Below are 57,671 nucleotides of genomic sequence, written 5' to 3'. Positions count from 1 at the left end.
GCGGTGCCGGACACGGCGGACCCGGCGAACGCCCGGGTCCGGGCCGAGCGGTCGGACGACTCGATCGTGCTGGAGAACGAGTGGCTGCGGGTGCGGATCGACCGGGACGGCCTGCTCACCTCCGTACGGGACCTCGCGCGCGGCCGGGAAGTCCTGTGCGGTCCCGGCAATCTGCTGCAGCTCCACCCCGACCACCCCAACGCCTGGGACGCCTGGGACATCGACCGGCACTACCGGCGCACCCGCACGGACCTGACCGACGCCGAGTCGGTGGAACTCGTGGAGAGCGGACCGCTGCGGGCCGTCGTGCGGGTCACCCGCGCCTTCGGCAGCTCCCGGATCGTCCAGGACATCCGGCTGACGGCGGCGGCCCGCAGGCTGGACGTGGTGACCGAGGTCGACTGGCGGGAGTCGGAGAAGGTCCTCAAGGCCGCCTTCCCCCTCGACGTGCACGCCGAACGCTCCGCCGCCGAGATCCAGTTCGGCCATGTCCACCGTCCCACCCACGCCAACACCGGCTGGGACGCGGCCCGGTTCGAGATCTGCGCCCACCGGTGGCTGCGGGTCGCCGAGGACGGGTACGGCGTGGCCGTCCTCAACGACTCGACGTACGGCCATGACGTGACCCGTTGCGCGCACGAGGACGGTCTCGGCACGACCGTGCGGCTGACGCTGCTGCGCGCCCCGCACAGCCCGGACCCCGAGACCGATCTCGGCACCCACCGGTTCACGTACGCGCTGCTGCCCGGTGCGGAGGTGGGTGACGCCGTCGCGGAGGGACTAGCGCTCAATCTGCCGCTCCGCGTGGCCGGGACGCCGGCACTCGCTCCCCTGGTGAGTGTCGACGATCCGGCCGTCACCGTCGAGTCGGTCAAGCTCGCCGAGGACCGCAGCGGCGATGTGGTGGTGCGGCTGTACGAGTCCCGGGGCGGCCGGGCGCGCTGCGAGCTGACGGCCGGCTTCCCCGTGGCTCGTACCGAGGTGACGGACCTGCTGGAACGGCCGCTCCACGAGACGACGGGACCCTTCACCCTGAGGCCGTTCCAGATCCTGACCCTGCGGCTGCGCCCGGCGTAGCCGCGCCGGCGCTCGCTCCGTGCCGTCGGTGCCCTGCTCGCCTGCGAGCCCCCTCAGCCGTCGAGGGGACCCGCAGGCACGGGCAGCCGGGGCGGAGCCTACGGCCGCGGCACGTGGCGCAGGTTCGAGCGGGCCATCTGCACCATCCGTCCGACGCCTCCGTCGAGCACCATCTTCGACGCCGACAACGCGAAGCCCGTCACCATCTCCGCGCTGATCTTCGGCGGGATGGAGAGGGCATTGGGGTCGGTGACGATGTCGACGAGAGCCGGGCCCTTGTGGCTGAAGGCGTCCTTCAGGGCACCGGCGAGCTGCTTCGGCTTCTCGACGCGGACGCCGTACGCCCCGCAGGCGCGGGCCACCGCCGCGAAGTCGGGGTTCTTGTTCGAGGTGCCGTACGAGGGCAGTCCGGCGACCAGCATCTCCAGCTCGACCATGCTCAGCGAGGAGTTGTTGAAGAGGACGACCTTCACCGGCAGGTCGTACTGGACGAGGGTGAGGAAGTCCCCCATCAGCATGGTGAATCCGCCGTCGCCGGACATCGACACGACCTGCCGCTTGCGGTCGGTGAACTGCGCGCCGATCGCCATCGGCAGCGCGTTGGCCATCGAGCCGTGCGAGAACGAACCGATGACACGGCGGCTGCCGTTGGGCGAGATGTAGCGGGCGGCCCAGACGTTGCACATGCCGGTGTCGACGGTGAACACCGCGTCCTCGTCGGCGAGTTCGTCGAGGACCGAGGCGACGTACTCGGGGTGGATCGGCACGTGCTTCTCGACCTTGCGGGTGTACGCCTTGACGACTCCTTCGAGGGCGTCCGCGTGCTTCTTCAGCATCTTGTCGAGGAAGCGCCGGTTCCCCTTGGGCTTCACGCGCGGGGTCAGACAGCGCAGGGTCTCCTTCACGTCGCCCCAGACCGCGAGGTCCAGCTTGGAGCGCCGGCCCAGGTGCTCGGGCCGCACGTCGACCTGGGCGATCCTGACGTCGTCGGGCAGGAAGGCGTTGTACGGGAAGTCGGTGCCGAGCAGGATCAGCAGATCGCACTCGTGGGTGGCCTCGTAGGCGGCGCCGTAGCCGAGCAGTCCGCTCATGCCGACGTCGTACGGGTTGTCGTACTGGATCCATTCCTTGCCGCGCAGCGCGTGCCCGACCGGGGACTTGATCTTCCCGGCGAACTCCATGACCTCGGCATGCGCGCCGGCCGTGCCGCTGCCGCAGAACAGGGTGACCTTCTCCGCCTCGTCGATCATCGCGACGAGCTTGTCGATCTCCGTGTCGCCGGGGCGGACGCTGGGCCGCGAGGTGACGAGCGCCGTCTCGACGGGCTTGTCCGGGGCCGGTTCGTCGGCGATGTCACCGGGCAGCGTGACGACGCTGACGCCGGACTGGCCGACGGCGTGCTGGATGGCGGTCTGCAGGACCCGGGGCATCTGCTTCGGGCTGGAGATCAGCTCGCTGTAGTGGCTGCACTCCTGGAAGAGCCGGTCGGGGTGGGTCTCCTGGAAGTAGCCGAGACCGATCTCGCTGGAGGGGATGTGCGAGGCGAGGGCCAGGACGGGGGCCATGGAGCGGTGCGCGTCGTACAGGCCGTTGATGAGGTGCAGGTTGCCGGGGCCGCAGGAGCCGGCGCAGGCCGTGAGCTTCCCGGTGATCTGGGCCTCGGCGCCCGCGGCGAACGCCGCCGTCTCCTCGTGCCGGACGTGGATCCAGTCGATCGCGGAGTTGCGCCTGATCGCGTCGACGACCGGGTTCAGGCTGTCGCCGACCACCCCGTACAGGCGCTCGACGCCCGCGCGGACGAGGATGTCGACGAACTGTTCGGCGACGTTCTGCTTGGCCATGCCTCACGCACCCCTTTGTGTTCCTCGGATCCCTTGGGTCCATGAATTCACACGGCGCGCTGTTACGCCTCCCAAACGGCCGCGGCCGTACGGTCATCGGCGTACCCCTTGACCCGTACCAGTGCGTCGGCGAGGAAGGCGGCGAGACCGGGCGGCTCTGCGTCCGACCACCGCGTCGTCAGGTGTTCGGCGAGTCCGGGTTCGCCGCGCAGCGGGTCCGCGAGGCCCGCGCTGCACAGCAGCAGGGTGTCACCCGGGCGGGCGACCGAGGCGCGGAAGCGGAACGGGTCGCGCGGCGGCTCGGGGGCCGGTTCGTAGGGGCTCGGGGGTGTGGTGATGCCCAGGTCCATGGTGAGCCGGTCGCCCTCGGGTGTCTCGTGGGGCAGTGATCCGAAGCCGACGACGGGCTCGCCGGTGGCCTCGGCGACCCGCGGCTCGATGTCCTGCCACTCGCCGTCCCGCAGCCGGAACAGTCCGCCTGCGCCGACTCCGAAGAACACCCGGGTGCGGCAGTGCGGGTCGGCGGGCAGCAGCAGGCAGCGCAGGCTGGCGGTGTACTCCTCCGGTTCGATGCCCTGCTCTGCCGCGCTCGCCCGGAGCCTGCCGAGGCTGCGGTCGGTGAGCCGCTGCAGTCCGGACTTCAGGTCGCCGCGCCGGGCGGCCCGGATGTCCTCGGCCAGCCGGGCGTGGCTGCGGCCCACGGCCTGTCCGATCCACCGGCACACCTCGGCGGCCGCCCGGTGGGCGCCGGGGGTGGCGCGCGCCCCGGTCGCCATCGCCACCAGGACCAGTGCCTGTTCCCCCGTCCCGAAGCGGGCGGTGAGGAGCGAGTCCCTGCGTGGCTCGCCGCGGTAGCGGGCGGAGTCGCCGCGCGCGGACACGGCCCGCAGGGTGCTGGTCCCGTAGCGGGCGCCGTCCAGGACCGTGTCGGCGACGAGGTCGCCGAGGTCGTCCGGGTCGGCGGGCGGGAGCGCGGTGGGTTCGGCGGCATAGGTGGGCGGGCCGGAGCCGACGTGCCCGACGGAGGGTGGCGCAGGGGGTGGGTCGAGGGCGGTCTCCCGGGCGGGAGTCTCCTCCGGTGCGGCGGACGGTACCGGGGCAGCGGGCGGGGCGTCCTCCGGGACCGCGGCGGGTGCGGGCGGCGGGGACGAAGGCGGGGGCGGTGGGGCGGCGGGCGTTCTCGACGCGGGTACCTGCGCGAGCGGCGCGGGGCCGGACCCGAGGTCGCCCGCCTCCGGCCGGGCGTCGCTCGCGGGTTCCTGCGGGCGGAACCCCGGTGGGGTGGGTCCGGGCGGGAAGGCGGCGGGTGCGGGGGGTCCGGGGGGCGGGGGCTCCCACGGGGCGGGCTCCCGGGTGAGGCCGCCGCGCAGGAGCGGGGGCTCGGCTTCGGGAGGTGCCGCGGGCGGGTCGTGGCGCTCCCACCGGCCGGGCTGGGAGCGGCCGTCACCGCGCTGCCCGGGCACCGCGGGGGGCCGCTCCGGCGGGGACGGGACGTCCGCCACGGGCGCGTCCGGTCCCGTGCCGGACCGCAGCTCGACCGTCCCGGCGGCCGAGGCGAACCGGTCGTCCAGGGAATCGGCCGCGGTGGCGGGTCCCGTGTCCTCGGTGGAGTCGTCGTACAACTGCCTCCACCAGTCGTCCTCATGACCGGTGGGCTTCTCCCCCTGCTGGCTCATGCCCCTAATTGTCCACCGCGGGGGCCGGATGAAAACGGGGCATCCGGAAAAACCGGCCAAGGGACTGGCTGTCGAACGGCATGTCGGACGATGCCTCGAACGGTGTTGCGACCGGGGCGCGGTCGTGCGCACAGCGGACCGCCGGACGGCCCCACCCCCCACGGGAGGACCGTCCGGCGGCGTTGTGGTGACCGGGGCCGAAACCCCCTAGCGCACGTCGTAGGCCCGGGTCACGGTCTGGACGACCGAGTTGCCGTTGCTGTCGGTCAGTTCGGTCCTGAGGGTGACCTGCTCGCCCTGGGCTCCGCCGTGATCGACGGTCGCGGTCCACCTGCCGCCGTCGCGGGTGGTCGCGGCCTGCTTCCAGGTCTCTCCGCCGTCGTACGAGTACGACAGCTTCGCCGAGGTGAGCGTGCCCGGCCGGTAGCCCGCGTGACCGGTCGCGGTGAGCGTGATGCGCTGACCGTCCTCGGCCGGCAGGGTCTTCAGGCCGTCCTCCGGCAGGCCGTAGCGCGGGAAGAGCAGCGGGATGCCCTGCGAGTAGGCGTTCTCGTCGAGGTGCGAGCGGAACGACCAGGTGGTGACGGTCTGCGGGGAGCGGTGCCAGACGCGCGAGCCGATCTTCATCGTGTGCAGGGTGAGGGCGTACGCGGAGTCGTCGGCCGGGACCTCGAACACCCCGTAGGGGACGGAGCTTTCGCCGATCGTCTCGCCGTCGCGCTGCAGCTGCATGGAGCCGATGTCACCGAACCCGCCCTGGATTCCCTGGTGCTGGGCGTCGCCCCAGAATCCGGGAGCCACGCCGATCAGGTTGCCCTGCCGTTCGGCGGCCAGTGCCTGCTCTCCGGAGGAGTCCAGGGGTGCCGTCGGCGAGAGGACTCCGCCGTACCACTCCTCGGTCCGCCGTTCGCCCTTCGTGTAGCTGCGCACCGGGTCGATCATGAACTCGCCCCAGGGGAAGCTGCTGGACACCTGGTGTCCCCAGCCGGTGGTGCCGGCCGAGTAGTACTCGGTGCGGCTGAAGGGCGCGGGCACGGTCTCCAGGTCGCCGAAGAAGCCGCCGAGTCCGTTCGGGCGGGTGACGGAGGGCAGGTCGACGTAGTCGGCGGCGGTGCCCACCGCGCGGTAGGTGGCACTCGTGGCGGCCAGTTGGCGGTCGTGGACCCGGTAGGTGCGGGCGTCGCGGATCTGACCCGTCTCCGGGAAGGCCAGGTTGTAGACGTACGGGCTCTTCGCGGTGGCCTTCCAGCGCAGGGTCACGTCACCGGCGGCGAGCAGCGCCTCGGCCTCCTCGGTGGGTACGGCGAGGACGGGCAGCGGACCGCCGGTGAAGCCGGTGGCGGGGTACCAGCGGCCGGGCGCCTCACGGTAGGCGAGGACCGCCAGCGCGCCCGCCGCCTTCGCCGCCGACGCGACGGCCGTGGCGCTCCCGCCGTCCGGCAGCTTGACGAGGGCGATCTTCCCCTTGGCGCCCGCGAGGTCCTGTGCCGTACCGGACTTGGCGTCCACGAGAGGGGCCTGTCCGGTGCCGTCGAGGTTGGCGGAGTTGGTGGAACCGGTCACGGGGTGCAGCGTCGGGCCGCCCACGACGGCGAGTTCGGAGATCTGCGGGGCCGCGGCGCGCCAGAAGCTGTCGAACTCGAAGGTGCCGTCGCTCGCCCGGCCCTCGACGGAGGCGTAGTAGCCGCGCACCGAGCGTCCGCCCGCGGCCGTCCCGGCGTGCAGCCAGGTGTCGTCCCAGGAGCGGGCGAACCCGAGGGTGGCGCCGCGGAGTTCGGACTCCTTGTCGGTGCTGATGCTCAGCCGGTGGGCGCTGCGGGCGTCGAGGACGACGGTGGTGTCCTTGCGTATCTCCAGCTGCGGGCGGGCCAGGTAGGACAGGGAGTCGATCAGGGTTCCCGCGGTCGCCGGGGTGGCGATGAAGCTGGAGAGGAAGTAGCTGCCGGGGCGTACGCGGTACGTCTGGTCGTTCGCGCCCTCGTTGAAGCGCCGCTCGCCGCTCGCGTCGTCGGTGCCGATGAGGTCGACGGACGAGCCGGACGTGGCGGGACGGCCGAGCCGGTCGACGAGCTTGACCCGCAGCGTGACGGTCTCCGGTTCGACGTAGAGGGAGAAGGGGGTGGAGACCGAGACGCCGTCGGCGGTGGCGAGGACACGGCCGGTGACATCGCCGTACTGGGCGCGGCTCAGGGACGCGTTCGGGTCGAGCGCGAGCGGTACCTCGACGGTGGCGCCGCCGGGGACGGTCACCGTGCGGCTGCCGAGCCGGGCGACCGACGAGCGCACGGGGGAACCGTCGTTGCCGGTGACGCGGCCGACCGAAAGCTTCAGCTCCACCGGCTTGTCAACCGTGTTGGTGTAGGGAACCGAGACGGTCGTGCGGTCGCCGGTGTCCTGCGGCCAGGCGAAGCTGCCGCCCTGCACGGCGGGCGCGCCCAGCACGGTCTGGTCGATCGCGGCCTTGACGTCGAGCCGTCCGCCGCCGGTCTCGCGGACGTCGCCGGGGATGCCGGTGTCCGCGGAGGAGACGAGGGCGGCCTTGATCTGCTGCGCGTCCCAGTCGGGGTGGCGCTGCTTGACGATCGCGGCGGCGCCCGCCACGTGCGGGGTGGCCATCGACGTGCCGCTCATGGACTGGTAGGCGTAGACGCCGCGGCCGCCCGCGTTGGCGGCCGAGATACCCACACCGGGCGCGGTGATCTCCGGCTTCAGCGTGTGCGAGCCGTAGGCCGGGCCGCGGCTGGAGAAGGACGCCGTGGAGTCGTCACGGTCGACGGCGCCGACGGTGAGGACGCCGGGCGCGCAGCCGGGCGAGGAGACCGAGTCGAGGGCCGGTCCGGTGTTGCCGGCCGCGATGACGAAGAGCGTGTCGCGACTGGACTCGGCGAGTTGCTGCGTGGCCGCGCTCATCGGGTCGGTGCAGTCGGTGCGGGCCGGGTTGCCGAGGCTCATCGAGACGACGTCGGCGCCCTGGTCGACGGCCCACTGCATGCCGGCGATGATCCACGACTCCGCGCCGGAGCCCGAGTCGTTGAGGACCTTGCCGTTCAGCAGGTCGGCGCCGGGGGCGACACCCCTCTTCCTGCCGTCGCTCGCCGCGCCCGTGCCGCCCACGGTGGACGTGGTGTGCGTGCCGTGCCCCTGGCGGTCGCTCGTGTCCGGCGAGTCCGTGAAGTTCTCCGAGGCGGTGATCCGGCCCTTGAGATCGGGGTGTTCGGCATCGACACCGGTGTCCAGGACGGCGACCTTGGTGCCCTTGCCGTCGTAGCCCGCGGCCCACGCCTCGGGGGCGTGCACCTGCCGGGTCGAGCGGTCCAGGGTGGCCCGGACCTTCTCGTCGAGCCACAGCTTCTTCAGCCCGCCCGCCGCGCGGGAGCGGGAGTTCGTGATGTCGGCCCAGAAGTCCGCGGCCTGCTTCTTGTCGGCCTTGAGCGCGACGCCGTCGATCGGTTCGAGGGCGACACCTCGTTCGGCGCCGCGCGGCGTGGCCGGGACCGCGCGGGCGGCCGACGCCCGGTACGTGGCGATCAGCGGCAGGGTCGCGCTGTGGGCGTCGTCGTAGCCCTGCCGGACCAGGCCGGTGACGTTGAAGAGTTCCTCGTCCACGCGTCCGGCGGCGACGGCGGCGACGGCTCCCGCGGGATAGACGTACAGGTCCTCGCCGGACCGGCGGGTCTGTGTGAAGGGAGTGGTGCCGTCGTCGCCGGGAAGGGCGGTCGCCCCGTCCTTCGTCACCAGGACGCGGTCGCCGGTGACGAGCGTGACGACGGCACCCGAGGCGGCGGCCCCGCTTCCGGTCAGCGGCTTCTTCGTGTCGTGTGCGGCCCCTGCGGGCACGGCTGCCGTGACGGCGAGGACGGCGGCGGTCGCCGCGCCCAGTGCCGTACGGACGGTCGTCTTCCCCAAAATCCCACTCCCCAAGATCGCTCCACCCGTGTCCGCCGGCGCCCGGACGAACCGGTGAGGCCGTGTCCGCGCAGGCCAAGAAGGCCCAAGGAGGGCATTACGGGCGGTGGTTGATGCTGCGGTGGCGTGAGCTTGGCAGAGAGGCGGGTGGTGCGGCGATGATGTGCCCAGGCGGGTTTGCGCCGTGGCTGTTTCCCGCCATGGACGCCACCGACCGGCCGGAACGCATCCTCGGGGAGGGACTTCGCCGCATGCTGGGAGCGATAGGTCTGGACGAGACGCACGAGTCGGCCTACCGGGCGCTCGTGTCCGTGGGCGCCGCCGACGTGCCCGATCTCGCGCGACGGCTCACACTCGGCGAGTACGACACGGAGCGCGCCCTGCGCCGGCTGGAGCGGCACGGTCTGGCGGCGCAGTCGTCGGCCCGGCCCGGGCGCTGGGTCGCCGCGCCGCCGGGTGTCGCGCTCGGCGCCCTGCTCACCCAGCAGCGGCACGAGCTGGACAAGGCGGAGCTGGCGGCCGCACTGCTCGCCGAGGAGTACCGTGCGCAGGCCGCGGAGCCCGCCGTGCACGACCTGGTCGAGGTGGTGATCGGCGCGGCAGCGGTCTCCCAGCGCTTCCTGCAGCTCCAGCTGGGGGCGAGCGAGGAGGTGTGCGCGCTGGTCACCGGGAACCCCGTGGCCGTCTCCGGCATGGACAACGACGCCGAGGAGCAGGCCGCCGGGCGGGGTGTCGGTTACCGGGTGGTCGTCGAGCGGGCGGTCCTCGACATGCCGACCGGGATCACCGAGCTGTCCGCCGCGCTCGGCCGGGACGAACAGGTACGGGTGGTGGACCAGGTCCCGACGAAGCTGGTCATCGCCGACCGGGCGCTCGCGATGGTCCCCCTCACCTCGAACACGGCGGAGCCCTCCGCGCTGGTCGTGCACGCGAGCGGGCTGCTGGAGCTGCTGTCCGGGCTCTTCGACTCGGTGTGGCGGGACGCGCTGCCCCTGCGGATCGGCAGCCGAGGCGTGCTGGAGCAGGAACCCGACGGACCGGACGGCACGGACCTGGAGATCCTGTCGCTGCTGCTCGCCGGGCTCACCGACGCGAGCGTCGCCAAGCAGCTGGATCTGGGGCTGCGGACCGTGCAGCGCCGGGTGAAGCGGCTGATGGAGCTGACGGGGGTGACGACACGGCTCCAGCTCGGCTGGCACGCCTACGAGCGGGGCTGGGTGGCGCGGGACTGACCTGCGGCTTCCCGTTCGCTCCTGCACCCTGGGCAGATGGGAGCGTGGGAACTCCTGCCGGTCGGCGTGGTGATGCTGCTCGGTCTGGCCGGAGTACTGGTGCCCGGTGTACCGGGCTCGTGGCTGGTCTGGGCCGCGGTCGCGTGGTGGGCGCTGGAGGACCCGCGTGCCCTGTCGTGGGGGGTGCTGGTCGGTGCGACCGGGGTCCTGCTCCTGTCCCGGGCGATCCGCTGGGCGCTCCCGCCGCGGCGGCTGCGTGCGAGCGGAGCCACCACCCGGACGGCGGTGTACGCCGGTCTCGGAGCGCTGCTCGGCTTCTTCCTCGTGCCGGTGATCGGCGCGATACCCGGTTTCCTCGGCGGCATCTACCTGTGCGAACGGCGCCGGCTGGGCGGCCACGGGCAGGCGGGCACGGCGGTACGGACCTTGATGCGCGCGGGCGGCTGGAGCGTCCTGACGGAGCTCTTCGCCTGCCTGCTGATCCTGGGGGCGTGGCTGGGGGCGGTCATCTGGGGCTGAGCCCGGTCCCTGGCGGCGGGCCGCCGGGAGAACCCGGTCCCGCGGCGGCGGAGCGCCGGGAGAGCCCGGTCCCACGGCGGCGGATCGCGGGGACGTGGGGCCCGGCGTCGGGCCCGGGACACCGAGACCCTGACGGGGCCGTGGGCGCCCCCGCACCGGCGACCGGAGCGGGGCGGCGGAGCCAGGAGCGGGGCGGCGGGGCGTAGGGCCCGGGACCCCGGAGACCCTGACGGGGCCGTGGACGCCCCCGCAGAGGCGACCGGAGCGGGGCGGCGGAGCCAGGAGCGGGCCGCCGGGGCGCGGAGCCGGCGTCGGGCCCAAGACGCCGAGACCCTGACGGGGCCGTGGACGCCCCCGCAGAGGCGACCGGAGCGGGGCGGCGGAGCCAGGAGCGGGCCGCCGGGGCACGGAGCCGGCCTCGACCCCGGGAGGCCGAGGCCCTGACGGAGGGGGTCGACGGCCCCATGGAGGCGGGAACCGGCACCCGGCACCCCGCACCCCGCACCCGGCACCCGGCACCCGGCACCCGGGCCGAGGGAATCGGGACCGGTACTGGAAGCGTGCCTGCGTGCAGCTATGCGGCCGCAGTTCACGTACGCGTCAACACATCGGATCTCTCCCCGACCATTGACGGACTACCGCACCATCCCTACGTTGCCTTCCGGGATAGCTCCGATGAATCACCGTGCGTGTGTTGCCGTACGAGTCGCCAGGAGGCGCCATGCCCAGCCCGTCCAGACGTACCGTGCTCGCCACCGGCCCCGCCCTGGGAGGTGCGCTGCTCGCGGGCGGTCCGCAGGCCCGGGCACAGACGCGGACCCGGGCCGCCGACCCGGACAGCGTCGCCGCCGACCCGTGGACGGCGGTCCTCGACGACGCCGACCTGGTGTGGCAGCGCATGCCGCGCACCTGGTACGAGGGCCCGTTCCTCGGCAACGGCTTCCTCGGCTCCGGCATCTACGCCGAACCGGGCGCCGAGACCAGGGCCGTGCGCTTCAACGTGCAGCACTCCGAGGTGCAGGACCACCGCCCCGAGTTCGGCTCGCTCTTCGGACTCGCCCGCCTGCCCATCGGCTGGTTCACGCTGGAGCCGGCCGGCACGATCACCGGCCTCGACTGGCGGCTTCGGCTGGAGGACGCCGAACTCACCGGCACGCTCACCACCGACAAGGGCACGCTGACGCTGCGCGCGCTGGTCCACGACTCCCGTTCGGTGCTCGCCGTGGAGGTGACGCCCAGCGACGGCGAGCGCGACTTCCGCTGGGTGTTCCATCCGGCGGACGCCATCAGCCCGCGCGCCGGGTTCAAACCGCTGCCGGACGGCTACCGGGGCAACCCGCCCGCCGAGGTCGTGGAGGACGACGGCGTCCTCACCGCCGTGCAGCCGCTGCTGTCGGGCGGCGGACACGCGACCGCCTGGAGGGAGCGGACCAGGGGCGGCACGCGCACCCTGTACGTCCATGTCGCGCACTCCTACCCGAAGTCCACGGCGCCGGAGCGCGCGGTCGCCGCCGTGCGCGGCGCCTCCGCCCTGCCGTACGACGGGCTGGCACGGACGCATCGCGCCCGGTGGCACGCCTACTACCGCAAGAGCTTCCTCTCCCTGCCCGACGCGCGCCTCCAGCGCTTCTACTGGATCCAGCTGTACAAGACGGCGTCCGCCGCCCGCCGGGACGCCCCCGTGATGGCCACCAGCGGACCCTGGCTGGAGCCCACGCCGTGGCCGAACACCTGGTGGAACCTCAACGTCCAGCTGGAGTACTGGCTGATCCACGGCTCCAACCATCTCGAACTCGACGCGGTGACAAGGGCGTTGGGCGAGTTCCGGGACAACCTCGCCAAGGAGGTGGCGGAGCGGTACCGGGGCGACTCGCTCGGCATCCCGCGCACCACCGACCCGCAGCTCGTCAATGGCGCGGCCGGCACCCTCACCGGCTACGGCGTCGGCATCCCGGGCCAGGACCCGCCGACCCCCGAGGTCGGCAACCTCACCTGGGCCCTGCACAACGTCTGGCTCAGCTACCGCCACACGATGGACGAGTCGATCCTGCGCGACGTCCTCTTCCCGCTCCTGCGCAAGGCGGTCAACTACTACCTGCACTTCCTGGAACCGGGCGCGGACGGCCGGCTCCACCTCCCGGCGACCTTCTCCCCCGAGTACGGCGGCAACACCCGCGACTGCAACTACGACCTGATGCTGCTGACATGGGGCTGCCGCACGCTCCTGGAGTCGGCCGAACTCCTCGGCGTGGACGACGAGTCGGCGCCCCGCTGGCGCGACGTGCTCGCGCGCCGGGCGGACTACCCGACCGACGCCAACGGCTTCATGATCGGCGCCGACATCCCGTTCGCGAAGTCGCACCGCCACTACTCGCATCTGCTCGCCGTGTACCCGCTGTACGAGCTGACCGGCCGCACACCCGACGAACGCGCCCTGATCGAGAGGTCGCTGGCGCACTGGGTGGGCTTCGAGGGTGCCCTCCAGGGCTACACCTTCACCGGCGCCGCGTCGATGTCCGCGCTGCTCGGCAAGGGCGAGGACGCGCTCGCGTACCTGGGCGAGCTGATGACCCGGTTCATCCAGCCCAACACCATGTACAAGGAGTCGGGCCCGGTCATCGAGACCCCGCTCTCCGCCGCCCAGTCCCTGCACGACATGGTCTGCCAGTCATGGGGCGGAGTCGTCCGCGTCTTTCCCGCCCTGCCCGCCGCCTGGCGCGACCTCGCCGTCCACGACTTCCGCACCCAGGGCGCCTTCCTGCTCTCGGCGGTCCGCGAGGGCGGCGCGACCCGCTGGGTACGGCTGTCGAGCGAGGCGGGGGCACCCTGCGTCGTACGGCACGGCATCCCGGGACCGGTCGAGGTCCGCGACGGTCACGGGCGGCCCCTGCACACCGCCGACGCGGGCGACGGCGCCATCCGCATCGCCCTGCGCAAGGGCGAGTCGGCACTGATCACCGCGCGCGGCGACCGCCCTGACCTCACCGTCGCACCGGTCCGGCCGGCCGAGGCCGCCCCTCGATGGGGGCAGCCCGCGTAGCCGGCGGTTCAGGGCGCGAGCGCCGTGAGGTCGACGGTGCCGGCCAGCGCCTTCATGCCCGCGTCGTTGAAGTGGAGGTGGTCACCGGGGTCGTAGGCGGGGCGGATGCGGCTCGGGTGGGCCGGGTCGCGGACGGTCGCGTCGAAGTCCGCGACCGCGTCGAAGAGGCCGCGTGTGCGGATGGCGGCGTTGACCGCCTGCCGCGCGGCCTCACGGGCCCGCGTGTACGCGCTGTGACCGCCGTACGGGGTGATCGTCGCGCCGACGACGCGGATGCCGTGGGCGTGGGCGCGGCGCACGATCAGACGGTAGGCGTCCTCGATGACGCGCGGATCCGTCTGCTCCGGTGGGCCCTTGATGTCGTTGATGCCCTGCAGCACGATCAGCGAGCGGACGCCGGTGCGGGAGAAGACGTCGGCGTCGAGCCGGGACAGGGTCCTCGGGCCGCGGCCGTCGAGGAGGATCCGGTTCCCGGCGATGCCCGCGTTGAGGACGCCGAGCCGGCGGTGCGCGGGCAGGGTGCTCAGCCGGTCGGCGAGCCGGTCGGGCCAGCGGTGGTTGGCACCGAACGTCGAACCGGTGCCGTCCGTGAGGGAGTCGCCGAGCGCGACCACACTGCCCGCGGCGGTGGAACCGAGCACGTCGACGCCGGTGACGTAGTACCAGTTGTTGAGGGTGGTGGTGTACGCGACGCCGCTCTCGTCGGCCGTGCGGTCACCCCGGACCGCCACGAAGTTGGGCTGGAGCGCGGAGCGGTGGTACGTCGCGGGGCCGGAGTCGACGGGTGTGTGCACCGAGATGAGCAGGTCCGCGTCGGCGGGGACCGTGAGGTCGACGCGGTCGCTGACCACGTCCCTGCCCGCGGGGATCGTCACCGATCCGGCACCGGAGAAGGTGACCTTGCGCATCGAACCCGCGACGGCCCGCGGGCCGGCCTTCGCGCCGGGACGCTGCAACGCGAGGGTCACGGAGCCGAGTTGCAGCGGTGCCGTACCGAGCCGGTTGGACAGGCGGACGCGGGCCGCGTGTCCGCCGACACTGGTGTGCACGACGTTGCGGATCGAGGCACCGGGCAGGGCGTCGGCGGTGCCGGAGGCGGCCGCCTCCCACGTGCCGGTCCACGCCGGGCCGCGCGCCCCGGCGGCCGCCCGGTCCGGGAACCGCCCCGTGTCCGCGTTCGCGTGCGGCGGCGCGAGAACCACGGTGGTCACCAGAGCGGCCAGGAGATGCCGGACCTTGATCGCGCGGGTCATGAGGGCATCGTTTCCCTGGCCGTCGGCCCGCTCAACACGCTGTCACACCATTGGGCGCACCCCGCGGGAACCGGCGGGCCGGTTCAGGAGGCCGGACGGGCGGACTCCGCCGAGCTCGGGCGGGCGGGCTCCGCCGAGCTCGGGCGGGCACGGTCTGCCGAGGTCGTCGAGAGGGCTCCGGACGGTCCGGTGGGCAGGTGCCGCGCGGGCGGCCCTCCGGCGCAGGACCTGGGCCGAAGGTCCGATGTGCCGCGGGCACGCGCGTGTTCGGCTGCTGTCATGACCGAATTCAGCGCGGCCGAGCGCGCGTACCTGACGTCACAGCGGCTGGGACGGCTGGCCACCGTCGACCCGCACGGGCAGCCGCAGGCGAATCCCGTCGGCTTCTTCCCCCAGGAGGACGGGACGATCCTGGTCGGCGGATACGCGATGGGCACGACGAAGAAGTGGCGCAATCTGCAGAAGAACCCGAAGGTCGCCCTCGTCGTCGACGACATCGTGAGCCTCCGGCCGTGGAAGGTGCGCGGCGTGGACATGCGCGGGGAGGCAGAACTGCTCACCGGGCCGCACGAGTTGGGCCCGCACTTCAGTGAGGACCTGATCCGCATCCACCCGAAGCGGATCCACAGCTGGGGACTTGAGGACTGACCGGTCCGGCCGGTCCACCCGTCGAAGATCACCCGGCGATACGCCCTTGGTAGGGTCGCGAGCCATGACCGCCTCGGAGCCCACCATTCTGGCCACCTCGGGTGGTCATCGTCCCGGAGACCGCACGCGGGTGACCTTCGACGCCCTCGTCCACCACGCCGTGGAACTGGCGGAGGTCCGGGGTCGCCGCCCCCGTGTCATGTACGTCGGGACGGCGATCGGCGACGCCGAGCACTTCACCGCCCGGATGACCGAGGCGGCCCGTGTGGCCGGCTTCGACCTGACTCCCCTCCATCTCTTCCCCATGCCGAACATCGAGGACATCGAGGCGTCGGTGCTCGAACAGGACGTCGTGTGGGTCATGGGCGGTTCGGCGGCGAACCTGCTCGCGGTGTGGCGCGTGCACGGCCTCGACGCGGTCTTCCGGCGCGCCTGGCAGGCCGGGGTCGTGCTCAGCGGGGTGAGCGCCGGTTCCCTCTGCTGGTTCCGGGGCGGCACCACGGACTCCTTCGGCCCCGAGCTGCGCCCGCTCACCGACGGGCTCGGCTACCTGCCGTACGGCAACGGCGTGCACTACGACAGCGACGCGGGCCGCCGCCCGCTGGTGCACCGGCTCGTCGCCGACGGCACGCTCCCCGACACCCACTGCACCGACGACGGGGTGGGCCTGGTCTACCGCGGCACCGCACTCGCCGAGGCCGTCACCGAGATACCGGGCAAGGGCGCGTACCTGGTCAGGCGCGAGGGCGACGCGGCGGTGGAGGAACGCATCGAACCGCGTCTGCTGCCGTCGCCGGTGGACTGAGCCGTCGCGGGGCCTCGCGACGAGTCCTCGGCTCCGTCGTGTCGCTCCGTCCGGCCGGCTCCGTCCGGCCGGCTCCGTCCGGCCGGCTCCGTCCGGCCGGCTCCGTCGTGCCGTCACGACGGTTCGTCCTGAGGGATTCCCCACGCGGTCCCGACGGTTTCGTCCTGCCGCCCCGAGGGTTCGTCCCGACGGTCTGCGCACGCCGTCCCGACGGATTCCCGCTCAGACCGTGCGGTCCCGGCCCGGCTCCTCCCCCGGCTGCCGCGCCACGCGCAGGTGCCGCACGGCGTAGGACCGCCAGGGCCTCCAGCCGTCCGGCACGTCCTGCCCGGGCGGGGCCACGTCCGGATCGCCGAGCGCGCGCGTGCGGATGACGGCCGCGGTGTCCTCGTCCATGCCCGCGATCGCGAGCAGCGCCTCGTGGGCGTCGTCACGGTCGGCGCCCGGGTCGAGCCTCAGTGCGCCGTCGGCGAGGGCGGCAGCCAGTGCGCCCAGGGTGCCGTCCGGCTCGGCCTGCGCCAGCACCGCCGGTTCCGGGAAGAGATGCGTGAGCGTGCCGCACGGGGCGTCCAGCGCCTTCCCGTACCGGCGCACCAGCTCCTCGGCCGCCGTCCGCCCCACCAGCGCGCGCACCGCGAGCTCGTCCGGATCGGCGGCGCCCGGTGACCGCAGGCCCGGCCGCGCGACGACCAGCGGGCCCAGCAGCGGATCGGCGCCCAGCCGCTCGTCGACGGCGTACGGGTCGGCGTCCAGGTCGAACAGCCTGCGCAGCCGCTGCACGGCGGTGGTCAGATCGCGCAGGTCGGTGAGGTGGAGCCGGGCGTCGAGCCAGCCGCCGGGGTGCGCCGCGTCCGCGGGACCGGGGCGTCGCCGGGCACCGCTCGGGCGCTCGTCGACCGCGGCGATGCCGCTGCCGTAGGGCAGCCGGAGCGTGCGCCGATAGGTGCGCCTGCCGTGCGGGCCGCCGACGTCCTCGATGCCCGGGACCGCCTCCGCGGCGAGCAGGTCGAAGACGTCGGCGGACCGGTAGGGCCCCCGGAAGGCGAGCCGGAGCGGCACCCCGGCGGTGGGGGTGGCCCCGCGCGGGACGTCGGAACCGGTGCGCGGCGCCGCGGCCCGCAGCTCGCTCGGCGTCGACGCGTACACCGCACGGATCGTGTCGTTGAACTGCCGCACGCTGGCGAACCCGGCCGCGAACGCGATGTGCGTGACCGGGAGTCCGGTGGTCTGGAGCAGCACGCGCGCGGTGTGGGCGCGCTGGGCACGGGCCAGCGCGACGGGGCCGGCGCCGACCTCGGCGGTCAGCTGCCGCTGCACCTGCCGGGAGCTGTAGCCGAGGCGTACGGCGAGACCTCCGACCCCCTCCCGGTCGACGACGCCGTCCCCGATCAGGCGCATGGCCCGGCCGACGACATCGGCGCGTACGTTCCACTCCGCGGAGCCGGGCACGGCGTCCGGGCGGCACCTGCGGCAGGCCCGGAAGCCGGAGCCCTGCGCCGCGGCGGCCGTCGGGTAGAACCGCACGTTCTGCCGTTTCGGCGTCACGGCGGGGCAGCTCGGCCGGCAGTAGATCCCGGTCGTCTCCACCGCGAAGAAGAACTCCCCGTCGAACCGGGCGTCCCTGCTCCGTACGGCCTCGTACCTGGTGTCTTCGTCGATCACCCTCCCAGTGTGCGCCGTCGCCCGGCACGGGTCCGGCGGATTTCGGACATGACGCTGGGTGCGGGCCGGCGGACCGTCCCGGTCCCGCACCGTCCCGGCCCTGGCCCTGGCCCCGCACCGTCCCGGCCCTGGCCCTGGCCCCGCACCGTCCTAGCCCTGGCCCTGGCCCTGGCCCTGGCCCCCTACCGGAGCCTGCGGCACGGGCCGGCCGGGACAGTGCGGGACGAGCCGGCCGGCTCAGAAGCGTCCTCGCTTCGCCTCCATGGCGGCCCGGCCCTCCGCCCCCTTGCGCTTCCAGTCACGGCGGATCTCGGCGCGGAGCCGGGCGTCCGTCTTGGCCACGATCCGCTGGTTCTCGCGCAGCAGCTTCCGGTAGCTGTCGAGGCGGCGTTCGTGGAGCACACCCGAGTCGAGGGCCGCGAGCACCGCGCAACCGGGTTCGGAGACATGGGCGCAGTCCGTGAAGCGGCAGTCCGCCGCGAGCTCCTCGATCTCGGCGAAGACCTGTCCGACGCCGGTCTCGGCGTCCCAGAGGCCGACGCCGCGCAGTCCCGGGGTGTCGATGAGGACGCCGCCGCCGGGCAGGGCGAGGAGGTTGCGGGTCGTGGTGGTGTGGCGGCCCTTGCCGTCGACGTCCCGCGTGGCCTGGACGTCCATGACGTCCTCGCCGAGCAGGGCGTTCGCGAGCGTGGACTTGCCCGCCCCGGACTGGCCGAGGAGGACCGACGTACCGCCGGCGAGGACGGCCGCGAGGACGTCGACGCCCTCGCCGGTCGCGGAGCTGACCGTCAGCACCGGGACGCCCGGTGCGGTCGTCTCCACGTCCTGCACGAGGTGTCCGAGCGTCGCGGGCTCCGGCACGAGGTCGGCCTTGGTGAGCACGACCACCGGCTGCGCCCCGGACTCCCAGGCCAGGGCCAGGAAGCGTTCGATGCGGCCGAGGTCGAGTTCGACGGCGAGGGACACCGCCACCACGGCATGGTCCACGTTGGCGGCGAGGATCTGCCCCTCGGAACGCTTGGAGGAGGTGGAGCGCACGAAGGCGGTACGCCGCGGCAGATACGTGCGTACGTAGCGCGGGTTGCCCGAGGGTTCGACGGCGACCCAGTCGCCGGTGCACACGACCCGCATCGGGTCGTGCGGCGTCACGAACGCGGTGTCCGCGCGCAGGAGCCCGTCGGCGGTGACCACGTCGCACTGGCCGCGGTCGACCCGGACCACCCGCCCGGCGACGAGGCCTTCGGCGGCGTACGGGGCGAACTCGTCCGCCCATGCGTCGTCCCAGCCGTAGGCGGCGAGGGCGGAGGGGGTGGAGGAGGCAGGAGAAGCGGAGAAGGCGGAGCTGGAAGTCAAGGGAGACCCTTCACAAGGGCGGCCCCGGCACGCGCACTCGGGCGCGGAGGAAGGAGGAAGGTCAGCCGGCGGCCACGGAGGTGGACTTGATGAACTTCGGGATGCGGGCAGCGCCCATCGCAACGACAGCCATCGGTCACACCTCCTCGAGAACACTCGCCGGGAGCGAAGGCGACCGGCCTTCGCTCGAACACGCACACCGTAGCTGGACCCCCCTGAGGTCCGTCAACCGATTAAATCCGGAGTCCGCGGCTCAGGCCGTGCCGGCGCAACGTCCGCCGTTGAGCGTGAAGTTGTCCGGGGCCGCGTTGTGGTCGTCCCAGGAGCCGATGAAGCCGACGGCGAAGGTGCCGCCGGCCGCGACGGACTTGTTGTAGGTGGCGGCGGAGGCGGTGACGCGGGAGCCGTGCTGGGTGAAGGTGCCGTCCCACATCTGGGTGACGCGCTGGCCGTCGGGGAAGGTCCAGTCGACCTGCCAGTCGTCGAGGGCCTGTGCGGAGGTGACGGCGACGGTGGCCTGGAAGCCGTCCGGCCACTCGTCGACGATCTCGTACTTCACCTTGCAGGACGCGCTCCGGGTGGGGTGCGCGGCCGGGGTGGCGGAACCGGCCGGGGAGGAGGACGTGCCCTGGGGTTCCGGGTCCGGTCTCGTGTGCGTGGCGGTGGCCGGCGCCGGTCTCTTCGGCTCCGGCGACACCGAGGGGTCGGCGGGGCGGGCGGTGGCGGACGGGGAGGGGATGCCCGGGTCCGCGACGGGCTGCCGGTCGGTGGAGTCGCCGCGCGCGACGGCGTCGCGCCCGTTCCCGTCGCCGAAGGGCATCAGCGAGACCGTGAGGGCGAGGCCCGACACCAGGACGGCCGCGGCGAGGAGCCCGGTCCGTCCGAGCCGCGGCCGGGCCACCGTGCCCACGGCGATGCCCGTGTCCGAGGCCGCGTCGGCGCGTCCGCCGGCCAGGCCCGCCTCCGCGGCCCGGCGCCGGCGCTCCAGATAGGCGAGGCCGCCCCAGCCGATCACGCCGCCGGCGAGCGCCGCGGGCAGCCCGCCGCCGTGCAGCCGCAGACAGGCGGCGGCCTCCGCGCACTCGACGCATTGCGCGAGGTGGCGGGAGAGGTCCTCCGGTGTCTCGGCGCCGGGTGAGCGGGTGACGGCGTCGAGGAGCCGGGCGTAGCTGCGGCAGCCGGCGTCCATGGGGGTGTCGAGGTGGTTGCGGTGGCAGCGGTCCCTGAACAGCGCCCGCACATGGCCGAGTTCCTCGGCCGCGGCTGTCGGGTCGAGGCCGAGCCGCCGGGCCACGGCGGGCAGCGGAAGTGCTTCGACCTCGGCGAGCCACAGGAGTGCCGCGTCGGCCTCCTGCATGTCCTTGAGGCCGCGCAGCGCGAGCGGACGGTGCAGCGGCGGTCCCGTGTACCGGGCGGCCTTCGCGGAGTTGAGCCACAGCCTGAGGTCGGGGTCGAGGCGGTGCCCCTGTCCGTGGGCCTCCCAGGCGGCGGCGGTGGTGCGGACGGAGGTGAGCAGCAGGGGGATCCGGGGCAGGCGGGGCGTCCTGCGGCCGTTGCTCTTCGTCGTGCCGGTGTTCGTGCGCGCTTCGCGGATGCCGTGGGTGAACGCCTCGGTGGCCAGCTGGGTGGCCGCCGCGGAGCCGGACGTGCACAGGTCGGCGTACGACAGGACGGCGTCCCAGCACTCCGAGAACAGCGCGGCCTCGGCGGCGTTCTGAGGGGTCGGCAGGTCGGGCATGGGGGCTCCTGCATCCGCTGCTTCCGTGTGCCAGGTCATGCAATGCCCAACTCGACTTTTCTCACGGGGGAGTTGGGGCCTGTCTCTCGCGACGGGGCCCGAGCTTTTCACGGTTCCCGCACAACTGACAAGCGGCGTATTCAAATGCCGTATTCAAACTCCGTACGCACATGGCGTGGCACGCGGTGGCACCCGTTCGGCCCGTCGGACCGTCCGGGCACGGCGTCCCCCGAGTGATACGGATGGAACGCCGGAACGTATCAATCCGCGCCCGACGCGGCAGGCTTCTCCCCGTTCGAAGGGTGTTCGGCCGCGTGTCGTCGGCACTCCTGCAGCGCGCGCTCGACCTCGCGCCTGTCCTCGCCGCCGGTCTGGAGCAGCAGGTCACCGGCGGCGGACAGGGCGGCCCAGTACTCCGCGGGTCCGGCCCGCTCGCGCCGCGGGAGCGTCCGTGCCAGCGACAGGAACATCGCGGTCAACTCGCCCCTGACGCGTCTGCGGGACAGGGTGAGCGCGTGACCGCTGGGCATGCCGCCCAGTGCCCCGGCAGCGGTCGCCAGCAGACGTGCGATCTCGGTGCCGCGCTCGTCGAGCGGCCGGGGGACGTCGAACAGCCCGACGGTGTCCAGGACCTCGCCGCACAGTTCTTCTTCGCCCTGGTGGAATTCGGTGGCGATGTCGCCCATGCCGCGGGCGAATCGCCCCGCCACCTCCGGGGCCGGGATTCCGAGGGCCAGGCAGACGGCCCACGCCGAGCGATGCCAGTCGCCGGTCCGTGCCGCGAGTTCCGCGAACACGGCGACGGGTGCGCGTCCGGCCTCCAGCCTCTCGTGCGCAAGCGTCAGCGAAGCGCCGTCGACACCGGCCGTACCGTCCCACCCGTCCATGGCCCCCACCCCACACCACGGCTCCGACAGGTCCGCTCCCCGCACGGACCGCGGCCGCCAGTCTGCCCGACTCCGCCGGACGGCCGCGCCCCGAAGTCCGCACTCCTTCACTCCTGGAGGCGGTCACCGGGCCCCGGCGGGCCGACCGCGGGTCACACCTGGGTCGGTTCCTGCGCTTCGTCCCGGGCCGGGAGGCTGTCCATGAAGGAGCTGACGGAGAAGACGGCGCGGCCCGGTCCGGGCGGGCCGTATCCGGGCGGCGAGGAGAGCCCGAAGTCCTCCATCGTCGAGCGGTAGGCGTCCAGGAGGCGGATGTGGTACTCCAGCGGCGCGCCCTGCGGGTTGGCCTTGCCGAGCGGGGTCGTCGGCTCCGGGCACCAGGTGGTGAAGCGCGGGGTGATGCCGTGCGACATGAAAAAGCGCAGACCCTCGGTCGTCGACGCGATGGCCTCGTCGACGGTGGTGAAGCCGAAGGGCTCGGCCATCTCCACGCCCGCCACGAAGTTGGGGATGACGTTGCGCGCGCCGAAGATCTCCGCCGAGTCCAGGATGCGCTTGTGCCATTCGTCGCGGCCGACGTACCGCTCCTTGCCGGGGCAGTACAGCTCGAACAGGCGGCGGTCCCACACCTCGTAGTTGGGGTGGTAGATCTGCACGCCGTAGTCCTTGAAGCGCTGCACGTCGTCGCGCGGCAGGGCCTGCGCCACGACCTTGCCGATCCACCGTCCGGGGAAGCGCTCCTCGATGGCCTTGGCGTAGTGGCCGTAGAAGTCGGCCTCGTCGCGTCCGGCGACCGTCTTGGTGATCGCGCCTCCGGTCAGCGTGTACGCGGTGGACGCCTTCGCCGTGTCGTACCGGTCGATGATCTCCAGCGCTTCGAGGACCTCCTCGACGTCCTTCACGCCGGTGTAGGGGCGGCCGGCCGCCTTGTGCTGGCGCCAGTTGTGGTTGATGTCGCAGTACTGGCACTCCTCCTTGGCGCCGAAGTACTGGCAGACGCGGAAGACCGTGAGGTAGATCAGGTACCCCCACTGGATGGTGGGTGCCACCTCCATCACGGACTTCCCGTTGGAGAGCTTGTGCCGGTAGTACTCGGGCATGGGCGGCACCCCGACGTCGGAGATCCGCTTCCCGTCCAGGTACAGCCCGAGCATGCCGTCCGCGTCGGCGGCGACACGGTAGGGCGAGGACGGGTTGACCCGTACGGACACGACGGTGCGCCGCAGGTCGTACGGCCCTCCGGTGAGGATGATCTCCTCCGGCGGGCGCCGCAGGGCGGCCTCGCCCAGTTCGGGCAGGGTGCCGTGGTCGAAGGAGAAGATGAAGTAGGACTTCGGCTTGACCTCGCCGCTCTCGTTGTCGCTGAGGGCCGACGCGTCGAAGGCGACGCCCCCGCGGAGCAGGTCCTCCTTGAAGACGGCTTCCCGTGGCACGTGCGGGAACCGCTCCATCAGATCCTCGACCAGCGCGGTGCGGCTGCCCATCCCGTTCTCCTCGCTCCCGACCAGTTCAGTCTGCGTTGCTCGACTCCTCACGGTATGCCCCTGCCCGCACGTCAGCCGTGCCGGGTCCCCCCGCGTCGCGCGATGTGCGCCGGAGGGGCCAGATCCGCGGGCAGCAGCGGGTCGGGCTCGGGCGCGCCCCAGGTGGGGACCAGGGGCAGGGTGCCGGCCCACAGGCCGAGCGCCGTGTCGGGGCCGTCGCCGTCGTCCGGGGCTCCGGTACGGATCTTCACGGAGGCCTCCTCCAGGGAGAGCGCGAGCAGGGTCGTCGCGGCCAGTTCCTTGCGGCTGGGCCGACGGGCGTAGTCCCACTGGCCGGGTGCCGCGTGCTCGGTGAGCAGCCGCAGCCCCTCGGTCTTCTCCTCCGGGTCCGTGACCTTGCGGGGTGTCCCGTGGATCATCGCGCTGCGGTAGTTGACCCCGTGCTCGAACACGGACCGGGCGAGGACGAGTCCGTCGACGTGCGTGACGGTCACGCACACCGGGTGCTCGGCGGCGAGGCTCCGGCTCGCCACGGAACCGTGCACGTACAGGTGCCGCTCGTCGCGCCCGTACACGGTCGGCACCACGACCGGCCGCCCTTCGACGATCACGCCGAGATGGCAGACGAACCCCGCGTCGAGGATCGCGTCCAGGTCGGCCCGATCGAGGCTGCCCTGCTCACGGAGCCGGCGGTGGCGGGTGAGGGCGGTTTCGGGGAGAGGGCCGTAGGTCATGACCGGCACGCTACCGATATCGCACCGACATCACCACGCATTGACGGAATCAGTCTTCCATGCGGCCATCTGCAACGAATCTCGCAGAAATCTCGGCCTGCGGTGTCCCGCCCTTAGGAGCTCACCCGCACACGGGCCCCGGCCTGTCCGCGCACCGGCAGCCGGTCGTGCCGGATCCGCGCGAGCAGCGGCGGCGTTGTGCGGCGAAGGCCCGGGACGCACCGCAGGGATCACCCGGCGACGGGGCTCGCGGGCCGCGTCACGCCGCGTGTTCCAGCCCGGCCGCGTCGACCCGGCACGCCAACTCCTGCCCCGACAGCAGGCGTTCGAGTTCCTCCAGCACCGTGCGGCCCAGCCGGGCGACCTCGTTGCCCTGCGACCCCGCGAGATGGGGGGTGATGAAGGCGTTCGGCAGGTCGTACAGCGGGGAGTCGGCCGGCAGCGGCTCGGGGTCGGTGACGTCGAGGATCGCGCTGATCCGGTCGGCCCGCAGCGCGGCGGCCAGGGCGTCGTGCTCGACGAGGGAGCCGCGGGCGGTGTTGATCAGGACGGAACCGGCGGGCATCAGGGCGAGTTCGCGGCGGCCGATCAGGTGCCGGGTCTCGGGCGTCTCCGGGGCGTGGACCGTCACGATGTCACTGCCGGCGAGCAGGTCGTCGAGCGGCAGCAGCCGGACACCGAGCGCCGCCGCCCCCGCCTCGTCGAGGTACGGGTCGGCGAGGCTCACCTCCAGGTCGAAGGGGCGCAGCAGTTCGACGAGGCGGCGGCCGACCCGCGAGGCTCCGACGATGCCGACGCGGCGCCCGAAGTTGCCGGTGCCGGGGAGGATCTGCCCGTAGGGGAAGGCACGTTCGGCACGCAGGCGGTCCCTTTGCGCGAACACGTTCTTGCCCGCGAGCAGGATCATCGCGAGCGTGTACTCGGCGACGGGCAGCGCGTTGGCGTCGGCCGCCGACGACACGAGGAGCCCGCGCTCCCAGACTGCGGGCGTGGTGAAGCCCTTGACGGAGCCGGCGGAGTGCAGCACGGCCCGCAGTTTCGGGGCCGCGTCCAGGGTGCCGGCGTCGAGCGCGGGGCAGCCCCAGCCGGTGACGAGGATCTCGGTCTCCGCGAGGACGGCGCGGACGCGGGGATCGGTGAAGTCCTGCGCCACCAGGGCGGGGTCCACGTCGACCAGCCCGCGCAGCTGGGCCATCAGCCCGGGCGGGAAGATCAGCGGCACGTTCTGGGCTGTCATGGCGAACATCGCCAGGGGACGCTCGGGCAACGAGGTGACCTTCCGGCTCGGCGGCTTCGTGATCGGTGTCGCGCTCGACGCCGCGATCGGTGTCGTGATCGGCTTCCACGACAGCAAGCGGTCTCTACGGTAGGTGTGGCCTCGTGAGAGGGTCAACGGAGGAGCCGATCACCGCGCCGGACCGGCCGGACAGGTTCCACACGTGGCCGTCCCACCCGGCCGCGTACGGCGACTTCCCGCGGAGGACGACAGGGATGACAGGCACCACAGGCACCCTGACCAACTGGGCCGGCAACATCACGTACACGGCCGGGGAGCTCCACCGGCCCCGCTCGCTCGACGCGCTGCGCGCGCTCGTCGCCGACAGCGCGCGGGTGCGGGTGCTGGGCAGCGGCCACTCCTTCAACGAGATCGCCGAGCCGGGCGACGGCGGCGTACTGCTGTCGCTGACCGGGCTGCCGCCCGCGGTGGACGTCGACACGACGGCCCGTACGGTACGGGTCTCCGGCGGCGTGCGGTACGCCGAACTCGCCCGCAGGGTGCACGAGCACGGGCTGGCGCTGCACAACATGGCGTCCCTCCCGCACATCTCGGTGGCGGGCTCGGTGGCGACCGGCACGCACGGCTCGGGTGTCACCAACGGTTCGCTCGCCTCCGCCGTGCGCGAGGTCGAACTGGTCACCGCCGACGGTGCGACCGTGACGATCGGCCGGGACGACACCCGCTTCGACGGCGCCGTGACGGCGCTCGGCGCGCTCGGCGTGGTCACCGCACTCACCCTCGACCTGGAGCCGGCCTTCGAGGTGAGCCAGCACGTCTTCACCGGACTTCCGCTGGCGGGCCTGGACTTCGAGGCGGTCGCCTCGGCGGCGTACAGCGTCAGCCTGTTCACCGACTGGCGGCAGCCGGGCTTCGGGCAGGTGTGGCTGAAGCGGCGCACCGACCGTCCGGCGGTGGACTTCCCGTGGGCGGCGCCCGCCACCGAGGCGATGCACCCGGTGCCCGGCATGCCCGCGCGGAACTGCACCGAGCAGCTCGGCGTGCCCGGCCCCTGGCACGACCGGCTCCCGCACTTCCGGGCCGAGTTCACCCCGAGCAGCGGTGCCGAGCTCCAGTCGGAGTACCTGCTGCCGCGCTCGGACGCCCCGGCCGCGCTGCACGCTCTCGACGCGATCCGCCAGGTCATCGCGCCGCTGCTGCAGATCTGCGAGGTGCGGACGGTGGCCGCCGACCGCCAGTGGCTGAGCCCGGCGTACGGCCGGGACTCGGTGGCCCTGCACTTCACCTGGGTCGCCGACACGCAGGCGGTGCTGCCGGTGGTGGCCCGGGTCGAGGAGGCGCTGGCGCCGTTCGACGCCCGGCCGCACTGGGGCAAGGTGTTCACGGTGCCGTCCGAGGTGGTGCGTGCGCGGAGTCCGCGGCTCACCGACTTCGGGGCGCTGGCCGGTGCCCTCGACCCGGCGGGGACCTTCACCAACGCGTTTGTGCGGGACTTCCTCCAGCCCCTTTCCTAACCCCTTGTCGAAAGCCCTTCCCGAGTCATAGCCTTGCGGCGCGCCGGGGTCGCTGGGCCCGGCCGTGACGGGGAGGGACCGGGGGATCGAGGTGGCAGGTCCGGTGAAGCGCACATCACGCGACATCCGTACGGCGAACCGCTATGAGGTGCTGCGTCAGATCATCGCCGCATCACCCACCTCCCGGCAGGAACTGGCGGCGGCGACCGGACTGAGTCTGGCCACGGTGGCCACGCTCGTCGGCGAGCTGCTCGACCTGCGCATGCTGACCGAGGTCGGTTTCGAGGACTCCGCGGGTGGCCGCCCGCGGGGCCTCGTGGCCGTCAACGCCTCGGGGGGAGCGTTGATCGGCGTCGACATCGCGGAGACGTATGTGCGGGTCGAGCTCTTCGACCTGGCACTGAACGTGCTGGCGCGCGCCGACGAGGACATGCGCCCCGGCGAGAGCCGCCCGGAGCAGGTCGTCGGGCACGTCGCGACGGCCGTCGGCTCGGTGGTCGCGCAGGCCGGGGTGGAAGCGGCCCGGGTCCTGGGCGTCGGGGTGAGCGTGCCCGGCCAGGTCGACCGGGAGGGCGGCGTCTGCGAGTACGCCCCCAACTGGGACTGGCACGACGTGCCGTTGCTCGACCTGCTCGCCGAGCACATCGCCTACCCGCTGCATCTCGACAATCCGCTGCGCGCCTGCGCGGTCGCGGAGCTCTGGTTCGGCGCGGCCCGGGGGCGCGGCGACGCCGTGGTCGTCAATCTGGGCACGGGCGTCGGCGCGGGGCTCGCCCTCGGCGGCGGGCTGCACCGGGGGGTCAGCAACAGCGCGGGCGAATGGGGCCACACGACGCTGGTCCTGGACGGCCGGCTGTGCCACTGCGGCAATCACGGCTGCGTGGAGACCTATGTCGGGGCCCCGGGGATCATGCTGAATCTGCGGGAACTGAGCCCCGGGAGCGCGCTGCTGCACCCGGAGGACCAGACCGCCACCATCGACGCGCTCGCGCGGGGGGTCGCCGCACAGGACCCCGTGGCGCTCAAGGTCGTACGGGACACCGCCCGTTATCTCGGCGCCGGGATCTCCGACCTGGTGAATCTGCTGAACCCCGAAGTGGTCGTGCTCAGCAGCTGGGTCGCGGCCACGCTCGGGGAACCGCTGCTGCACGAGGTGCGCGACGCGGTGGCCCGGCACGCGTTGAAGCGGCCGCTGGCCGCCACCGAGATCGTCCTCTCCCCCATTCCGACCGACCCCGTCTGCCTCGGCGCCGCGACGTTCGCCCTGGAAGGGGCGCTTCAGTCGGTCGGCCAGCGGAACGCGGCCACGCCACGGATGCGGGCACGCGGGGGCTCGAAGGGCTGACCGCGGCCGGGAGTCCGGCGCCGACGCCCCTCGGAGCGAAGGCGTTCGGCCACGACTCCCGGCGGCGACGGCCCACTCCACCGTCTCCGTGCCGGCGGATCGCGCCCCGGCCTGCCCATGTCGCGGTGATCGCACGGGAGTCGACGGCGTCCTCATGGCCGTCCCGACCCCCCGCCGCCTCGTCCTGTCCGGTACTCCGAACCGTCCACAACTCTTCGAACGGGCTTCGTCCAACCCCTTGCCGAAGTATTAGCCGAAGGTTAACGTCCCGCACCGCAGCGTTCTTTGAGCCAGTTGGCGCGTGAGCGACCGAGCCGCAGCCGTATTCGAGACAAGGACGTCAAGCATGTCGGCAATGAGCAGCAGCAACTGGGACCGTCGATCCGTACTGCGTGCCGCCGCGGGCCTCGCCGCCCTCGGCCCGCTGGCCGCGTGCGGAGGCAACAACGGCCGTGGAGGGGGCAGCGGTTCGGGCAAGAGCCTCGTCCAGTACTTCCACGCGTACGGCGAGGCCGGCACCGAACAGGCCGTCAAGCGGTACGCCAAGGACTACGACAAGGCCGACGTGACCACGCAGTGGATCACCGGCTCCGACTTCGAGAGCAAGCTCTTCGCCTCCCTGCTCACCAAGAACGCGCCCGACCTGTTCGAGTTCCATCCACAGATCCAGCTCGTCAAGAGCGGCCAGGTCGCCGACCTGAGCGACATCGTCGAGCCGGTCAAGGACGACTTCAATCCGGCCGACATCGCCTCGCACACGGTCGACGGGAAGATCTACGGCGTCCGGATGATCGACGACCCGCAGTTCTTCTTCTACCGCCCGTCGCTGCTGGAGAAGGCGGGTGTCGAGGTGCCGGCCACGCTCGACGAGCTGATCGAGGCCGCCGCCAAGCTCACCACCGGCAAGGTCAAGGGCCTGTTCCTCGGCAACGACCTGCACGCGGTCATCAACCCGATGATCTGGTCCGCCGGCGCCGACACCCTCGACGACCAGAACCGCATCGCGTACCACACGGAGGGGGTCAAGGAAGGTCTCAAGAAGATGCGCAAGCTCTTCACCGGCGGAGATCTCCTCCTCGACGCCCCGGCCGACTACTGGGACCCCTCCGCGATCGACCAGGGCCTGTGCGCGATCCAGTTCTGCGGCATGTGGGCCATGCCGCAGATGCAGAAGGCACTCGGCGACGACATCGGCGTCTTCCCCTTCCCCAAGGTCACCGACGACGGCAGGCCCTCCGTCTACAACGGCGGCTGGTCCATGTTCGTCAACGCCAAGGGCAAGAACGTCGACCTGGCCAAGGAGTACGTGAAGTGGCTGTGGATCGACCAGAAGAAGTACCAGGAGGACTGGTCGCTCTCCTACGGCTTCCACATACCGCCCCGCTCCTCGCTCGCCGCGGGCGCCACCAAGCTCAAGTCCGGCCTGCCCGCCGAGGGCGTCAACCTCTTCAACGAGTACGGGCACTTCGACAACATCGGCTGGACCCAGAGCATGATCACCGCGCTGGAGGACGTCTTCGCCGACTGCGTCCGCAAGGACGGTGACCCGGAGGCCGCTCTCGACAAGGCGGACACGACCGTGAACCGCGAGCTCAAGAAGCTCTTCGGATAGGCCGGCGGGCGGGCTACGACATGTCGACCACCACGACACGCGGTGCCGCGCGCCCCGCCCCGGCCCCGGCCTCCCCGGGCCGGCCGAGGCGGGGGCCGCGGGGCAGCAGCACCCTCGCCTTCTGGGTCTTCACCGGCCCGTTCCTCATCGGCCTGCTGGTCTTCGTCTACATCCCGATCGGCTGGAGCCTCTGGCTGAGCTTCTTCGAGGCACGCTTCACGGTCACCCCCGACAAGTTCGTCGGTCTCGACAACTACCGGCAGATGCTGGAGAACAGCAACTTCACCGGTGCCCTCGTCACCTTCACCGTCTTCGCCGCACTCATCGTGCCCCTGACCTGGGCCGTCTCACTGGGGCTCGCGCTGATGGTGAACCGGCTGCGCTTCATGCGGGCGTTCTTCCGCTCCGTGTTCTTCCTGCCCACCGCGTGCAGCTACGTCGCCGCCTCGCTGATCTGGAAGATGTCCCTCTTCAGCGGGGTCCGCTTCGGCCTGATGAACACGGTCCTCGGCTGGTTCGGCATCGACAACATCGCCTGGCTGGCGAACCCCGACCCGCCCTGGTACTGGCTCGTCATCGTCAGCGCGCGCCTGTGGCTCCAGTCCGGCTTCTACATGATCCTGTTCCTGGCGGCGCTCCAGAACATCCCGCCGGAGCTCTACGAGGCCGCCGCCATCGACGGTGCCAGGCCCGGCTGGCAGACCTTCCGGCACATCACCCTGCCGCAGCTGCGCGCGACGTCGACCGCCGTGATCCTGCTGCTGCTCGTGGCCGCCTACCAGGCCTTCGACGAGTTCTTCAACCTGCTGTCGAAGACCACCTGGGGCCGTCCGCCCCTCGTCGAGCTGTACTACACGGCCCTCGGCCAGGCCCAGGACTACGGCGCGGGCAGCGCGGGCGCCGTCATCCTCACCCTGCTGATCTGCCTGGTCACCCTGCTCCAGGGCAGGTTCATGGGATTCGGAAGGAGGGACGAGGCCAAGTGACCACCGTCGTCAAGGGCCACCGGGCCCCCGTCGCCCCGCCGAACGGGCGCGGACGCCGACGCGACCGCCGAGGTGTCCTCGGGAACACCGGCCTGTACGTCGCCACCGGCATCGCGACCCTGCTCTTCCTGGTGCCCTTCTACCTGCTCGTCCGCAACGCCCTGTCCACCGACGCCGAAATCACCGGTGAGAACTGGAAGTTCTTCCCCACCCACCTCCAATGGGGCAACATCGGCGAACTGTTCGACGACACCACGGTCCCCTTCGCCCGGTCCCTGTGGAACTCCGCGGTCGTCGGCGTGCTGCACACCCTGGGCACTCTGCTGGTCTGCTCCCTCGCCGGCTACGGCCTCGCCCGCATCCCCTACCGGCACGCCGACAAGATCTTCTACGCGGTCCTGGTGACCCTGATGGTGCCCGCCGCCGTCACCTTCGTGCCGAGCTTCGTGCTCGTCTCCTCGCTCGGCTGGGTGGACAGTCTGCGCGGGCTCGTCGTCCCGGGGCTGTTCAGCGGTTTCACCTGCTTCCTGTTCCGGCAGTACTTCCTGGGGTTCCCCAAGGAGCTGGAGGAGGCGGCGCGGGTGGACGGGCTCGGGTACTGGGGCGCGTACTGGCGCGTCGTCGTGCCCAACTCGCTGAACTTCTTCGCCGCGATCGCGACCATCACCTTCATCAGCGGCTGGAACGCCTTCCTGTGGCCGCTGGTCATCGGCCAGGACCCGCAGGCGTGGACGGTCCAGGTCGCGCTCTCCTCGTACATGACCAACCAGACCGTCAACTTCCATCTGATCTTCATGGCCACGGCCGTTTCCATCCTGCCCCTGGTGTTCGTCTTCCTCTTCCTCCAGCGCTGGCTGGTGCAGGGGATCGCACAGACCGGCATCAAGGGCTGACACGTCCCTTCCACGACCTGGAGACCGATGTCTTTCCGCACCACCGCCACCGACTACGTCGAGGACGTCTCGCCGGGCAGCGGCGCTCTCCCGCCACGCGCCCGCCACCCCTCCTCGGACGCCAGGACCCTCTCGCTGAACGGCAGTTGGCGCTTCCGCCTGTCACCCACGGCCGACACGCACGACGGCTCCTTCGCGGCGGCGGACCACGACGCCGGGGACTGGGCCGAGATCACCGTCCCCGGCCACTGGGTGCTCCAGGGGCACGGCTCGCCGATCTACACCAATCACCTCTACCCCTTCCCGGTCGATCCGCCGCGGGTGCCGACCGAGAACCCGACCGGTGACCATCTGCGTCACTTCGACCTGCCCGGCGACTGGCCCGCGCGGGGCGGCTCGGTGCTGCGCTTCGACGGTGTGGAGTCCTGCGCCCGGGTGTGGCTGAACGGCACGGACATCGGCGAGTTCAAGGGCTCCCGGCTGCCGCACGAGTTCGCCGTCGGGCACCTGCTGAAGCCGGCCGGCAACGTGCTGGCGGTACGCGTCCACCAGTGGTCGGCGGGCTCCTACCTGGAGGACCAGGACCAGTGGTGGCTGCCGGGCATCTTCCGGGACGTCACGCTCCTGCACCGGCCGCCGGGCAGCGTCCTCGACCACTTCGTGCACGCCTCCTACGACCACGTCGAGGGCCTCGGGACGCTGCGTGTCGACTCCGACGTCGACGGGCGGGTCGTGGTCCCCGGCCTGGACATCGACGTCGCGACCGGTGAGCCGGTGACCGTGCCGGTGCGGCCGTGGACCGCGGAGACGCCACGGCTCTACGACGGCACCCTGGTCACCGAGGGCGAACGCGTCCCGCTGCGCATCGGCTTCCGCACGGTCGCCCTCGACGACGGCCTGATCAAGGTCAACGGCCGGGCGATCCTCTTCAAGGGCGTCAACCGGCACGAGTGGCACCCGGAACACGGCCGCGCGCTCGACCTGGAGACCATGCGCGAGGACGTGCTGCTGATGAAGCGGCACAACATCAACGCCGTGCGCACCTCGCACTACCCGCCGCACCCCGCCTTCCTCGACCTGTGCGACGAGTACGGGCTGTGGGTGATCGACGAGTGCGACCTGGAGACCCACGGTTTCACCGAGCAGGCCTGGCGCGACAATCCCGTCGACGACGAACGCTGGACGCCGGCGCTGCTCGACCGCGCGGCCCGGATGGTCGAGCGCGACAAGAACCACCCGTCCGTCGTCGTCTGGTCGCTCGGCAACGAGGCCGGCACGGGGCGCGGCCTCACGGCGATGGCCGAGTGGATCCGCGGCCGGGACGGTTCACGGCTGATCCACTACGAGGGCGACCCCGACTGCCGCGACACGGACATGTACGCGCGGATGTACGCCGGGCACGCGGAGGTCGAACGGATCGGCCGGGGCCTGGACGGCGGCACCCACAAGCGGCGCGGACTCCCCTTCATCCTGTGCGAGTACGCGCACGCCATGGGCAACGGCCCCGGCGGGATCGCCGACTACCAGCGTCTGTTCGAGTCCTACGACCGCATCCAGGGCGGCTTCGTCTGGGAGTGGATCGACCACGGGATCAAGGACGAACGGTACGGGTTCGCGTACGGCGGCGACTTCGGCGAGGAGCTGCACGACGGGAACTTCGTGTGCGACGGGCTGCTCTTCCCCGACCGCACGCCGTCGCCCGGACTCGTCGAGTACAAGAAGGTGCTCGAACCGGTCCGCATCGAAGGCGACGGTCCGGCCGGGACGGTGCGCGTCACCAACGCCCACGACTTCGCGGACCTGTCCGGGCTGGCCTTCGAGTGGTCGTTCCAGGTCGACGGGGTGAGCGTCGAGTCGGGTGCGCTGTCGGTGCCCACGCTCGGTCCGGGCGATTCGGCGGAGGTCAAGCTGCCGCCGCCGTCCGCGGACGGGCGCGGGGCCGAGACGCGGTGGACAGTGCGGGCCGTGCTGGCCGAGGACACCGCCTGGGGCCCGCGCGGTCATGTCGTGGCCTGGGCCCAACTGCCGCTGTCCGAGCACCCGTTGCCCCGTGTCGCGCAGACCGACGGCCCGGTGCCCGGCCTGCGGGACATCACTCTCGGACCGGCGGCCTTCGACGCCCGCACGGGTGCGCTGCGGACGATCGGCGGAATCGATGTCACCGGTCTGCGTCTGGACGTGTGGCGTGCGCCGACCGACAACGACAACGGCGCGCACTGGCAGCCGGACGCGCGCCACGGCCCGCTCTGGCGCGGCCTGGGCCTGCACCGGATGCGTCACCGGCTGGACGCCGTGGAGCTGGGCGACGACGCGCTGACCGTACGCACCCGGGTGGCGCCCGCCGGCCGGGAGGCCGGCCTGCGCACGGTGTACCGGTGGACGTCCGACGGGACGCGGCTGCGGCTCACCGTGTCCGTGGCACCCGAGGGCGCGTGGACGCTTCCCCTGCCGCGCCTGGGGATCCGGCTGGGGCTCACGGGCCCGGCGGACCGCGCGGTCTGGTTCGGCGGTGGCCCCGGTGAGGCCTACCCGGACACCGGGTCGGCCTCGATGCTGGGACGCTGGGAGTCCTCGGTGGACGACCTCCAGACACCGTACGTACGTCCGCAGGAGAACGGCGCCCGGGCCGACGTGCGCCGGGCGGAGATCGGCGGTCTGCGCATCGAGGGCGAACCGTCCTTCTGGTTCACCGCGCGCCGCTGGACGACGGAACAGCTCGACGCCGCCGACCACCTGACGGACCTGGTGCCCGGCGACACGGTCTGGGTCAACCTCGATCACGGGCAGCAGGGCATCGGTTCGCAGTCGTGCGGCCCCGGCGCCCTGCCGCAGTACCAACTGCACGCCGGCCCGGCCGAGTTCTCGTTCGTCTTCTCGGAGATCCATGACTGACACCCTCACGCCCGTCGCGGCCGGCCGGCTCTTCAGCCGTCCGGCCGCGGTCGCGTCCTGCGTCGCGTTCGTCCTCATCGGCATGCTCCAGGCGCTCTACGGCCCCGCCGTGCCCGGGCTGCGCGCGGAGTACGGGCTGTCCCCGTCCGGCGCGGGTCTCGGTCTGAGCCTGCACTTCACCGGTGGCGTGGCCGGCGTCCTCGCCTTCAACGCGATCCACTCCCGGATCAGCAACCGGACTCTGCTGGCGGCGGGTTACGCGCTGATGGCCCTGGGCGGGGCGGGCTTCGCGCTCGCTCCGGACTGGCCCTCGGCGCTCGCCGCCGCCTTCCTCGGCGGCCTCGGCTTCGGCGGCATCGACTACGGCCTCAACCAGCTCTTCGCCGTGGGGTTCGGCGACCGCTCGACAGCCATGCTGAACGTCCTGAACGCGCACTTCGGCATCGGCGCGGTGCTCGGGCCGGCGCTCATCGCCTGGCTGGGGCCCGCGCACTACACATACGCCTTCGGGGCCTGCGCGCTGCTGGCGGCGGTGCTCGCCCTGTGCACGGGAGGCGTCCGCACCGCGACCGCGGACGCGACCGCGCCGCCGCGGGCCTCCGCGTCGCTCGGCCCGTCCCGGATCCTCGTCGGCTTCCTCGCCCTCTACATCCTCAACGTCGGGGTGGAGGCGGGTGTCGGCGGCTGGGAGCCGACGCACCTGGAGACCGTCGGCTACGGCACGTCGGTCGCCGCGTCCGCCACCGCCGTCTACTGGCTGATGATGACGGCGGGCCGCTTCCTCGTCGTGCCGGTCACACTGCGGTACACGCCCGAACGCATCCTCACGGTGTGCGCCGCCGGGATGACGGCGTGCCTGCTGCTGGCGCTCGTGGAGGGGGCGGCGCCGGTGGCGTACGCGGGGGTGGGCCTGTTCATCGCCCCCGTCTTCCCGACCGGGCTGACCTGGCTCGACCGGGCCCTCCCGCAGGCGAAGCGGGCCGGGGCGTGGGTGATCGCCGCCTCGATGATCGGCGGTGTCGCGGCGCCCCCGCTGCTCGGCGTGGGCATCGAGGCGTCCGGGATCCACGCTGTGCCCTGGCTGCTGACGGCGCTGTCCGCCGCGTCCCTCGCGGCGACCGTGTGGCTCATCACGCTGACCCGGAGGACGGCGCGGTGAGGGGCGGCACCGTCCCCTGCCGGTCACCGTGACGCCGTGGGGCCGCGACGCGTCACCGCTGCCCCTGCCGCCCCCGTACGGTCACGCTCCCTGTGCGGCCGAGGAGTCCGGTCAGGGCCGCTCGTACCGGAGTTCGCGCGCCGACCGCCCGTACTGCGCCCTCAGTGCGCGCGCCAGGTGGCGCGGGTCGTGGATGCCCCAGCGCGCCGCGACCGCCGCCGTCGTACGGCTGTCGTGGGCCGGGTCGAGCAGGTCGCGGCGAATGCGCGCGAGACGCTCGCGCCGGAGCCAGGCCGCGTACGGTTCGCCGGTCCGCTGGAACAGCCGGTGCAGCTGGCGCGCCGAGATGCCGTGGGCCGCGGCGGCCGAGTCGACGCACAGGAACGGGTCGGAGATGTTGGCCAGCGTGTAGACGCGGATGCGGTCCACCAGGGCGGTCTCGGTGTCCATCCGGCCGGGTACCGCGCCGTCCGTGAAAGCCGCGACGAGCAGGGACACCAGGGCGTCACCGATATGGGCCCGCTGCGCTCCGGACAGTTCGTCGAGGTGCCGGCCGAGGCCGTCCAGGAAGGCGGAGAGCACGGCCTGCGCCCCGGACCCGGCCGGCAGCCGCCTGGCCGCCCGGCCGGCGACGGCGTCCGCGTGGCGGCCGAGCTCGGTGCGCGAGATGCCGACGGCCGTCACGTCACAGCCGTCGGCGACCGCGAGCCGGTAGGGCCGCGTCATGTCGAGCACCACGAAGTCCCCGCCGTGCGCACGGGACTGCACGCCGCCCTGGTCCACCGCCGCGGGTCGCGGTGACCGGTGCAGCGTGATCTTCAGCAGTTCGGGATCGGTGGAGGTGATCACCCGGGGGGTCCGTGCGACGAGGTGCCCGGAGCCCCGGATACGCGCCACGGACAGGCGCCCGACGGCCACCGCGTCGATGTCGGCGCGGAACCCGTCCACGCCCTTCGCGGTCACCGCGAGCGGGGCGAGGATCGTGGACGCCGCGGTCTGCAACTGGCCCACGGTGGCCCGGCGTACGTGCAGGGCTCCTAAGTGAGGATCGTTCACGGGGCTGCCCCCTTGTCACCGCGCCGTGCACGGCGCGTGCCGCGAATCCTTCAGTGCGTGGACGCGAACGGCGGGTGTCCGGTTCCGTGGCGCGGATCGGCGGCACCGCGGGCGGGAACCGGAGACTCGGCCGGCGGCGGCGTGCGTAGCGTGGTGCGAGGGGAGCGATGTCGGCTGGGACGTTCGCGATGGTTCCAGCCGACTGCTCCCGCGCCACGGCCCGCGACGGGCGCCGCGGCCTCCGCGGGACTCCCCCGCCCACCTCGGGCTCCTCCGGCTCCGCGGGACTCTCGGCCCCCGACGCTCTCCTCCGCCTCCGCCGTTCGCGTCCTCCGGAGCAGTCGTCCTCCGGAGCCGGCGTCTGCCGGAGCAGTCGTCTTCCGGAGCGCACGTCGTCCCGGCCCGCGTCGTGCGAGCGCCGAGTCCTGCGCGGCTCACGCCTCCCCGGTTCACCCCTCCCGCTGCTTCGTGCACTAGGATATTTCCTAGAAGGTCTAGGAAACCTCGCCCGGACAGGGCGCGGGCGGCACGGAGGGGCGGTCAGTCATGGTGCGCGCAGGGCTCACCACCGAGCGGGTCGTGGAAGCCGCGGCCGACCTCGCGGACGAGGTCGGGTTCGAGAACGTCACCGTGTCCGCGCTCGCGCGCAGCTTCGGGGTGAAGGACGCGAGCATGTACTCGCACGTCAAGAGCGTGCAGGACCTGCGGTCCCGGATCGCGCTGCTCGCGGCCGGGGAGATGGTCGACCGGATCGCCACCGCCGTGGCCGGACGGGCCGGCAAGGACGCGCTGGTGGCGTTCGCCGACGCCTATCGCGCCTACGCGCTGGAACGCCCGGGGCGCTACCGGGCCACGCACATGCAACTGGACCCCGACCTGGTCCCGGAGTCCACCGCCCGGCGCACCGCCGAGGTGACCTACGGGATGCTCCGGTGGTACGGACTGTCCGAGCCCGATCTGACCGACGCCGTGCGCCTGCTGCGCAGCACCTTCCACGGCTACTGCCACCTCGAGGCGATCGGCGGCTTCGGTGCGCCCCGTGACGTCCAGGCGTCCTGGGAGCGCGCGCTGGACGCCCTGCACATCACCCTGGAGCACTGGCCGCGCGCCGAGGAGGACGACCGTGCCTGAGTTCCACCACTCCGTGTGCGGCAGCGGTCCGGTGCTGCTCCTCGTCCCCGGCGGGGCCGGGCATCCGATGGGTCTGGAGGGCGTCACGGCGCGCCTCGCGGAACGGTTCACGGTGGTGACGCACGACCCGCTCGGGCTGTCGCGCGGGCCCGTGGACGGGCCGGTCGGGGACCAGCGGGTCGGGACGTGGAGCGAGAACGCCCGCCGGCTGCTCGACGCGGTCCTGCCGGCCGGCGACTCCGCTCATGTCTTCGGCACCAGTTCCGGTGGCATCGTCGCCCTGGACCTGCTGGCCCGTTTCCCCGAACGCGTCCGGCGGGTGGTCGCGCACGAACCGCCGACGGTCGAGGTGCTCCCCGACCGGGAGACGCAGCGCGCGATGGTCCGCGAGGTGGACGCGATCTGCCGTACCGAGGGCGTGGCGCGGGCCGTCGAGCGCCTGGGCGCCGGGCTGGAGGGGCGTCCCTGGCGGCCCGGCCCCCGGCAGGCGGTGGCGGCGGACGGCGCCGACGCCCCGCCGTCGGGGCGGGCCGACGAGGGAGGAGACACCCCCGGCCCGGACTCCCCGCTGGGCCTGTTCCTCGCCCATGTCCTGCGCCCGTTCACCACGCACGCGCCGGACGTGGACGCCCTGAAGCGGCTCTCCCCGCGTCTCGCACTCGGCGTGGGGCGGGACTCGCGAGGTCAACTGCCGCGTCGCACGGCCGAGTCGCTCGCCGGGCTCACCGGCGCGGAACTCGTGGAGTTCCCCGGCGGCCATCTGGGCTGCCTGGAACACCCCGTGGAGTTCGCGGACCTGCTGGCCCATGCGCTCATCGGCCCGCGGGACCGGTCCGGGGGCTGAGCGCCTGCACCTCGTCGTAGGTCGGCGCGTCGCCGCGTGGCCGGCGTCCGGCCCGGATGTCCCCGACCGTGTCCAGGACGGCTCCCAGCGCCCGCCGGTACAGGAGCGATCCGAGACTGACCCGGCTGACCCCGAGCTCGCCGAGGTGCGCGACGGTCGGCCCCGCGGGCGAGAAGAGGATGTTGAGCGGGACGTCCAGCGTCTTCAGCAGGCTCGCGATGCGCGCCGGGTCGGTCAGTCCGGGCACGAACACGCCGTCGGCGCCCGCTTGTTCGTAGGCGTCGAGGCGGCGTTCCGTCTCCCGCGGGTCGCCGTCGGCGAGCCAGTGCGTGTCGGTGCGGGCGTTCACGAAGAGGTCCGGCACGGCGGCCTTCACCGCGGCGATCTTCTCGGCGTGCAGTCCGGCGGGGCCGAGACCGTCCTCCAGGTTGATCCCGACGGCCCCGGCGGCGGCGAGCTCCCGCGCCAGCTCCGCCACCTCGCCGGGGTCCCGGCTGAACCCGTCCTCGGCGTCGACGGACACGAGGCAGGGGACCGTGCCGAGACTCCGCGCCAGCGCCGTCGTCAGGTCCCTGGTGGCCGCCGCGCCGTCGGGCAGTCCCGCGGCGGCCGCCACGCCGAGGCTCGTGGTGCCGATCGCCGCGAATCCCCGGCCCGCGAGCAGCGCCGCGGAGGCGTGGTCCCAGGCGTTGGGCAGGAGCAGGGGCGCGTCGGCGTGGTGCAGCGCCGCGAACGGGGTGCCGAGGGAGGTCATACGGGCCACGCTAACGGCAGAACACTTCGGCCGCCGCCGAACCGTACCCGGTGCCACGGACCGGCGGCGGCGCCGTCTCACACGGGTGTCACCGTCCACGCCGACGGCTCGGACCGCTCGTCCGGCGCCCCGAACCGGAACCGCGCCGACGGGCCCCCGGCCCAGTCGACGGACACCTCGCGGTCCCGCGACACCTCCACGGACACCAGGTCCGCGAGGGGCCGGGGGTGCGCGTCGCCGGTGAGCCGGGCCACGGCGACGAACAGAGTGGGCCCGTCACCCGTGACGCCCGTGACGCCGGCCGGGGCGGACTCCCCCGACAGGCCGTGGGCGGGCAGGAGTTCGGCCCGCAGCCCCTGTGCCGCCGTCCAGCCCGTGACCCGTACGCCGGTGCCGGGAGCCGCCCCGGTCACCAGATGGGCGCGCACCTCCACCGCCTCGTGCGCGACCACGAGACCGACGACCCGGGTGTCCCCGGAGACCGTGTGCCGGGAGGCGGCCCAGCCCTCCCCGACGCCCAGCGGCTCGATGTCCGTGCGCCCCGGGTCGCCGTCGACGACGACGCTGTTGTCGTACGCGGGCGCGGACGCGGGCCGCGTCGCCGTCGAGTAGGCGAGCCGTGTGTAGAACGGGTCGTAGCGGGCGTCCTCGCTGCCGTGGTTGTGGAGGCGGACGACCCCGTCCGAACCGGTGCTCTGGAGCAGCCAGTTGGGCGGCCCGACCGGGGTGACGGCGTCGGCCCGTTCCGCCGGGCCCGGCTCCTCGCGCGCCGTCCACGCCTCGTGGTGGGGCGGCAGGAGCAGCCCGACGAAGGCCTTGCTCGCCCAGTACGGGGACGCCGGGCCCGAATAGCCCTGAAGGAACGCCTCGTCGGGGCCGTGCCAGCCCAGCGTGAGCAGACCGCGGTCGTCGACGGCGCCGTGGTCGAGGAAGTGACGCAGCGCGCCGGAGGCCAGCCGCCGGGTCTCGCCCGGGGACAGGGGGGTTCGGCCGGTGAGCGCGCCGAGCCAGAGGGGGGCCGCGGCCGCGAAGCGGTAGGTCAGGGAGCGGCCCTGCAGCATGGGGGCGCCGTCGCCGCCGAACAGGCGGGCGTAGTCGGCGAGATGGGCCTCCAGTCTTGCGCCGTACAGGTCGAGGAGGCGGCGGTCGTCGGACAGCCAGGCGTGCAGCACCGGATACAGATGCATGGCCCAGCCGTTGTAGTAGTCGAAGGCGCGGCCGGGGCCGTCGCTGTACCAGCCGTCGCCGAGGTACCACTGCTCGATACGGGCGAGTCCGCGGTCGACGGCGGCGCGCGCCGCCTCGGGTTCGTGGCCGACCTCCTGGAGGAAGCCGCCGACGGTCACCGGGAACAACTCCCAGTTGTTGGCCCAGGGTTCGGCGGTCAGCGCGTCACCGAGCCAGTGGGCCGCCCGCTGCCGGACTCCGTCGTCCAGCCGGTCCCACAGCAGCGGCCGGGTCAGGCGCAGGGCGAGGGCGATCGACGCGGCCTCCACCAGGGGCTGGCTGCGGTGCTCGACGCGCGGCCAGACGCCCGCGGTTCCGGCCGCGAGACCGTCCGCGTACCTTTCGAGGGTCTTCTCGTCCTGCCGGAAGGCGGCGATCAGCAGGGTGCGGGCGTAGCCCTCCAGTCCGTCGGAGAGCCGGCCCGACCAGCTCTCGTGATCACCGGGCAGGTGGTAGAGGGCGCGGTCCTCGGTGGCGTACGGCTCCACCGCGGCCAGCAGCGAGTCCGCGGCGGCCTCCCAGTGGGCGCGGGTGTATCCGGTGCGGGGGCTGAGTGCGGTGTCGGGCGGCGGCAGGTGCATCAGTGGTTCCAGTCCTTCCGGCGGGCCTGGGGCGCTCCGGTTCCGGTCGGGGCGCCCCAGGAGTCCATCCCTCCTGCGCCAGGCCCTCGGACACCGGCCGGCGGGTGACGGGTTCGGCACGGACGAACCCCGCCGGCACGGTGGCGCCGTGCAGGGAGCCGCAGGTGCCGAGCACGGGCCGCCCGCCCTGATCGCAAAAGACCTGGCCGCTGGACCGTATCGCCTGGGGCAAGCGCTTTCTAGTGGTCGGTCGCTTTTCGCGGGGCCGTCGCCACCGACCGGTCGTCCGGGGGCGGCGACGGGTCATTCGGTGGGGCGGTCACGCATCATCGGTGCGGCGGTCACGGATCGCTTGGAACGGAGGCCATGGGTCGCCCGGAACGGCGGCCACGGATCGCCTGACGCAACGCTCGCGGATCGCCCGGAACGGCGGCCACGGATCGCCAGGTGCGGCCGGTCACGGATCGCCAGGTACGGCCGGTAGGGCGGCCCTGGGGCGCCCGGTACGCCGGGGCCATGGGCCGCCCGGCACGCCGAAGCCACGGATCATCCGGCGCGCCGGCCCGACGCCAGGCGACTCGCCTCGGCGTACGCCCGCACCAGCGGCCGCCGGTCCCCGGCCCGCCAGGCCAGGGCGAGACGGCTCGGTGCGACACCGCGCACGGGCCGGGTGACGACGCCGCCGCGGGTGAGCAGCGGCGCGTTGCCCGCGGCGAGCAGGCAGACGCCCCGGCCGTCCACCAGTGCCTCGTACGTCTCGTCGGCGCTCGCGGCCTCCGCGCCGATCAGGGCCGGGCGCCCCGCGCGGGCGTCGAGGGCGAGCCAGTAGTCGCGCAGCACCCCGGCCGACTTCGGGATTGCGATGAACGGTTCGTCGAGCAGGTCCGCGAAGTCGACCTCCGGGCGGTCCGCGAGCCGATGCGTGTCCGGCAGTGCGACATGGCGCGGCTCCTCGGCCACCACCACCCACGCGTAGCGCTCCTCGTCCGGCACCGGCAGCCACACGAAGGCGGCGTCGACCGAACCGTCCGCGAGCCCCGCGCTGGAGTCCGTCCAACTCACCTGCCGCAGTTCGACCTTGGCCGCCGGACACGTCTCGCTGAACCGGGATCTGATCGCGGGCAGCAGTCCCCCGCGGCCCGGGCTCGTGCTCATCCCGACGGCGATCGTCGCCTGCTGCTCGGCCTTGGCCCGCTCCACGGCAGCGGACGCCGCTTCCCATTCGGCGAGCATCCGCCGCGCGTACGGCAGCAGGGCGGCGCCCGCCGCCGTCAACCGCACATCTCGCCTGTCCCTCTCGAACAGCTCGGCGCCCAACTGCCGTTCCAGGGCCCGGATCTGCTTGCTCAGGGCGGGCTGGGAGACGAAGAGGCGCTCCGCGGCGCGTGTGAAGTGCAGTTCCTCGGCGACCGCGACGAAGTAGCGCAGGTCCCTGCCGTGCACGTCCATGGCCATAACCATTGGTTATCACGAAGGGTCTTGGACGGGCGACCCGGTTCGCGGAGAAGCTCGGTGCATCGACAGCACGACCTGTACGAGGGAGTCGGACATGAGCAAGGTATGGCTGGTCACCGGCGCGAACAGCGGCTTCGGCCGGGCGTTCACCGAGGCCGTCGTCGCCGTGGGGGACGTGGTGGTGGCGACGGCCCGCAGGCCCGAGACGCTGGCCGATCTCGTCGCGGCCCACCCCGACCAGGTCGAGGCGGTCGCCCTCGACGTGACGGACCAGGGGCGCATCGACTCCGTCGTGGCCGATGTGGTGCGACGGCACGGACGGATCGACGTCCTGGTCAACAACGCCGGCCGCACCCATGTCGGCGCCGCCGAGGAGACCACGGACGGCGAACTGCGGTCGCTGTTCGACCTGCACTTCTTCGGGCCCGCCGCGCTCGTCCGCGCCGTCCTGCCGCACATGCGGGAGCGCCGCTCAGGCGCTGTCGTGCAGATGAGCAGCATGGGCGGGCAGATGACCTTCCCCGGGTTCTCCGCGTACTGCGGCACCAAGTTCGCGCTGGAGGGCTTCTCGGACGCGCTGGCCGCGGAGGTCGCTCCGCTGGGCATCAAGGTGCTGATCGTGGAGCCGGGGTCGTTCCGCACGAATCTGCTGGGCGGTGCCACCACGAGCGACGAGATCGCCGACTACGCGGACACGGTCGGTCCGACCCGCCGGGCGATCGCCGGCGGCGACGGCGATCAGCCCGGCGACCCCGCGAAGGGCGTCGCGGCGGTGCTGGCGGCGCTCGCCGATGTGAACACCCCCCTGCGGCTGCCGCTCGGTGGCGACGGTGTCGACGCCGTGGTCGGCCATCTCGACGCACAGCGCACGGAGATCGCCACCTGGGAGAAGGTGGCGCGGGACACCGCGTTCGACGCGTGACAGCACCCGCGGGACACCGCAGCGGTCGCCCCGGCCCGGATCGGCGCCGGAGCGGCCGCGCTCCCCCGGAGGGGAAGCCCCCGCTCGCGGCAGGACGCCCGCACTCCGGTGCCCAGGGCCGCGGGGACCGATGGCTCCGGGCCGCGGCTCCGGAATGCTCCACGCCACAGGTCGGGACGCACCCGGCCACGGGCGGCGAGCGCTCCACGCCACAAGCCCGACGCGCCCGGCCACAAACACCGAGCGCTCCGTGCCACGGCCCCGGGCCCACCCGCCCGCAGGCACCGAGCCCTCACACCACGGACCCGGCGTCGTGGGCCGGCCGCCACGTCCCGCATCGTGGGCCGGGCGTTCACCAGATGGACGGGACCGGATGCCGCCCACCGCATCGACTAGCGTCGTGACATGACCAGCGACACCCCTCGCACCCTCGCCGAGGCGCTCTCCCGTGGCAGCGTCGTCCTCGACGGCGGCATGTCCAACCAGCTCGAATCGGCCGGGCACGACCTGAGCGACGAGCTGTGGTCGGCACGGCTGCTCGCGGAGCGGCCGGAGGCCGTCGTGGAGGCGCACCTCGCCTACTTCGAGGCGGGCGCCGATGTGGCGATCACGGCCAGCTACCAGGCGACCTTCGAAGGGTTCGCCCAGCGCGGCATCCCGCGGGACGAGGCCGGCGAGCTCATCGGCCTGAGCGTCGCGCTCGCCCGCGAGGCGGCCGGACGCGCGCGGGCGAAGGGGGTCGCACGGCCGCTGTGGGTGGCCGCTTCGGTCGGGCCGTACGGGGCGATGCTCGCGGACGGTTCGGAGTACCGGGGGCGGTACGGGCTGAGTGTCGAGGAGCTGGAACGGTTCCACCGGCCGCGTCTGGAGGTGCTGGCCGCCGCCGGACCCGACGTACTGGCCCTGGAGACCGTGCCCGACACGGACGAGGCGCGGGCGCTGCTCAGGGGGGTGCGCGGGCTCGGCGTGCCCGTGTGGCTGTCGTACAGCGTCGCCGGGGACCGGACGCGCGCCGGGCAGCCCCTGGAGGAGGCGTTCGCGGCGGCCGCCGACGCGGACGAGGTGATCGCGGTCGGCGTGAACTGCTGCGCGCCCGAGGACGTGGACGGCGCCGTGGCCACCGCCGCGCGCGTGACCGGGAAGCCCGTCGTGGTCTACCCGAACAGCGGTGAGGCGTGGGACGCCGGGGCGCGGTCGTGGACCGGCCGCTCCACCTTCACCGCCGAGCAGGTGACGGGGTGGCAGCGGGCCGGGGCCCGCCTCATCGGCGGCTGCTGCCGGGTGGGCCCCGAGGCGATCGCCGGCATCGCACGGACGCTGAAGCCCGCCTGACCCACCGGCCCGCGCCCGGCTCCGGGGGCCGGTCCGGGCTCCGGCCGGTCCAGGTGCACCGAAGCCGGGCCGGTGGCGCCGGCGCCCCGGCAGCCTCCTCGCCCGGCGCACACGCGCCGGGCGGGGCAGGCGGCGGACGCGGCCTCAGGACCGCCGGGCGCGTCCGGAGTTCCGCAGTCGCCGTACCGCCGACAGTGGTGCCGCTCCCCACATGGGCAGTCCGCCGGACGCGCGCGGCACCCGGGCGGACTCGGCGCCGGTCAGGTCGGCGGTCGGCGTGGGCCGGTCCGACTCGGCGTCCCACAGGGCGAGTTCGCGGTCGCGCGGCCCGTGCACGGTGTGCGGTTCGCCGCCGCCGAAGACGCGCACCGGATGCGTGTCGTCCCAGGTCTGCCACCCGGGTTCGCCGTCGACGGCGAACCGCACCCACGCGGAGTGCATCGCGTCGGCGAGTTCCCGCGGGGCGCCCTCGCCCGCGAGTCTCTCCGACTCGGGCACGTCGGAGGTGTCGAAGACGAAGCCGAGTTCCAGGGCGTGGCAGGCACCGAGGTCCGGCACGTTCGAGGGCCACGCGAACTCGTAGACGTACGTACGGGACGGGCCGCCGCGGGCGTCCGCGAGCCGGTGCAGCGGGACGCGCAGCAGGTGGTCGGTGACCATCTGGCCCACCAGGTCCGCGGTGCTCAAGGCCGGGTGGAGGGCGCGGTAGCCGCGGGGCACCTCGTGGCCGCAGCGGCAGCGGGCCATGGCCCCGGCCAGCGCGACGGGCCCGAGCCGGTCGACGGTCTCCATGAGCCCGCCGGGCACCAGCCACAGCCGGTACTCCTCACTGGTCCAGCCCATCAGCAGGTCGACGTCGGGCGAGGCACCGCCGATGAGGGCCTCCAGCGGGTCGCGCGGGACCAGGTCGCCGTCGACGACGATACCGAACGCGGGCCCGCCGAGGACGGGGCTGCTGAGTCTGCCCACGTCGGCCTGGGTGCGCAGCAGCAGTTCGCGGTCGACGGCGGCGAACGCCTCCGCGGTGGCCGGGACCTTCAGCCGGGCGGCCATCCGGCGGACCATCCGGCGCACCTTGTCGCGGTCGCCCGCCTCGGGCGGCCCGCTCTGCAGGACGGCCCGGTGGAACAGGCCACGGGCCCGTGGGGCGGCGAGCAGCGCGCCGATGCTGATGGCTCCGGCCGACTCGCCGAAGACGGTGACGCGGTCCGGGTCGCCGCCGAACTCGGCGACGGATGCCCGCACCCACTCCAGCGCGGCCAGCTGGTCGCGCAGGCCCGGGTTGGCGGGCGCGTCCGGGAAGAGGCCGTAACCCTCCACTCCGAGACGGTAGTTGAGGGAGACGAGGACCACGCCGTCGCGGGCGAAGGAGTGACCGTCGTAGACGGGCATGGCCGAGGAGCCGCGGGTCAGGGCCCCGCCGTGGATCCACACCATGACGGGCAGCCGGGCGCCGGGCCCCGGTTCCGGGGTCCACACGTTGAGGTTGAGGCAGTCGTCGCCGGGCACGACGGGGTCGGCGAGCAGGCGTGCGAAGGCCTCGGAGTACGGCGGCTTGGGCGGGGTCGGCCCGAAGGCACTCGCGTCGCGGACGCCGTCCCAGGGCTCGGGCGGTACCGGCGGCAGGAAACGGCGGGGGCCGAACGGCGGCGCCGCGTAGGGGATGCCGCGGAAGACGGCGACGCCCTTCTCGTACCGGCCGCGCACCGCTCCGTACGGGGTGGCGACGACCGGGTCGTGCGCCGGGAGATCCGCGTCCGCCGCGTCCACCGCCATCCGAGCACCAGCTCCTCCCGCTCCGAACCGTTCACTTCAGAGCACCACATCGCACCCCGGTATTCCTGCCGACATCCCCATTCGGCGGACACGCCGCGAAGTTGAGCGAGGGGTGTCCGCAGCCGCCCGGGCCGGTGCCGCAGCCGTTCGGTGCCGGGTCGCGTCCGGGGTGCCGAAAGTTTCGGCGGGACCTCATTCCATGAACGCCCGCCGCTTCCCGCCGTGTCCGGCCGGGCTTAATGTAGGAAGCGCTTGCTATCCGGGCGGGGCGTCCGGCCCACGGGCAGCGCTGTCCGAAACTTTCGATGGCCCGCGGGGGCCGGAAGGGCGGGTTCCATGGTGCGCACGGGACGCGCGACCGGTCCGACGCTGGCGGTCGTCGCCCGCGCGGCGGGGGTGTCCGTGCCCACGGCGTCGAAGGTGGTCAACGGCCGGGAGGACGTGGCACCGGAGACCCGGCGCAGGGTCACCGAGGCGCTCGACCGGCTGGGCTATGTGCGCAGACCTCGGTTCGAGACGCCGACACCACCGGGCCTGGTCGACGTCGTCGTGCACTCGCTGGAGAGTTCCTGGTCGGGGGCCGTGCTGCACGGCGCGGAGCGGGCCGCGGCCGACGCGGGGCTGGAGGTCGTGGTCTCGACGGGGCCGACCCGGAGCAGCGGCGGGCGCCCCGGGCACGGCTGGCTGGACAAGCTCACCGCCCGTGGCTCGTCGGGGGTGTTGTTCCATCTGGCGGAGCTGACCGCGGGGCAACAGGCCCGGCTCGACGGGCACGGCATCCCGTTCGTGATGATCGACCCCGTCGTCGAACCGCCTGAGGGTGTGGTGTCGGTGGGCGCGGCGAACTGGCAGGGCGGTCTGCTGGCGACGGACCATCTGCTCGCGCTCGGCCACGAGCGCGTCGCGGTCATCGGCGGTCACCGGCGCAGGACGTGCGGCAGCGACCGGATCGCCGGCTATCGCTCGGCCCTCGCCTCGGCCGGGCTCCGGTACCGGCCCGAGTACGTCCGCCACGGCGGTTTCCACGAGCGGGGAGGCCACCGCCGCATGCTCGAACTCCTCGACCTGCCCGAACCCCCCACGGCCGTGTTCGCCTGCTCGGACAGGATGGCGCTCGGCGTCTACCAGGCCCTGGCGGAACGGCGGTTGCGGGTGCCGGACGACATCAGTGTGGTCGGCTTCGACGACCTTCCCGAGTCCCGCTGGGCCGGCCCGGCGCTCACCACCGTGCGCCAGCCGCTGTCCGAGATGGCGGCGACGGCGCTGCGGCTGCTGGTGCGGATGATGGCAGGCGACCGCCCGGAGGGCACGCGTACGGAGCTGTCGACCCGTCTGGTGGAACGGTCGAGCACGGCCCCGGTGCCGGCTACCTCCCCGTCGCCCAGGTGATGCCGCCGAGCAGATGGGCCCGGAAGTCCGGGTCCTCGTACGCCTGCGGAGCGTGCCCGAAGGCGGTGTAGAACACCCGTCCCGCGCCTCGCTCGTGGCACCACACCAGCGGGTGGTCGGCGCCCATGCCGCCGCCCTCGTACGACGACTCGTCGGCGGAGGCGAGCACCCGCACCGCGCCACGCGGACTGGTCCGGAAGTCGTACCACTCGTCGGTGAACTCCCAGACGGGCGGCAGGTGCCGGGTCGCCGGGTGCGTCCGGTCCTCCACCACCGCCTTGCCGGGCTGGTGGTCCGGGTGCCGGGCGAAGCGGGCCCCGAGCAGATCGCCGTAGTAGGGCCAGTCGTACTCGGTGCAGGCGGCGGCGTGCACGCCGACGAATCCGGCGCCCGCGTCGAGGCGGGCGGCGAGGCGGGCGCGGCCCGTGGGCGTCAGCACCTCCCCGCTGGTGGAGAGGAAGACGACCGCGTCGTAGGTGTCCAGGGGTGCCTCGAACACGGCGGGATCCTCGGTCGCCTCGACGTCGAAGCCGTGGGCGTCGCCGAGGGACCGCACGGCGGCGACGGCGGCCGGAATCGACTCGTGCCGGTAGTCGGTGGTGCGGGAGTACACGAGGACGCGCGGGGTCATGGCCCCGACCCTATGCCCGGCCGGTGCGGGTCCCGACGGGGCGGCGGAACCGAAAATTTCGGAGCGCGGGACACGGCCGGGGCCGGGGCCCGGCCACCGGCTGCGACCGCTGAGCGCGAGGCCAGGACGGGTTGCCGGGCAGGGGACTTGGAGGCGGTCCCGGGCGAGGCGACCCGACAGGACGCCGGGCGAAAGCTCCGGGCAAGGCCTCCGGACGGGCGCGGGGCCCGGAGCAGGGTCTCGGGTGCGGGGCCCGGAGCAGGGGCTCGGGTGCGAGACCCGGGCCAGGTGCTCCCGGGTCGCCCCCGGGTCCTGGCACTCCGGCGCCTGACGCCCCAGGGTCCTGGCACTCCGGCGCCTGACGCCCCAGGGTCCTGGCACTCCGGTGCCTGGCGGCCCCGGCAAGGTCTCCGGCCCCGGGGCGGAGGTGCCACTGCGGTGTCGCGCGGCGTGTCCGATTCGTTCAAGACCCGGTGGGCGGGCCCCGCCTACGGTGGGCTCATGACTCCACGATTCGATGTGATCGGCCTCGTCGTCTCCGACATGGCCGCCTCCCTCGCCTTCTACCGGCGCCTCGGGCTCGTCTTCCCGGAGGGGTCCGAGACCGAGCCGCACGTCGAGGCGGAACTGCCCGGCGGGCTGCGGCTGGCGCTGGACACGGAGGAGACGATCCGCTCGTTCCACGCCGGCTGGCGCCCGCCGAGCGGCGGCGGCCGGACGTCCCTGGCCTTCCTCTGCGACAGCCCGGCGGAGGTGGACTCCGTGTACGAGGAGTTGGTCGGCGCGGGTCACCACGGCGAACTGAAGCCGTGGGACGCCTTCTGGGGCATGCGGTACGCCGTCGTGCACGACCCGGACGGCAACGGCGTCGACCTGTTCGCCCGGCTGCCCGGGCAGTAGCTCCGCCCGCTACGGCCGGCCGACCAGTTCCCCGAGGGTCGTGTCCGCCAACTGCCGTACGTCGCGGGCCAGATGGGCCTGGTCCGCGAAGCCGGCCCGGGCCGCGGTCTGCGCGAAGGGAACCCCGTCGCGGGCCAGGGCGAGCGCTCGCTGGAGCCGCAGCACGCGGGCCAGCGTCTTGGGCCCGTAGCCGAACGCGGCGAGCGAGCGGCGGTGCAACTGCCGTGCGCCCAGGCCCAGTCCGTCGGCGGTCTCGGCGACCGGGCGCCCCGCTTCGAGGGCCGTCACAAGCCGGGCGAGCAGCGGGTCGGGCGGTGCAACCTCCTCCGCCCGGCGCAGCGCGAGCTCCTCGAGCGCGCCGAGCGGGTCGGCCGCGGCATCGACGCGCCGGGTGAGGCGGCGCACCTCCGCGGCGGGCCACAGATCCGCCAAGTCGACGCGCAGGTCGCGTAGTTCGTGAGCGGGCACGCCGAGGAGCGCGGGAGCCGTGCCGGGGAAGAACCGGATGCCGGCCCAGCGGCCCGGTGCGCCCTGCGGGTGGTACGCGCGCGTGTCGGGCCCGGCGACCATGAGCCGTCCCTCGTGCCACAGCAGGTCCATGCACCCGTCGGGCAGGACGGCCCGCACCGGCCCGCCCGCGGGCGCGCGGGTCCACACCACGGCGCCCGCCAGCCGGGACGGGCGCTCCGCGTACCCGGACGCGGCGGCGAGGGGTTCGACGGCCACGTACGTCACGCTACGCCGCCCGGGTCCGGTGCTCCTGCGGGCTGACGCCGTACACCCGCTTGAAGGCGCTGGACAGTGCGAACGCGCTGCCGTAGCCGACCTGGCGGGCGATGGACTCGAGGGTGTCGTCCGAGTCGCGCAGGCGGTCGGCGGCCAGCGCCAGCCGCCAGCCGGTCAGATAGGTCATCGGGGGTTCGCCCACGAGTTCGCTGAAGCGCCGGGCCAGCGCGGCCCGGGACACCCCGGCCTTGGCGGCGAGGACGGCCACCGTCCAGGGGTGGGCCGGGTCGTCCTGCACGAGCCGCAGCACCCGTCCCACGACGGGGTCGGCGAGAGCCCGGTACCAGGCAGGCGCCTCGGCCTCGGGGCGCGAGAACCAGGCCCGCAGCGCGGCGATCATCAGCAGGTCGAGCAGCCGGTCCAGGACGACCTCCTGGCCCGGCTCGTCGCGCACCATCTCCTCGGCGAGGATCGGCGTCAGCGGGCACTCCCACACGTCGGAGGTGAGCGAGAGCAGCGGCGGCAGGGCGTCGAGCAGTCTGCCGCCGATCTCGCCCTGCATCATGTACGTCCCGATCAGCAGCACCGTGGAGCCGTCGAGCCGGTCGCCCCAGCTGCGCACCCCGAGGTCCCAGCGGCCCTTCAGCGAGCGTCCGTCGGGGTAGGTGCACTCGCCGCCCGGGAGGATCACCGCCTGCGGGGCGGTCCCGGGATCGTCGGCGCACAGGTACGGGTCGGGCCCGCGGGCGATGGCGAGGTCGCCGGCCCGCAGCCGCACCGCCTCTCCCCCGTCCGGCACGACGCAGGCGTCGCCGCGGACCACCAGCATGATCGTCAGGGGGGCCCGGTCCTCGATGCGCAGGGACCAGGGCGGGTCGAAACACGCCCGGATCATGAAGGCCCCACGCGCGCGTGGGCCCTCCAGCAGGCCTGCGAGTGCGTCCATGGCGTCAGCGTAGACGCAGGCCGCACGGCGCACTGGACGTCCGCTTATGGGAATGAGGCATTCAGTGATGGCCGCCCGCGACGGGCGCCCGTTGACTGGAGGGCATGGCAGAGAACACGCGGAACACGACGGTATGGGTGAGCGGGGCCACGGGGCGCACGGGCAGCCGGGTGGCGCAGGCCGCGCGGGCGGCGGGGCTGACGGTGCGGGCCGGTTCGCGCGCCGAGGGGTTCGACTGGGAGGACGCGTCGACGTGGGCCGGAGCGCTGCGCGGCGCCGACGCCGCGTATCTGGTGTACCCGACGGACGTCGGCTCAACGGCCGCCACCGAGGCGATCGGGGCGCTGGCCCGGGAGGCGGTCGGGCTCGGCGTGCGGCGACTGGTGCTGCTGTCGTCGCGGGGCGAGGAGCGGGCCCGGCCGACGGAGGAGGCGCTCAAGGCGTCCGGCGCGGACTGGACGATCGTCCGGGCCGCGTGGTTCGCGCAGAACTTCAGCGAGGGCCCGCTGGTGGAGGGGCTGCGCCACGGGGAGCTGGTCTTCCCGGCGGGTGAGGTGCGGGAGCCGTTCATCGACGTGCGGGACATCGCGGACGTCGTGGTGGCCGTGCTGACGGCGGGCGACCGGTACGCCGGCCAGGAGCTCGCCGTGTCCGGGCCCAGGCTGCTGACCTTCCGCGAGGCGGTCGCCGAGATCGCGGAGGCGACGGGAGGCGAGCTGACGTACACGCCGGTGACCGCTCGCCGGTACGGCGACGACCTGGCCGGGTTCGGGGTGCCTCCCGAGGAGGTGGAGTTCCTCGTCGACCTCTTCGAGAGCCTCCTCGACGGCCGCAACTCCTACCTCTCGGACGGGGTCCGGCAGATCCTCGGCCGGGCGCCGCGCGACTTCACGGACTTCGCGCGGGAGGCCGCGGCGGCCGGCACCTGGAAGGTGTGATCACTCCGCGGGAGGGTGCTGCTCGCCGTTCTTGTGGCCGGGGTGGGTGCTCCTCGCGTGGGTCCGCAGCCGGGAGGTCACGTCCTCCGGGGGCAGGAAGCGGGACCAGCGCTCAGGGAACTCGGAGGGCATGTCCGGGTCGTCGGGATCGGCGTCGTACGACCGGTGGGCGGCGACGCGGGCGACGTACTCGGCGGCCTGCGCCTCGCGCAGCCGTTCGTTGGCGGCGCGGGCCGCGGCGGTGGCGGCGGCCGGCCAGATCCGGTCGATGGCGGCGTTGACGGCGGCGCCGACGAGGACCGCGAAGGCGGACACACCGATCCACAGCAGGACGGCCACGGGGGCGGCGAGCGAGCCGTAGATGGTGGGGCCCTCGACGGTGTTGGTCAGGTAGATGCGGAGCAGGAAGCTGCCCAGCACCCACATGGCGAGGGCCACCAAGGCGCCCGGCACGTCCTCGACCCAGGGTGAGCGCACGGGCACGGAGACGTGGTAGAGCGTCGTGAGGAAGACGACCGACAGGACGATGACGACGGGCCAGTACAGGACCTGCACCACGGTCGTCGACCAGGGCACGATGTTCACCACCGCGTCCGGGCCCGCCACCATCAGCGGCAGCGCGATCGAACCGATCAGCAGCGCGACGATGAACAGCAGGAAGGACATCACCCGGGTCTTCACGATCCCGCGGGTGCCGTCGAGGCCGTACATCACGGTGATGGTGTCGATGAAGACGTTCACCGCGCGCGAGCCGGACCACAGGGCGAACAGGAATCCGAGGGAGATGATGTCCGGGCGCCCGCCCTTCATCACGTCGTGCAGGATCGGCTCGGCGATCTGGTGGACGCCCTTCTCGGTCAGGACCGTGCGGGACGCCTCCAGGATGTTGGACTCCAGGCTGGCGATCGTGTCGGCGCCGGTCCAGTCGTCCACGTAGCCGAGCATGCCGATCATGCTCAGCAGCAGCGGCGGCACGGACAGGAGCGTGAAGAAGGCGGCCTCGGCCGCCAGACCCAGGATCCGGTACTCCATGCACGAGTTGACGGTGTCCTTGAGCAGCAGCCAGGCGGTCCGTCGCTTCGACACGTTCCGGTACAGCGCGCGAGCGCGGTGGAAGCGGCCCGCGGGAGGCCCTTCGGGTGTTTCTTTTGCCTGGTGCACGTCCTTACCGTATCCGTATGGCAGCCAGCACCCACACCGTGACCAACCAGGCTCCGCCCCTGGTCGGATATGACGTGTTCGCGGCCGACCGGGCCCTCGTGGAGGCGGTCGGCCGGCACCTCGCTCCGGAACTCCTCGACGAGGTACGTGAGGAGCTGTCGGTCCTCGGCCGCACGGCGGGCTCGGCGCAGGCACAGAAATGGGGGGTGCTCGCCGACGAGAACCCGCCCGCACTGCGCACCCACGACCGGTACGGCAACCGGATCGACGAGGTCGAGTTCCATCCGTCCTGGCACCGGCTGCTCGGCAAGGGCGTGTCCGCGGGGCTGACCGCGGCCTGGAACCGGCCCGGCGGACATCTGCGGCGCGCGGCCGGTTTCATGGTGTGGTCGCAGGTCGAGGCGGGCCACGGCTGCCCGCTGTCGATGACCCACGCGGCGGTGCCCGCGCTGCGCACGGACCCGGCGCTCGCCGCCGAGTGGGAGCCGCGGCTGACGTCCACGATGTACGACCCGGAGCTGCGTCCGGCCGCCCGGAAGCCCGGGGTGCTCTTCGGGATGGGCATGACGGAGAAGCAGGGCGGCAGCGACGTACGCGCCAACACGACGGTGGCGCGCCCGCTCGCCGAGGACGGGACGTACGAACTGACCGGGCACAAGTGGTTCTGTTCCGCGCCCATGTCCGACGGGTTCCTGGTGCTGGCGCAGGCACCGGACGGGCTGACCTGTTTCCTGCTCCCGCGCGTCCTGGAGGACGGCGCCCGCAACGTCTTCCGCATCCAGCGGCTCAAGAACAAGCTCGGCAACCGGTCGAACGCGTCCGCCGAGGTCGAGTTCGACGGGACCTGGGCGCGCCGGGTGGGGTACGAGGGGCGCGGGGTGCGCACCATCATCGAGATGGTCGCGGCGACCCGCCTGGACTGTGTGCTCGGCGCCACGGCGCTGATGCGGCAGGCGGTCGCGCAGGCCGTCCACCACTGCACCCACCGTGAGGCGTTCGGGAGCAAGCTGATCGACAAGCCGCTGATGCGCAACGTGCTCGCGGACCTGGCGCTGGAGTCCGAGGCCGCGACGACCCTCGCGATGCGGCTCGCCGCCGCCTACGACGACGGCGGTGAGCAGGAGCGGGCCTTTCTGCGGCTCGCGGTGCCGGCCGCGAAGTACTGGGTGACCAAACGGTGCACGCCGGTGGTGACGGAGGCGCTGGAGTGCCTCGGCGGGAACGGCTACGTCGAGGACTCTGGCATGCCCCGGCTGCTGCGCGAGTCACCGCTCAACTCCATCTGGGAGGGTGCCGGGAACGTCCAGGCCCTGGACATGCTGCGCGCGCTGCAACGGGAGCCGGCCGCGCTCGACGCGTATCTGCGCGAGGTGGGGCAGGCCCGCGGCGCCGACCACCGGCTCGACGGGGCGATCAAGAACCTGCTGACCGAACTCGCCGACCTGGACGGCATCGAGGGCCGGGCCCGCCGGCTCGTCGAGCGGTTCGCGCTGGTGCTCCAGGGGGCGCTGCTCGTGCGGTACGCGCCGGCGGAGGTCGCCGACGCGTTCTGCGCCTCACGTCTGGGCGGCGACTGGGGAACGGCGTTCGGCACCCTGCCGCACAGTCTGGATCTGGCCACCGTCGTGGAGCGGGCACGACCGGTGGTGTGAGGAGCTGATGCGGGGGTGGTGCTGCGCCGACACGGCACCACCCCCGCCTCTGGCCCCGTTCAAGGAGCTCGGACGCCGCCTGAGCGGCCTCGCTGTCAGTTTCAAGGAACCTTGTGACCGTTGGCGAGAGTTGCAGACCGTTGCATTCCTTTGTGCTCCTTGTGCGAAGTCCCGGCGTCCCCCGCCCAGAGCAGGCACGATGTGCAGTGACGTCGGCGTCACTGCCCGTGCGCGGTCCTGGTTCCGGGAGTGCCTTGTGAAGACCACATCGATCAACCCCGCCCGTTTCGCTCCGCCGGATGCGTCGGAAACGGTTCGGCACCTCCAGGCGACGTGGGCCGCGGCACTCCGGGGCGAACCCTCCCCGATCGCTCCTCGCCCGGTCATCGGACAGTCATGGCAAAGAGTGAAACGATTCGGAGTGGATCCCGAACAGAGTACGGACAGTGTGCTGTTGCAGACGGACGAACTCGAACACCGCCGGAACTCCACGGCTCTTGCCGACGTGATGCCCCTTCTCAGCGGCGGACTGGCCGCCGTCGCCGACGCGTCGCTGCAGATCATGGTGGTCACCGATCCGGAGGGGCGGGTCCTGTGGCGGGCGGGCAACACCGGCGTGCTGCGCCGGGCCGACACCATTTGCCTTGAGGAAGGCGCCGCCTGGAGCGAGGCCACGACGGGCACCAACGCGATCGGTACGGCGCTCAGCGCGGGCGCGCCCGTCCAGGTGCACTCGGCCGAGCACTTCGTCCGTACGCTGCACGACTGGACCTGCGCCGCGGCTCCCGTGCACGACCCGCGCGACGGGCGTCTGCTCGGCATCGTCGACGTCAGCGGGCCCGATCACACGTTTCACCCGGCGACGCTCGCGCTGGTCGACTCGGTGTCACGGCTGGCCGAAAGTGAACTGCGCGGCAGGCATCTGGCCGCCGTCGAGCGGCTGCGCGCGGTGGCCGCGCCGCTGCTGTCCCGGCTGGGCGGCAAGGCGCTGGTGGTGGACACCAACGGCTGGCTCGCCGCCGTCACGGGGATGCCGCCCGTCGACCGGGTTCCGCTCCCGAGTTCCTTCGGCGCGGGCCGGGTCTGGCTGCCCTCCCTCGGGGCGTGCTTCGTGGAACCGATGCCCGGTGGCTGGCTGCTGCGGGTCACCGAGACCGACGTCCCGGGGTGCGCGAGCCGGGTGGTACTCGACCTCGCCGAGCCCCGGCGGCCCCGGGTCACCGTCTCGGGCGCGGCGGGCAGTTGGGCGCAGGACCTGAGCCCCCGCCACGCCGAGCTGCTGTACGTGCTCGCCGTGCACCGCGAGGGGCGCAGCGCCGCCGAGCTCGCGGTCGACATCTTCGGCGACCCGACCCGCACGGTGACGGTCCGCGCCGAACTGTCGCGGGTACGGCGCCGCCTCACGGGCCTGCTCGACCACCGGCCGTACCGCTACCGCGACGAAGTCGTCGTCGAGGTCCTGTTCCCGGACGCCCCGCTGGACCTGCTGCCGCACTCGGCGGCACCGGCGGTGCTGGAGGCGCGGGTGCGGCCACCTCTGTGAGACCCGCCGGGGCCGGCCTCACCGGGCGCCCCGGCGGACGCGCCGCACCGCCTGCGGGCGGACGCCCGACGCCCACCCCCCGCGGACACATGTCGTCGTCAGCGTATTTCGTGCGCGTATTTCGTGGGGGTCTTCCGGGGTCTTCGACCTGGCCCGCAGGTATCTGCCGTAGCATCCCCTCACAGGCCACCCCACCCGTCTCTCCGTCAACGGCCGAGATGCGAGAGGCAGTTGGCCTTCCTCGGGAGGACGCATGAAGCACCGCGGCAGGCACCGTCGTCGCAGGAGAGGACAGGCGCTGCGCGCCACCCTGGCCGGAACCGCCCTCGCCCTCACCGCGGCCGCCACCCTGATCAGCACCTCCCAGGCGACGGGCAGCGGCAGTCCCGGTGGCCTCACCGCGCTCGGCACCGCGTCCCGGACCGCACCGATGCGCCTCCACGAGAAGCCGGTGGACCTGGACACGCTGGACCGGCTCACCAAGGACATGGGCGGGAACGTGGGCGTCGACGGCGTCCTCGGGAGGGCCGACCACGCGATGCGCGACGAGGTCGGCTGCTCCACCGCCGAGCGGGCCGCGCTGCCGGTCGAGCCGACGGCCACGCGCGCGTACTGCTGGGACGAGGGCGACGAACGGACCCGGCAGTGGCAGCCCCGGTCCGTGACCACCTCCGGTGACGCCGACGACGACGGCCACTGGGGCGAGCACCGGGTGATCCTGGCCGGCTGGACGCACCGGGACCGCCAGGCCGCCGCACCGACGCGGGACCGGGGACTGGCACGGGTCGCCTTCGTCGACGCGACCGACCCGCGCGCGCTCAGGTACAGCTGGGTCCTGCTGGTCGCCCCGCGCGACGGCGGCCGGGACTTCGCGCCGGTCCGCTCCGCACTGGACGGCATGGTCTGGTACCAGGACAAGCTGATCGTCACCGGCGCGCACGGCTCGGGCCTGCTCGTCTTCGACATGCACCGCATCCTGCGGGCGGATGTCGACAGCGGCGCGGTCGGCCGGGTGAGCGGCGGCTACTCCGCGGGCGGCTACCGGTACGTGCTCCCCGCCGTCGACGCGTACGAACCGTCCGGCGGCGCGTGCACCCGCCGCGGCGGTACCCCCTGCTTCGGCTCGCTGTCCCTGGACCGCAGCTCGGCACCGGACAGCCTGGTCGCCGCCGAGCGCCCCGCGGCCGGCTCCGAACGGACCCGGGTGTGGCGCT

Annotated in this window: 44 protein-coding genes (2 of these 44 running past the window's edge); 24 read left to right on the top strand and 20 right to left on the bottom strand. The window is 73.2% G+C overall.

Annotated features, from left to right (window positions below):
* Positions 1-1,077 carry the 3' portion of an alpha-mannosidase gene (locus ACSYGO_RS34935; RefSeq protein WP_460388962.1) on the top strand. It extends 1,941 nt beyond the left edge of the window, so 1,077 of the gene's 3,018 nt are visible here — the last part of the coding sequence; the start codon falls outside the window, past its left edge; it ends in the stop codon at positions 1,075-1,077.
* A 98-nt stretch (positions 1,078-1,175) separates the two neighbouring features.
* Here ACSYGO_RS34935 and ACSYGO_RS34930 read toward each other — a convergent pair whose 3' ends face one another.
* The 3 genes from ACSYGO_RS34930 to ACSYGO_RS34920 all read right to left on the bottom strand — a co-directional run bounded on the left by ACSYGO_RS34930 (position 1,176) and on the right by ACSYGO_RS34920 (position 8,500).
* Complete coding sequence (locus ACSYGO_RS34930; protein WP_460388961.1) at positions 1,176-2,918, bottom strand: pyruvate dehydrogenase; 1,743 nt, start codon at positions 2,916-2,918, stop codon at positions 1,176-1,178.
* A 62-nt stretch (positions 2,919-2,980) separates the two neighbouring features.
* A complete protein-coding gene (locus ACSYGO_RS34925) occupies positions 2,981-4,594 on the bottom strand; it encodes a protein phosphatase 2C domain-containing protein (protein ID WP_460388959.1) in 1,614 nt (537 codons plus the stop codon).
* A 207-nt stretch (positions 4,595-4,801) separates the two neighbouring features.
* Positions 4,802-8,500, bottom strand: coding sequence for a S8 family peptidase (locus ACSYGO_RS34920; protein ID WP_460388958.1), 3,699 nt, complete (start codon positions 8,498-8,500; stop codon positions 4,802-4,804).
* A 251-nt stretch (positions 8,501-8,751) separates the two neighbouring features.
* Here ACSYGO_RS34920 and ACSYGO_RS34915 point away from each other — a divergent pair, with 251 nt between their 5' ends.
* The 3 genes from ACSYGO_RS34915 to ACSYGO_RS34905 all read left to right on the top strand — a co-directional run bounded on the left by ACSYGO_RS34915 (position 8,752) and on the right by ACSYGO_RS34905 (position 13,291).
* Positions 8,752-9,732, top strand: coding sequence for a winged helix-turn-helix transcriptional regulator (locus ACSYGO_RS34915; protein WP_432176552.1), 981 nt, complete (start codon positions 8,752-8,754; stop codon positions 9,730-9,732).
* A 36-nt stretch (positions 9,733-9,768) separates the two neighbouring features.
* The gene (locus ACSYGO_RS34910; RefSeq protein ID WP_426682581.1) at positions 9,769-10,251 is read left to right on the top strand and encodes a DUF456 domain-containing protein; all 483 of its coding nucleotides are present in this window, start codon (positions 9,769-9,771) and stop codon (positions 10,249-10,251) included.
* Positions 10,252-10,972: 721 nt separating this feature from the next.
* A complete protein-coding gene (locus ACSYGO_RS34905) occupies positions 10,973-13,291 on the top strand; it encodes a glycosyl hydrolase family 95 catalytic domain-containing protein (RefSeq protein ID WP_460388956.1) in 2,319 nt (772 codons plus the stop codon).
* Between the two features lie 8 nt (positions 13,292-13,299).
* Here ACSYGO_RS34905 and ACSYGO_RS34900 read toward each other — a convergent pair whose 3' ends face one another.
* On the bottom strand, positions 13,300-14,544 hold the full coding sequence (locus ACSYGO_RS34900; RefSeq protein ID WP_426681226.1) for an SGNH/GDSL hydrolase family protein: 1,245 nt from the start codon (positions 14,542-14,544) through the stop codon (positions 13,300-13,302).
* 279 nt (positions 14,545-14,823) lie between these two features.
* Here ACSYGO_RS34900 and ACSYGO_RS34895 point away from each other — a divergent pair, with 279 nt between their 5' ends.
* Positions 14,824-15,192, top strand: coding sequence for a PPOX class F420-dependent oxidoreductase (locus tag ACSYGO_RS34895; RefSeq protein WP_426681227.1), 369 nt, complete (start codon positions 14,824-14,826; stop codon positions 15,190-15,192).
* A gap of 64 nt (positions 15,193-15,256) precedes the next feature.
* Positions 15,257-15,997 carry a Type 1 glutamine amidotransferase-like domain-containing protein gene (locus ACSYGO_RS34890; RefSeq protein WP_426681228.1) on the top strand — a complete coding sequence of 247 codons (741 nt, stop codon included), beginning with the start codon at positions 15,257-15,259 and terminating at the stop codon, positions 15,995-15,997.
* A 222-nt stretch (positions 15,998-16,219) separates the two neighbouring features.
* On the opposite strand, the gene ACSYGO_RS34885 is transcribed toward ACSYGO_RS34890, so the two are convergent.
* The 7 genes from ACSYGO_RS34885 to ACSYGO_RS34855 form a co-directional block, all read right to left on the bottom strand.
* Positions 16,220-17,656, bottom strand: coding sequence for a DNA-3-methyladenine glycosylase 2 family protein (locus ACSYGO_RS34885; RefSeq protein ID WP_426681262.1), 1,437 nt, complete (start codon positions 17,654-17,656; stop codon positions 16,220-16,222).
* A gap of 240 nt (positions 17,657-17,896) precedes the next feature.
* Positions 17,897-19,012, bottom strand: a complete 1,116-nt coding sequence (rsgA, locus tag ACSYGO_RS34880; RefSeq protein WP_432176556.1) for a ribosome small subunit-dependent GTPase A — start codon at positions 19,010-19,012, stop codon at positions 17,897-17,899.
* A gap of 253 nt (positions 19,013-19,265) precedes the next feature.
* Positions 19,266-20,750 (bottom strand): cellulose binding domain-containing protein, encoded by a 1,485-nt coding sequence (locus ACSYGO_RS34875; RefSeq protein WP_460388953.1) that lies wholly within the window; start codon positions 20,748-20,750, stop codon positions 19,266-19,268.
* A 260-nt stretch (positions 20,751-21,010) separates the two neighbouring features.
* Complete coding sequence (locus ACSYGO_RS34870; RefSeq protein WP_460388952.1) at positions 21,011-21,637, bottom strand: hypothetical protein; 627 nt, start codon at positions 21,635-21,637, stop codon at positions 21,011-21,013.
* 152 nt (positions 21,638-21,789) lie between these two features.
* The gene (locus tag ACSYGO_RS34865) at positions 21,790-23,121 is read right to left on the bottom strand and encodes a radical SAM protein (RefSeq protein WP_426681232.1); all 1,332 of its coding nucleotides are present in this window, start codon (positions 23,119-23,121) and stop codon (positions 21,790-21,792) included.
* 71 nt (positions 23,122-23,192) lie between these two features.
* Entirely contained in the window at positions 23,193-23,855 is a 663-nt protein-coding gene (locus tag ACSYGO_RS34860; RefSeq protein WP_460388950.1) for a pyridoxamine 5'-phosphate oxidase family protein, read from the bottom strand.
* A 259-nt stretch (positions 23,856-24,114) separates the two neighbouring features.
* Positions 24,115-25,122, bottom strand: coding sequence for a hydroxyacid dehydrogenase (locus ACSYGO_RS34855; protein WP_460388949.1), 1,008 nt, complete (start codon positions 25,120-25,122; stop codon positions 24,115-24,117).
* On the opposite strand from ACSYGO_RS34855, the gene ACSYGO_RS34850 reads away from it, so the two are divergent.
* The 8 genes from ACSYGO_RS34850 to ACSYGO_RS34815 all read left to right on the top strand — a co-directional run bounded on the left by ACSYGO_RS34850 (position 25,091) and on the right by ACSYGO_RS34815 (position 35,493).
* Positions 25,091-25,225, top strand: coding sequence for a hypothetical protein (locus ACSYGO_RS34850; protein ID WP_257005006.1), 135 nt, complete (start codon positions 25,091-25,093; stop codon positions 25,223-25,225). The genes ACSYGO_RS34855 and ACSYGO_RS34850 overlap by 32 nt on opposite strands.
* Before the next feature lie 121 nt (positions 25,226-25,346).
* Positions 25,347-26,606 carry an FAD-binding protein gene (locus ACSYGO_RS34845; protein ID WP_426681235.1) on the top strand — a complete coding sequence of 420 codons (1,260 nt, stop codon included), beginning with the start codon at positions 25,347-25,349 and terminating at the stop codon, positions 26,604-26,606.
* Positions 26,607-26,709: 103 nt separating this feature from the next.
* Positions 26,710-27,951 (top strand): ROK family transcriptional regulator, encoded by a 1,242-nt coding sequence (locus ACSYGO_RS34840; protein WP_432176562.1) that lies wholly within the window; start codon positions 26,710-26,712, stop codon positions 27,949-27,951.
* A gap of 346 nt (positions 27,952-28,297) precedes the next feature.
* Positions 28,298-29,563: an ABC transporter substrate-binding protein gene (locus tag ACSYGO_RS34835; protein ID WP_426681237.1), complete on the top strand. Its 1,266-nt coding sequence runs from the start codon at positions 28,298-28,300 to the stop codon at positions 29,561-29,563.
* A gap of 20 nt (positions 29,564-29,583) precedes the next feature.
* Positions 29,584-30,549: a carbohydrate ABC transporter permease gene (locus tag ACSYGO_RS34830; protein ID WP_460388946.1), complete on the top strand. Its 966-nt coding sequence runs from the start codon at positions 29,584-29,586 to the stop codon at positions 30,547-30,549.
* 92 nt (positions 30,550-30,641) lie between these two features.
* A complete protein-coding gene (locus ACSYGO_RS34825; RefSeq protein WP_359502576.1) occupies positions 30,642-31,442 on the top strand; it encodes a carbohydrate ABC transporter permease in 801 nt (266 codons plus the stop codon).
* Between the two features lie 27 nt (positions 31,443-31,469).
* Positions 31,470-34,334, top strand: coding sequence for a glycoside hydrolase family 2 TIM barrel-domain containing protein (locus tag ACSYGO_RS34820; protein ID WP_460388945.1), 2,865 nt, complete (start codon positions 31,470-31,472; stop codon positions 34,332-34,334).
* Entirely contained in the window at positions 34,327-35,493 is a 1,167-nt protein-coding gene (locus ACSYGO_RS34815) for an MFS transporter (RefSeq protein WP_432189453.1), read from the top strand. Before ACSYGO_RS34820 ends, ACSYGO_RS34815 begins: the two co-directional genes overlap by 8 nt.
* Positions 35,494-35,604: 111 nt before the next feature.
* Here ACSYGO_RS34815 and ACSYGO_RS34810 read toward each other — a convergent pair whose 3' ends face one another.
* Positions 35,605-36,549, bottom strand: a complete 945-nt coding sequence (locus ACSYGO_RS34810) for an AraC-like ligand-binding domain-containing protein (RefSeq protein WP_460388943.1) — start codon at positions 36,547-36,549, stop codon at positions 35,605-35,607.
* 546 nt (positions 36,550-37,095) lie between these two features.
* On the opposite strand from ACSYGO_RS34810, the gene ACSYGO_RS34805 reads away from it, so the two are divergent.
* Together ACSYGO_RS34805 and ACSYGO_RS34800 are read left to right on the top strand one after the other, a co-directional pair.
* Positions 37,096-37,680: a TetR/AcrR family transcriptional regulator gene (locus tag ACSYGO_RS34805; RefSeq protein WP_432176567.1), complete on the top strand. Its 585-nt coding sequence runs from the start codon at positions 37,096-37,098 to the stop codon at positions 37,678-37,680.
* Entirely contained in the window at positions 37,673-38,524 is an 852-nt protein-coding gene (locus tag ACSYGO_RS34800) for an alpha/beta fold hydrolase (protein WP_460388941.1), read from the top strand. Before ACSYGO_RS34805 ends, ACSYGO_RS34800 begins: the two co-directional genes overlap by 8 nt.
* Here the strand turns inward: ACSYGO_RS34800 and ACSYGO_RS34795 are convergent.
* From ACSYGO_RS34795 to ACSYGO_RS34785, 3 genes are all read right to left on the bottom strand, one after another.
* Positions 38,493-39,278, bottom strand: coding sequence for an isocitrate lyase/PEP mutase family protein (locus ACSYGO_RS34795; RefSeq protein ID WP_460388939.1), 786 nt, complete (start codon positions 39,276-39,278; stop codon positions 38,493-38,495). The genes ACSYGO_RS34800 and ACSYGO_RS34795 overlap by 32 nt on opposite strands.
* 77 nt (positions 39,279-39,355) lie before the next feature.
* A complete protein-coding gene (locus ACSYGO_RS34790; RefSeq protein WP_460388938.1) occupies positions 39,356-41,086 on the bottom strand; it encodes a DUF2264 domain-containing protein in 1,731 nt (576 codons plus the stop codon).
* Positions 41,087-41,632: 546 nt separating this feature from the next.
* Complete coding sequence (locus ACSYGO_RS34785) at positions 41,633-42,541, bottom strand: LysR family transcriptional regulator (protein WP_460388936.1); 909 nt, start codon at positions 42,539-42,541, stop codon at positions 41,633-41,635.
* Positions 42,542-42,635: 94 nt separating this feature from the next.
* Here ACSYGO_RS34785 and ACSYGO_RS34780 point away from each other — a divergent pair, with 94 nt between their 5' ends.
* Both ACSYGO_RS34780 and mmuM read left to right on the top strand, forming a co-directional pair.
* The gene (locus ACSYGO_RS34780) at positions 42,636-43,463 is read left to right on the top strand and encodes an oxidoreductase (protein ID WP_460388934.1); all 828 of its coding nucleotides are present in this window, start codon (positions 42,636-42,638) and stop codon (positions 43,461-43,463) included.
* 405 nt (positions 43,464-43,868) lie between these two features.
* On the top strand, positions 43,869-44,795 hold the full coding sequence (mmuM, locus tag ACSYGO_RS34775) for a homocysteine S-methyltransferase (RefSeq protein WP_460388932.1): 927 nt from the start codon (positions 43,869-43,871) through the stop codon (positions 44,793-44,795).
* 144 nt (positions 44,796-44,939) lie between these two features.
* Here mmuM and ACSYGO_RS34770 read toward each other — a convergent pair whose 3' ends face one another.
* Entirely contained in the window at positions 44,940-46,571 is a 1,632-nt protein-coding gene (locus tag ACSYGO_RS34770; protein ID WP_460388931.1) for a carboxylesterase/lipase family protein, read from the bottom strand.
* Positions 46,572-46,907: 336 nt separating this feature from the next.
* Here ACSYGO_RS34770 and ACSYGO_RS34765 point away from each other — a divergent pair, with 336 nt between their 5' ends.
* The gene (locus ACSYGO_RS34765; RefSeq protein WP_426681250.1) at positions 46,908-47,960 is read left to right on the top strand and encodes a LacI family DNA-binding transcriptional regulator; all 1,053 of its coding nucleotides are present in this window, start codon (positions 46,908-46,910) and stop codon (positions 47,958-47,960) included.
* On the opposite strand, the gene ACSYGO_RS34760 is transcribed toward ACSYGO_RS34765, so the two are convergent.
* Complete coding sequence (locus tag ACSYGO_RS34760) at positions 47,938-48,591, bottom strand: ThuA domain-containing protein (protein WP_426681251.1); 654 nt, start codon at positions 48,589-48,591, stop codon at positions 47,938-47,940. The two genes, ACSYGO_RS34765 and ACSYGO_RS34760, sit on opposite strands and share 23 nt — an antisense overlap.
* Positions 48,592-49,092: 501 nt before the next feature.
* On the opposite strand from ACSYGO_RS34760, the gene ACSYGO_RS34755 reads away from it, so the two are divergent.
* Positions 49,093-49,491 carry a VOC family protein gene (locus ACSYGO_RS34755; protein ID WP_345657709.1) on the top strand — a complete coding sequence of 133 codons (399 nt, stop codon included), beginning with the start codon at positions 49,093-49,095 and terminating at the stop codon, positions 49,489-49,491.
* Between the two features lie 9 nt (positions 49,492-49,500).
* Here the strand turns inward: ACSYGO_RS34755 and ACSYGO_RS34750 are convergent, their stop codons facing one another.
* Positions 49,501-50,217, bottom strand: a complete 717-nt coding sequence (locus ACSYGO_RS34750) for a helix-turn-helix domain-containing protein (protein ID WP_426681252.1) — start codon at positions 50,215-50,217, stop codon at positions 49,501-49,503.
* A 10-nt stretch (positions 50,218-50,227) separates the two neighbouring features.
* A complete protein-coding gene (locus ACSYGO_RS34745; protein WP_426681253.1) occupies positions 50,228-51,163 on the bottom strand; it encodes an AraC family transcriptional regulator in 936 nt (311 codons plus the stop codon).
* Positions 51,164-51,267: 104 nt separating this feature from the next.
* Between ACSYGO_RS34745 and ACSYGO_RS34740 the strand changes: the two genes are divergently transcribed.
* The gene (locus ACSYGO_RS34740) at positions 51,268-52,101 is read left to right on the top strand and encodes an NAD(P)H-binding protein (RefSeq protein WP_460388929.1); all 834 of its coding nucleotides are present in this window, start codon (positions 51,268-51,270) and stop codon (positions 52,099-52,101) included.
* Here ACSYGO_RS34740 and ACSYGO_RS34735 read toward each other — a convergent pair whose 3' ends face one another.
* Positions 52,102-53,262 (bottom strand): YihY/virulence factor BrkB family protein, encoded by a 1,161-nt coding sequence (locus ACSYGO_RS34735; RefSeq protein WP_426681255.1) that lies wholly within the window; start codon positions 53,260-53,262, stop codon positions 52,102-52,104.
* Positions 53,263-53,279: 17 nt separating this feature from the next.
* Between ACSYGO_RS34735 and ACSYGO_RS34730 the strand changes: the two genes are divergently transcribed.
* The 3 genes from ACSYGO_RS34730 to ACSYGO_RS34720 all read left to right on the top strand — a co-directional run.
* Complete coding sequence (locus ACSYGO_RS34730) at positions 53,280-54,914, top strand: acyl-CoA dehydrogenase family protein (RefSeq protein ID WP_426681256.1); 1,635 nt, start codon at positions 53,280-53,282, stop codon at positions 54,912-54,914.
* Positions 54,915-55,170: 256 nt separating this feature from the next.
* Positions 55,171-56,457: a GAF domain-containing protein gene (locus tag ACSYGO_RS34725; RefSeq protein ID WP_460388927.1), complete on the top strand. Its 1,287-nt coding sequence runs from the start codon at positions 55,171-55,173 to the stop codon at positions 56,455-56,457.
* 253 nt (positions 56,458-56,710) lie between these two features.
* Positions 56,711-57,671, top strand: partial view of a hypothetical protein gene (locus ACSYGO_RS34720; protein ID WP_460388926.1) — the 5' portion only. The gene runs 383 nt beyond the window's last position; the window shows 961 of its 1,344 coding nt (coding positions 1-961); its start codon is at positions 56,711-56,713; its stop codon lies beyond the right edge, outside the window.

The organism is Streptomyces krungchingensis (genome assembly GCF_054729265.1).
This window is presented reverse-complemented; position numbering and strand designations above follow the sequence as displayed.

Coding starts and splice junctions, on each gene's coding strand:
- ACSYGO_RS34900 (WP_426681226.1), bottom strand. CDS start 14,544: ATGACCCGCGCGATCAAGGTCCGGCATCTCCTGGCCGCTCTGGTGACC.
- ACSYGO_RS34845 (WP_426681235.1), top strand. CDS start 25,347: ATGACAGGCACCACAGGCACCCTGACCAACTGGGCCGGCAACATCACG.
- ACSYGO_RS34805 (WP_432176567.1), top strand. CDS start 37,096: ATGGTGCGCGCAGGGCTCACCACCGAGCGGGTCGTGGAAGCCGCGGCC.
- ACSYGO_RS34875 (WP_460388953.1), bottom strand. CDS start 20,750: ATGCCCGACCTGCCGACCCCTCAGAACGCCGCCGAGGCCGCGCTGTTC.
- ACSYGO_RS34905 (WP_460388956.1), top strand. CDS start 10,973: ATGCCCAGCCCGTCCAGACGTACCGTGCTCGCCACCGGCCCCGCCCTG.
- mmuM (WP_460388932.1), top strand. CDS start 43,869: ATGACCAGCGACACCCCTCGCACCCTCGCCGAGGCGCTCTCCCGTGGC.
- ACSYGO_RS34770 (WP_460388931.1), bottom strand. CDS start 46,571: ATGGCGGTGGACGCGGCGGACGCGGATCTCCCGGCGCACGACCCGGTC.
- ACSYGO_RS34730 (WP_426681256.1), top strand. CDS start 53,280: ATGGCAGCCAGCACCCACACCGTGACCAACCAGGCTCCGCCCCTGGTC.
- ACSYGO_RS34745 (WP_426681253.1), bottom strand. CDS start 51,163: ATGGACGCACTCGCAGGCCTGCTGGAGGGCCCACGCGCGCGTGGGGCC.
- ACSYGO_RS34820 (WP_460388945.1), top strand. CDS start 31,470: ATGTCTTTCCGCACCACCGCCACCGACTACGTCGAGGACGTCTCGCCG.
- ACSYGO_RS34835 (WP_426681237.1), top strand. CDS start 28,298: ATGTCGGCAATGAGCAGCAGCAACTGGGACCGTCGATCCGTACTGCGT.
- ACSYGO_RS34780 (WP_460388934.1), top strand. CDS start 42,636: ATGAGCAAGGTATGGCTGGTCACCGGCGCGAACAGCGGCTTCGGCCGG.
- ACSYGO_RS34925 (WP_460388959.1), bottom strand. CDS start 4,594: ATGAGCCAGCAGGGGGAGAAGCCCACCGGTCATGAGGACGACTGGTGG.
- ACSYGO_RS34865 (WP_426681232.1), bottom strand. CDS start 23,121: ATGGGCAGCCGCACCGCGCTGGTCGAGGATCTGATGGAGCGGTTCCCG.
- ACSYGO_RS34790 (WP_460388938.1), bottom strand. CDS start 41,086: ATGCACCTGCCGCCGCCCGACACCGCACTCAGCCCCCGCACCGGATAC.
- ACSYGO_RS34890 (WP_426681228.1), top strand. CDS start 15,257: ATGACCGCCTCGGAGCCCACCATTCTGGCCACCTCGGGTGGTCATCGT.
- ACSYGO_RS34895 (WP_426681227.1), top strand. CDS start 14,824: ATGACCGAATTCAGCGCGGCCGAGCGCGCGTACCTGACGTCACAGCGG.
- ACSYGO_RS34930 (WP_460388961.1), bottom strand. CDS start 2,918: ATGGCCAAGCAGAACGTCGCCGAACAGTTCGTCGACATCCTCGTCCGC.
- ACSYGO_RS34755 (WP_345657709.1), top strand. CDS start 49,093: ATGACTCCACGATTCGATGTGATCGGCCTCGTCGTCTCCGACATGGCC.
- ACSYGO_RS34830 (WP_460388946.1), top strand. CDS start 29,584: ATGTCGACCACCACGACACGCGGTGCCGCGCGCCCCGCCCCGGCCCCG.
- ACSYGO_RS34815 (WP_432189453.1), top strand. CDS start 34,327: ATGACTGACACCCTCACGCCCGTCGCGGCCGGCCGGCTCTTCAGCCGT.
- ACSYGO_RS34860 (WP_460388950.1), bottom strand. CDS start 23,855: ATGACCTACGGCCCTCTCCCCGAAACCGCCCTCACCCGCCACCGCCGG.
- ACSYGO_RS34740 (WP_460388929.1), top strand. CDS start 51,268: ATGGCAGAGAACACGCGGAACACGACGGTATGGGTGAGCGGGGCCACG.
- ACSYGO_RS34870 (WP_460388952.1), bottom strand. CDS start 21,637: ATGGACGGGTGGGACGGTACGGCCGGTGTCGACGGCGCTTCGCTGACG.
- ACSYGO_RS34915 (WP_432176552.1), top strand. CDS start 8,752: ATGCTGGGAGCGATAGGTCTGGACGAGACGCACGAGTCGGCCTACCGG.
- ACSYGO_RS34910 (WP_426682581.1), top strand. CDS start 9,769: ATGGGAGCGTGGGAACTCCTGCCGGTCGGCGTGGTGATGCTGCTCGGT.
- ACSYGO_RS34785 (WP_460388936.1), bottom strand. CDS start 42,541: ATGGCCATGGACGTGCACGGCAGGGACCTGCGCTACTTCGTCGCGGTC.
- ACSYGO_RS34760 (WP_426681251.1), bottom strand. CDS start 48,591: ATGACCCCGCGCGTCCTCGTGTACTCCCGCACCACCGACTACCGGCAC.
- ACSYGO_RS34765 (WP_426681250.1), top strand. CDS start 46,908: ATGGTGCGCACGGGACGCGCGACCGGTCCGACGCTGGCGGTCGTCGCC.
- ACSYGO_RS34795 (WP_460388939.1), bottom strand. CDS start 39,278: ATGACCTCCCTCGGCACCCCGTTCGCGGCGCTGCACCACGCCGACGCG.
- ACSYGO_RS34850 (WP_257005006.1), top strand. CDS start 25,091: ATGGCGAACATCGCCAGGGGACGCTCGGGCAACGAGGTGACCTTCCGG.